General features: G+C 63.6%; 46 protein-coding genes and 1 tRNA gene (2 of these 47 cut by a window edge). 26 read left to right on the forward strand and 21 right to left on the reverse strand.

Annotated features, from left to right (window positions below; translation table 11 throughout):
* From EA187_RS00245 to EA187_RS00295, 11 genes are all read left to right on the forward strand, one after another.
* Positions 1–1,121, forward strand: partial view of an ABC transporter substrate-binding protein gene (locus tag EA187_RS00245; protein ID WP_127778781.1) — the 3' portion only. 490 nt of this gene lie to the left of the window's left edge; 1,121 of the gene's 1,611 nt are visible here — the last part of the coding sequence; the start codon falls outside the window, past its left edge; its stop codon occupies positions 1,119–1,121.
* On the forward strand, positions 1,118–1,732 hold the full coding sequence (locus EA187_RS00250; RefSeq protein ID WP_115603495.1) for a TlpA family protein disulfide reductase: 615 nt from the start codon (positions 1,118–1,120) through the stop codon (positions 1,730–1,732). Before EA187_RS00245 ends, EA187_RS00250 begins: the two co-directional genes overlap by 4 nt.
* A 167-nt stretch (positions 1,733–1,899) precedes the next feature.
* Positions 1,900–3,843, forward strand: coding sequence for a CBS domain-containing protein (locus EA187_RS00255; protein WP_127778782.1), 1,944 nt, complete (start codon positions 1,900–1,902; stop codon positions 3,841–3,843).
* Positions 3,844–4,142: 299 nt separating this feature from the next.
* Complete coding sequence (dnaE, locus tag EA187_RS00260) at positions 4,143–7,709, forward strand: DNA polymerase III subunit alpha (protein ID WP_115603493.1); 3,567 nt, start codon at positions 4,143–4,145, stop codon at positions 7,707–7,709.
* A gap of 471 nt (positions 7,710–8,180) precedes the next feature.
* On the forward strand, positions 8,181–9,218 hold the full coding sequence (gene recA / locus EA187_RS00265; protein WP_115603492.1) for a recombinase RecA: 1,038 nt from the start codon (positions 8,181–8,183) through the stop codon (positions 9,216–9,218).
* 278 nt (positions 9,219–9,496) lie between these two features.
* The gene (locus tag EA187_RS00270) at positions 9,497–10,681 is read left to right on the forward strand and encodes a type IV pilus twitching motility protein PilT (protein WP_115603491.1); all 1,185 of its coding nucleotides are present in this window, start codon (positions 9,497–9,499) and stop codon (positions 10,679–10,681) included.
* 112 nt (positions 10,682–10,793) lie between these two features.
* A complete protein-coding gene (locus tag EA187_RS00275; RefSeq protein WP_127778783.1) occupies positions 10,794–12,227 on the forward strand; it encodes a hypothetical protein in 1,434 nt (477 codons plus the stop codon).
* Between the two features lie 77 nt (positions 12,228–12,304).
* Positions 12,305–13,990 carry a hypothetical protein gene (locus EA187_RS00280; protein ID WP_127778784.1) on the forward strand — a complete coding sequence of 562 codons (1,686 nt, stop codon included), beginning with the start codon at positions 12,305–12,307 and terminating at the stop codon, positions 13,988–13,990.
* Positions 13,991–14,174: 184 nt separating this feature from the next.
* A complete protein-coding gene (locus EA187_RS00285) occupies positions 14,175–14,834 on the forward strand; it encodes an alpha/beta hydrolase (protein ID WP_127778785.1) in 660 nt (219 codons plus the stop codon).
* A gap of 361 nt (positions 14,835–15,195) precedes the next feature.
* Positions 15,196–15,987 carry a DNA-methyltransferase gene (locus EA187_RS00290; RefSeq protein ID WP_127778786.1) on the forward strand — a complete coding sequence of 264 codons (792 nt, stop codon included), beginning with the start codon at positions 15,196–15,198 and terminating at the stop codon, positions 15,985–15,987.
* Between the two features lie 65 nt (positions 15,988–16,052).
* On the forward strand, positions 16,053–18,302 hold the full coding sequence (locus tag EA187_RS00295; RefSeq protein WP_127778787.1) for a DEAD/DEAH box helicase: 2,250 nt from the start codon (positions 16,053–16,055) through the stop codon (positions 18,300–18,302).
* A 69-nt stretch (positions 18,303–18,371) separates the two neighbouring features.
* Here the strand turns inward: EA187_RS00295 and EA187_RS00300 are convergent, their stop codons facing one another.
* The 5 genes from EA187_RS00300 to EA187_RS00320 all read right to left on the reverse strand — a co-directional run bounded on the left by EA187_RS00300 (position 18,372) and on the right by EA187_RS00320 (position 24,057).
* Entirely contained in the window at positions 18,372–19,748 is a 1,377-nt protein-coding gene (locus EA187_RS00300; protein ID WP_127778788.1) for a trypsin-like peptidase domain-containing protein, read from the reverse strand.
* A gap of 44 nt (positions 19,749–19,792) precedes the next feature.
* Complete coding sequence (locus EA187_RS00305) at positions 19,793–20,257, reverse strand: hypothetical protein (RefSeq protein WP_127778789.1); 465 nt, start codon at positions 20,255–20,257, stop codon at positions 19,793–19,795.
* A 111-nt stretch (positions 20,258–20,368) separates the two neighbouring features.
* Entirely contained in the window at positions 20,369–21,082 is a 714-nt protein-coding gene (locus EA187_RS00310; RefSeq protein WP_115603483.1) for an SRPBCC family protein, read from the reverse strand.
* A 741-nt stretch (positions 21,083–21,823) separates the two neighbouring features.
* Positions 21,824–22,648: a peptidylprolyl isomerase gene (locus tag EA187_RS00315; protein ID WP_127778790.1), complete on the reverse strand. Its 825-nt coding sequence runs from the start codon at positions 22,646–22,648 to the stop codon at positions 21,824–21,826.
* A 110-nt stretch (positions 22,649–22,758) separates the two neighbouring features.
* On the reverse strand, positions 22,759–24,057 hold the full coding sequence (locus EA187_RS00320; protein ID WP_127778791.1) for a tetratricopeptide repeat protein: 1,299 nt from the start codon (positions 24,055–24,057) through the stop codon (positions 22,759–22,761).
* 98 nt (positions 24,058–24,155) lie between these two features.
* On the opposite strand from EA187_RS00320, the gene EA187_RS00325 reads away from it, so the two are divergent.
* Together EA187_RS00325 and EA187_RS00330 are read left to right on the forward strand one after the other, a co-directional pair.
* On the forward strand, positions 24,156–24,974 hold the full coding sequence (locus tag EA187_RS00325; protein WP_127778792.1) for a hypothetical protein: 819 nt from the start codon (positions 24,156–24,158) through the stop codon (positions 24,972–24,974).
* Positions 24,975–25,040: 66 nt separating this feature from the next.
* Positions 25,041–25,928 carry an alpha/beta fold hydrolase gene (locus tag EA187_RS00330; protein WP_127778793.1) on the forward strand — a complete coding sequence of 296 codons (888 nt, stop codon included), beginning with the start codon at positions 25,041–25,043 and terminating at the stop codon, positions 25,926–25,928.
* Between the two features lie 69 nt (positions 25,929–25,997).
* Here EA187_RS00330 and EA187_RS00335 read toward each other — a convergent pair whose 3' ends face one another.
* Positions 25,998–26,309 (reverse strand): hypothetical protein, encoded by a 312-nt coding sequence (locus EA187_RS00335; protein WP_115603479.1) that lies wholly within the window; start codon positions 26,307–26,309, stop codon positions 25,998–26,000.
* A 2-nt stretch (positions 26,310–26,311) separates the two neighbouring features.
* Positions 26,312–26,815 carry a hypothetical protein gene (locus EA187_RS00340; protein ID WP_127778794.1) on the reverse strand — a complete coding sequence of 168 codons (504 nt, stop codon included), beginning with the start codon at positions 26,813–26,815 and terminating at the stop codon, positions 26,312–26,314.
* Between the two features lie 164 nt (positions 26,816–26,979).
* Here EA187_RS00340 and msrB point away from each other — a divergent pair, with 164 nt between their 5' ends.
* Genes msrB through EA187_RS00355 form a run of 3 tightly spaced genes read left to right on the forward strand, consistent with a single transcriptional unit; the run spans position 26,980 to position 29,028 of the window.
* Positions 26,980–27,408, forward strand: a complete 429-nt coding sequence (gene msrB / locus EA187_RS00345; protein ID WP_115603477.1) for a peptide-methionine (R)-S-oxide reductase MsrB — start codon at positions 26,980–26,982, stop codon at positions 27,406–27,408.
* Positions 27,408–27,980, forward strand: coding sequence for a GAF domain-containing protein (locus tag EA187_RS00350; protein WP_115603476.1), 573 nt, complete (start codon positions 27,408–27,410; stop codon positions 27,978–27,980). The genes msrB and EA187_RS00350 overlap by 1 nt, the downstream gene beginning before the upstream one ends.
* Before the next feature lie 34 nt (positions 27,981–28,014).
* Positions 28,015–29,028 (forward strand): dipeptidase, encoded by a 1,014-nt coding sequence (locus EA187_RS00355; RefSeq protein WP_127778795.1) that lies wholly within the window; start codon positions 28,015–28,017, stop codon positions 29,026–29,028.
* A 48-nt stretch (positions 29,029–29,076) separates the two neighbouring features.
* Here the strand turns inward: EA187_RS00355 and EA187_RS00360 are convergent, their stop codons facing one another.
* From EA187_RS00360 to EA187_RS00370, 3 genes are all read right to left on the reverse strand, one after another.
* Positions 29,077–29,676 (reverse strand): HEAT repeat domain-containing protein, encoded by a 600-nt coding sequence (locus EA187_RS00360; RefSeq protein ID WP_127778796.1) that lies wholly within the window; start codon positions 29,674–29,676, stop codon positions 29,077–29,079.
* Between the two features lie 74 nt (positions 29,677–29,750).
* Complete coding sequence (locus EA187_RS00365; RefSeq protein WP_127778797.1) at positions 29,751–31,253, reverse strand: hypothetical protein; 1,503 nt, start codon at positions 31,251–31,253, stop codon at positions 29,751–29,753.
* Positions 31,254–31,395: 142 nt separating this feature from the next.
* Positions 31,396–32,280, reverse strand: a complete 885-nt coding sequence (locus tag EA187_RS00370; protein WP_127778798.1) for a hypothetical protein — start codon at positions 32,278–32,280, stop codon at positions 31,396–31,398.
* Positions 32,281–32,352: 72 nt separating this feature from the next.
* On the opposite strand from EA187_RS00370, the gene EA187_RS00375 reads away from it, so the two are divergent.
* A complete protein-coding gene (locus EA187_RS00375) occupies positions 32,353–32,961 on the forward strand; it encodes a CYTH domain-containing protein (protein WP_206524141.1) in 609 nt (202 codons plus the stop codon).
* Positions 32,962–33,050: 89 nt separating this feature from the next.
* The gene (gene kamE, locus EA187_RS00380; protein WP_115603470.1) at positions 33,051–33,824 is read left to right on the forward strand and encodes a lysine 5,6-aminomutase subunit beta; all 774 of its coding nucleotides are present in this window, start codon (positions 33,051–33,053) and stop codon (positions 33,822–33,824) included.
* A gap of 81 nt (positions 33,825–33,905) precedes the next feature.
* Here the strand turns inward: kamE and EA187_RS00385 are convergent, their stop codons facing one another.
* Entirely contained in the window at positions 33,906–34,535 is a 630-nt protein-coding gene (locus tag EA187_RS00385; protein ID WP_115603469.1) for a pentapeptide repeat-containing protein, read from the reverse strand.
* Between the two features lie 272 nt (positions 34,536–34,807).
* Here EA187_RS00385 and EA187_RS00390 point away from each other — a divergent pair, with 272 nt between their 5' ends.
* Positions 34,808–35,626, forward strand: coding sequence for a hypothetical protein (locus EA187_RS00390; protein WP_115603468.1), 819 nt, complete (start codon positions 34,808–34,810; stop codon positions 35,624–35,626).
* A 9-nt stretch (positions 35,627–35,635) separates the two neighbouring features.
* Here EA187_RS00390 and EA187_RS00395 read toward each other — a convergent pair whose 3' ends face one another.
* Positions 35,636–37,288 carry a hypothetical protein gene (locus EA187_RS00395; protein WP_127778799.1) on the reverse strand — a complete coding sequence of 551 codons (1,653 nt, stop codon included), beginning with the start codon at positions 37,286–37,288 and terminating at the stop codon, positions 35,636–35,638.
* 155 nt (positions 37,289–37,443) lie between these two features.
* Between EA187_RS00395 and secG the strand changes: the two genes are divergently transcribed.
* The 6 genes from secG (at position 37,444) to EA187_RS00425 (ending at position 42,646) form a co-directional block, all read left to right on the forward strand.
* Positions 37,444–37,914 carry a preprotein translocase subunit SecG gene (gene secG / locus EA187_RS00400; protein ID WP_127778800.1) on the forward strand — a complete coding sequence of 157 codons (471 nt, stop codon included), beginning with the start codon at positions 37,444–37,446 and terminating at the stop codon, positions 37,912–37,914.
* Between the two features lie 142 nt (positions 37,915–38,056).
* The gene (locus EA187_RS00405) at positions 38,057–38,896 is read left to right on the forward strand and encodes a 2,3,4,5-tetrahydropyridine-2,6-dicarboxylate N-succinyltransferase (protein ID WP_206524142.1); all 840 of its coding nucleotides are present in this window, start codon (positions 38,057–38,059) and stop codon (positions 38,894–38,896) included.
* On the forward strand, positions 38,893–40,068 hold the full coding sequence (locus tag EA187_RS00410) for a pyridoxal phosphate-dependent aminotransferase (protein WP_127778802.1): 1,176 nt from the start codon (positions 38,893–38,895) through the stop codon (positions 40,066–40,068). Before EA187_RS00405 ends, EA187_RS00410 begins: the two co-directional genes overlap by 4 nt.
* 54 nt (positions 40,069–40,122) lie before the next feature.
* Positions 40,123–41,163 carry a hypothetical protein gene (locus EA187_RS00415; protein ID WP_115603463.1) on the forward strand — a complete coding sequence of 347 codons (1,041 nt, stop codon included), beginning with the start codon at positions 40,123–40,125 and terminating at the stop codon, positions 41,161–41,163.
* Between the two features lie 61 nt (positions 41,164–41,224).
* Positions 41,225–41,297: transfer RNA gene (locus tag EA187_RS00420), tRNA-Ala, on the forward strand.
* A gap of 341 nt (positions 41,298–41,638) precedes the next feature.
* Complete coding sequence (locus EA187_RS00425) at positions 41,639–42,646, forward strand: RluA family pseudouridine synthase (protein ID WP_164855858.1); 1,008 nt, start codon at positions 41,639–41,641, stop codon at positions 42,644–42,646.
* Between the two features lie 17 nt (positions 42,647–42,663).
* Here the strand turns inward: EA187_RS00425 and EA187_RS00430 are convergent, their stop codons facing one another.
* The 8 genes from EA187_RS00430 to EA187_RS00465 all read right to left on the reverse strand — a co-directional run bounded on the left by EA187_RS00430 (position 42,664) and on the right by EA187_RS00465 (position 51,612).
* Complete coding sequence (locus tag EA187_RS00430; RefSeq protein WP_115603461.1) at positions 42,664–43,701, reverse strand: hypothetical protein; 1,038 nt, start codon at positions 43,699–43,701, stop codon at positions 42,664–42,666.
* 31 nt (positions 43,702–43,732) lie between these two features.
* A complete protein-coding gene (locus EA187_RS00435) occupies positions 43,733–44,716 on the reverse strand; it encodes a TadE/TadG family type IV pilus assembly protein (RefSeq protein ID WP_127778804.1) in 984 nt (327 codons plus the stop codon).
* Entirely contained in the window at positions 44,713–46,215 is a 1,503-nt protein-coding gene (locus EA187_RS00440; RefSeq protein WP_127778805.1) for a hypothetical protein, read from the reverse strand. The genes EA187_RS00435 and EA187_RS00440 overlap by 4 nt, the downstream gene beginning before the upstream one ends.
* Before the next feature lie 23 nt (positions 46,216–46,238).
* Entirely contained in the window at positions 46,239–47,231 is a 993-nt protein-coding gene (locus tag EA187_RS00445; protein ID WP_127778806.1) for a hypothetical protein, read from the reverse strand.
* A 369-nt stretch (positions 47,232–47,600) separates the two neighbouring features.
* Complete coding sequence (locus tag EA187_RS00450) at positions 47,601–49,502, reverse strand: rhomboid family intramembrane serine protease (protein WP_164855859.1); 1,902 nt, start codon at positions 49,500–49,502, stop codon at positions 47,601–47,603.
* The gene (locus EA187_RS00455) at positions 49,499–50,263 is read right to left on the reverse strand and encodes a phosphocholine cytidylyltransferase family protein (RefSeq protein ID WP_127778808.1); all 765 of its coding nucleotides are present in this window, start codon (positions 50,261–50,263) and stop codon (positions 49,499–49,501) included. The genes EA187_RS00450 and EA187_RS00455 overlap by 4 nt, the downstream gene beginning before the upstream one ends.
* A complete protein-coding gene (locus tag EA187_RS00460; RefSeq protein ID WP_127778809.1) occupies positions 50,260–51,021 on the reverse strand; it encodes a CDP-alcohol phosphatidyltransferase family protein in 762 nt (253 codons plus the stop codon). Before EA187_RS00460 ends, EA187_RS00455 begins: the two co-directional genes overlap by 4 nt.
* A 6-nt stretch (positions 51,022–51,027) precedes the next feature.
* On the reverse strand, positions 51,028–51,612 hold the full coding sequence (locus EA187_RS00465) for a hypothetical protein (protein WP_127778810.1): 585 nt from the start codon (positions 51,610–51,612) through the stop codon (positions 51,028–51,030).
* A gap of 742 nt (positions 51,613–52,354) precedes the next feature.
* On the opposite strand from EA187_RS00465, the gene EA187_RS00470 reads away from it, so the two are divergent.
* Positions 52,355–56,926, forward strand: coding sequence for a PQQ-binding-like beta-propeller repeat protein (locus tag EA187_RS00470; protein WP_164855860.1), 4,572 nt, complete (start codon positions 52,355–52,357; stop codon positions 56,924–56,926).
* Between the two features lie 30 nt (positions 56,927–56,956).
* Here the strand turns inward: EA187_RS00470 and EA187_RS00475 are convergent, their stop codons facing one another.
* On the reverse strand, positions 56,957–57,671 hold the final stretch of the coding sequence (locus EA187_RS00475; RefSeq protein WP_127778812.1) for a sensor histidine kinase. The gene runs 1,040 nt beyond the window's last position; only the last 715 of its 1,755 coding nucleotides appear in the window; its start codon lies off the right edge, out of view; its stop codon occupies positions 56,957–56,959.

Genomic DNA, 57,671 nt, shown 5'->3' on the forward strand with positions numbered 1-57,671 from the left:
CCTTTATGAGCGATATGGCGCTGGGAATTGTGCCGCGTCACCAGTGCGCTGGTTTTGAAGAATGCCCCGGCGCGCCGCTGGGCGCAGGCCCCTTTGCCTATGTGTCACAGCAGGGGGATATGCGCGTGGAGCTGCGCGCCTTCGACGACTATTTTGAGGGGCGGCCCTCCATCGATCGCCTCGTCTTCAAAGTCGTGCGTGACGATAACGCTCGCCTGCTCGCGCTGCTCGGTAATACCGCCGATCTTGTGCAGAACGCTGTCGCTCCGCTGATGCTCCCGGTGGTCGAAGACTCCGATCGCCTGGAGACGATGAGCACGCCCTCGTTCAAATACACCTACCTGGCCTTCAACCTGGAGCATGAGATCTTAAAAGATCTGCGTGTCCGGGAGGCGATTGCACATGCGATTGATCGTGAGGCGATCATTAAACATAAATTTCGTGGTGCGGCGCGCCTCTCCACCGGCATGCTCGCTCCGGAGCATTGGGCCTACGAGTCGAACGTGAAACGCTTTGACTTCGATCCGGAGCGCGCCCGACAGATCCTCGATGAAGCCGGCTACGCGCCGGGGCCCGACGGGGTGCGTTTTGAGCTGGATTTTAAGATCTCCGCCAGTAAGTTTCGCCGCTCCATGGCCGAGCTTATTGCCCAGCAGCTCGGCGAGGTGGGGATTGCTGTGCGGGTGCGCTCCTATGAGTGGGGCACGTTTTTTCATGACGTGCGCAGCCGTAACTTCGCGATGACCACCCTGCAGTGGCCCTCGGTACTGGAGCCCAGCCTCTACCGCTGGATCTTTCACTCCGACAACATTCCCTCGCCAGACAATCGCGCCGCCGGCGCCAACCGCGGTGCCTACCGCAACGCCCGCATCGACGAGCTGCTCGAAGCCGGCGACCGGGAGACCGACCCTGATAAGCGCCGCGCCATCTACAGCGAGGTGCAGCAGATTCTCGCGCGCGAGCTCCCCTACGTCTCACTCTGGCACGAAGACAATATCGCCGTGCTGCGTAAGGGCACCGAGCGGTATTATACCACGCCCAACGCGCGTTTTGATGCGCTCAAGCAGGTGGTCCCCGCGCATAAAGCCAACATCCAGCCGACGCCAGAGGTGCAGCCATGAGTCAGCCCACCCCCGGTATGCCCCCGGGCAGCCTGGAGGACGCACCGAGCGTCGACACGACGCCTTCAGGCGCGCCGCCCGTCGACAAGAAAAACATGGCCCTCTCCACGTTGATTGGCCTTGTTGTCGGGGTGTTGCTGGTGGTCAACGCCTGGAACCTCTGGGGGCCCACCGCCGGGCTGCGCTCCGGCCAGCCCGCGCCAGATCTTGCGTTGCCGATGCTGGGTACCGGTGAGGTCGTGGACCTTCAGGATTACCGCGGTCAGGTGGTGCTCATCGACTTCTGGGCCACCTGGTGCCCGCCCTGCCGCGAGCAGATGCCGACGCTGCAGCGCCTGGCCGATGATCCGGAGTTTGAGGCGGCGGTGCTCTCGGTAAACACCGATGATCCCACCGCGGATCGCGAAGCTCTGGTGGAGACCTACCTCGACTACAATGGCTTGACGCTGCCCACACTCCTTGATGAAGGGCCGGTCCGGGCGCGCTTTAAGGTGCGGGCGGTACCCACCCTTGTGGTCGTGGACGCGCAGGGACGTGTGGTCACATCGAGCTCCGGGCTGCACTCGGAGGCTGATCTGCGGGCGTTCGCTGCAGAGGCCGCCGCGCAGTGATGCATGGCGCGCCGCGTCATCTTTTCTTCAGTTTGGGGGGCAAAACGCGCGATCTACCCCATATTTCGCGCCTTTGCGGGCGATATCGCCTTTATCCAGGGGAAGGTGTGGGTTAGTCTGATGGTTACCAGATCACAAACGCAGACCCCCCCGTGGAGTTCGTCGCAATGGGTGAACACGACGTCAAAGGCATGGTCGGTGGAGAGCAACTCCGCCACTTTATGCGCCGCTTGTTGGGCGATGTTCGAGCGCTGGAGAAGATGCTCGATGAGGGCATGATCGAGAGCGGCATTCGTCGCATCGGTGCCGAGCAGGAGCTCTTTTTGCTCGACAGCTCCTATCGCCCCGCACCGCTTGCGATGCGCGCGCTGGAGCGACTTAACGATAAGCGCTTCACCACCGAGCTCGCGCAGTTCAACCTGGAGTTCAACCTCGAGCCCCGCATCTTCGGCGACGACTGCCTGGGCAAGATGGAAGACGACATCGTCGAGCTCGTCGATAAGGTCCGCCAGGTGCTGGCCGAGGATAAGGGCCATGTGGCCCTGGCCGGCATTTTGCCCACCCTGCAGAAGAGCGACCTGGGGCTGGACTCGATGACGCCCAACCCCCGCTACCGCGTCCTCAATGATGCGTTGAGCCGGCTGCGCGGCGGCGACTACGAGTTCTACATCAAGGGCCAGGATGAGTTCATCGTCAAACACGACTCGGTGATGCTTGAGGCTTGCAACACGTCCTTCCAGGTGCATTTTCAGGTAGGGCCGGACGAGTTCGCCAAGCTCTACAACGTGGCGCAGGTCGTCGCCGCGCCGGTCACAGCGCTGGCGGCCAACAGCCCGCTGCTCTTCGGGAAGCGCCTCTGGCATGAGACGCGCATCGCGCTCCTGGAGCAGTCGATCGATACCCGGCCTACCCGCCACCATATGCGCGATCTCAACCCCCGGGTGACCTTTGGCACGAAGTGGATCGATGACTCGGTGCTGGAGATCTTCCGCGAAGATATCGCCCGCTTCCGCCTGCTCTTTGCCACCGAGCTTGACGAAGATCCTTTTGAGGCGCTGGCCGCAGGCCGCGTGCCAGGGCTCAAGGCGCTGTGCTTGCATAACGGGACGGTCTACCGCTGGAATCGCCCCTGCTACGGCATCAGCGAGGGGCGGCCGCACCTGCGCATCGAGAACCGTGTGCTCCCGGCCGGTCCCACCCCTGCCGACGAGGTGGCCAACGCGGCCTTCTGGTTCGGGATGATGGCCGGCGTCGTCGACGCCTACGGCGATATGCGCGAGAAGATGAACTTCGATGATGCGCGTCACAACTTCTTTGCGGCCGCACGCCACGGGCTTGACGCCCCGATGACCTGGCTCGACGGGAAGTCGGGCACCGTGCGCGAAGTCATCGAATCGACGCTTTTGCCACTCTCCCGCGAGGCGCTCACTCGCCATGGCATTCGCCAGCAGGACGTCGACCGCTACATGGGCATCATCGAAGAGCGCGTTAGCACGCGGCGCACCGGCGCAAGCTGGCTTTTGCAGTCCTACGGGGAGCTCGGAAGCAGTCTGACGGCCGGCGAAAAACTCAGCGCCCTGACCGCCGCCACCGTGCGCCGCCAGGAGGCCAACGAGCCCGTGCACACCTGGCCGCTGGCCTCGGTTAAGGAGCGCACCACCTGGCGCGACAACTACCTGAAAGTCTCCCAGTACATGACCACCGATCTGATCACGGTGAACGACGGGGAGCTCATCGATCTGGTGGCCAGCGTGATGGACTGGCAGCACCTGCGTCATGTGCCCGTTGAGGATAACGAGCATCGTCTGGTGGGACTTGTGACGCGTCGCACGATGATGCGACTTCTGGGCAGCGGCGCGCTGCGCGATGAGGAGCCAGTGCCGGTGAGCCAGATCATGGAGCGCGACGTGATCACGGTCACTCCCGATACGCTCACCCTGGATGCGATCCGCATCATGGGCGAAAAACGCATCTCCTGTCTGCCGGTGGTCGACGGGGAGAAGCTCGTGGGGATCATCACCGAGCGCGACTTTATGGACATCGCCCGCGATCTTCTTGCCGATAAGCTCCGCGGTGAGGAGCCGCCCGCGGAGGCGCAGGCTGCCGAGTAGCTGCGCGCGGTGTGAGAAGGTCGAGCGGAGCGCGATGTGGGCGCTCTTTGAGGCGGTCGAGCGGAGCTCGATCGCCTCTTTTTATTCAACCGTGCTGGACGATCGTCGCGTTCGTGCATGCAGACTCTAAGCCTCATGTCGATGCGACTTTCCATGCCTACGCGATCGTTTCTCGCCGGCTCTATGGAGAGTTCCTCCGGGTCCTTTACGCTCCTTAAGGCCGGGGAGTATCATCCGCGCCGTTGCCGAGAGGCACCGCATTCCGATGAGTTTTCCGTGATTTTTGCCAGGTTTTGCCGATGTCTGACTTCGTTCACCTGCACGTCCACACCCAGTACAGCCTCCTCGACGGGGCGATCCGCATCCCGAAGTTGATGAGCCGCGTTGCCGAGCAGGGCATGAGCGCGGTGGCCATGACCGATCATGGCAATATGTACGGGGCGGTGGACTTCCAGAAGGCGGCGAAGAAGGCCGGCGTCAAATCGATCATCGGCGTTGAGATGTACATGACATCTCACCCCTACGAAGAGTCCAAAGAGCCCAAGAGCTACCACCTGACGCTGCTGGCGCAGAACCTCACCGGCTACCAAAACCTGATGTACCTCAACTCGATGGGCTGGCTACATGGCCAGCACCCGCGCACCGGTCTGCCGCGCATCGACTTTGAGCTTTTGGCCGAGCGCAACGAGGGCATCATCTGCCTCTCCGGTGACCTGGGCGGGGAGGTCAACCAGCACATCCTTCGCGGCGATATGGACGCCGCCCGCGAGGCGGCCGCGCGCTACCGCGAGGTCTTTGGCAAGGAGCGCTATTACCTGGAAGTCATGGACAACGCGCTCCCCGAGCAGCGCAAATGCACCCAGGCGATGGTGGAGATCGGGCGCGAGCTCGATATTGAGCTCGTCGCAACCAACGACTGCCACTACCTCGATCGCGAAGATGCCCGCGCCCACGCTGTGCTCATGTGCATTCAGCTGGGCAAGACCGTCGACATCGATCGCATCATGGAGCATGGCGTCGATCAGCTCTATGTGCGCAGCGCCGAGGAGATGTACGAGGCCTTTGCCGACATCCCGCGGGCCTGTGAGAACACCGTTCGCATCGCCGAGATGTGCGACCTGGAGATCCCGCTGGGCGAGGTCTTCTTGCCGCAGTACGACGTGCCTCAGTCCTTTCGTGACGAGCATGAGGGGGCAGACAGCAAGACGATCATCCATGAGTATTTCCGCCATGTCGCTCGTCAGGGGCTTGGGGAGCGTTATGCGGAGTTCGACGCCCTGGGCGTGAGCTACGACCGCCAGGAGTACGACGAGCGCCTGGAGGTGGAGATCGGCATCATCTGCCAGATGGACTTCCCCGGGTACTTCCTGATCGTGTGGGACTTCATCGCCTGGTCGCACGAGCATGATATCCCGGTGGGTCCGGGACGTGGCTCCGGTGCCGGGAGTCTGGTGGCGTATGCGATGCGCATCACCGACATCGACCCGATGCCCTATGATCTTCTCTTTGAGCGTTTCCTCAACCCGGAGCGCGTCTCGATGCCGGACTTCGACATCGACTTCTGCATGAACCGCCGCGGGGAGGTCATCGACTATGTGACCGAGAAGTACGGCTACCATAACGTCGGTCAGATCGTGACCTACGGTCAGCTCAAGGCACGTGCGGCGATCAAGGATGTGGGGCGTGCGCTCAACTTCAGCTACGGGGAGACCGACCGCCTGGCCAAACTTGTGCCCGACGTGCTCGGGATCTCGTTGCAGGAGTCGCTCGACCAGGAAAAACGCCTGCGTGATATGTGCGAGGAAGATGAGCGGGTCGATACCCTCTTTGACATCGCGCTCTCTTTGGAGAACCTCAACCGCCAGGCGGGTATGCACGCCGCCGGGATCGTGATCTCCGAGACGCCGCTCTGGGATTTTGTTCCGATCTGCCGCGGTGCCAACGGCGAACTTGTCACCCAGTACGCCAAAAACGAGGTCGAAGAGGCCGGGCTGGTCAAGTTCGACTTCCTGGGGCTGAAGACGCTTACGGTGCTGCAGGACGCCATCAAGCTCATCAATCAGCAGCGTGAAGCCCGCGGCGAAGAGCGTTTTGATCTCAACGCGATCCCTCTCGATGATCCGGAGGTCTTCAGGCTGATCTCCGCCGGTAACACCACCGGCGTCTTCCAGCTGGAATCCTCGGGCTTCCAGGAGCTTCTGAAGAAGCTCAAGCCCAACTGCTTTGAAGACATCATCGCCGCAGTGGCGCTCTACCGCCCGGGGCCGCTGGGAAGCGGCATGGTCGATGACTTCATCGACCGCAAGCACGGCCGCAAGCAGGTCGAGTACCCGCATGCCTGGCTCGAAGATGTGCTCAAGCCCACCTACGGGGTCATGGTCTACCAGGAGCAGGTCATGAAGACCGCCCAGGTCATGGCCGGCTACTCGCTGGGGGGCGCCGACCTGCTGCGCCGTGCCATGGGCAAGAAGAAGCCCGAGGTCATGGCCCAGCAAAAAGAGATCTTCGTGGCCGGCGCGCTCGAGAAGGAGGTCGACGAGCAAAAAGCCTCGGACATCTTCGACTTGATGGCCTACTTCGCCGGCTACGGTTTTAATAAGTCGCACTCGGCGGCCTACGGTCTGATCACCTACCAGACGGCGTATTTGAAGACGCACTTCCAGGTGGAGTTTATGGCGGCGCTGATGACCAGCGACCGCGACAACACCGACAAGATCGTGCGTTTTATCAACGAGGCCAAAGGCTTAGGCATTGAGGTTATGCCGCCCGACGTCAACGAGTCGCTGCTCGACTTCAGCGTCGTCGATCAGAAGATCCGCTTCGGGCTTGCGGCCATTAAGGGGGTGGGCGCGGGCGTGATCGAGGTGATTCTCGACGAGCGCGCGGCCAACGGTCCCTTTGAGAATCTTTATGACTTCTGCAGCCGCGTCGATCTCAAGAAGATCAACAAACGCACCATTGAGGCGCTGGTCAAATGCGGGGCGTTTGACTCGATCGGCCCGGCGATCACCGAGCAGTATATCGGCGAGATCTGCGCGACGCGTGCCTCGATTTTCGCCGCGATCGACACCGCCGTGGAGCGCGGCCAGAAGGCCCAGCATGATAAGGCCGTGGGTCAGTCCAGCCTCTTTGGCATGATGGCCCAGGATGTGCGCGAGGAGGTGCTCGACGACAGCTACCCGGAGTGTCTCGCCTGGAACGATCGCGAGCTTCTGGAGAACGAAAAGACGCTGCTGGGTTTCTACGTCACCGGCCACCCCCTGGATCGTTTTGAGAGCGAGTTCGGTCTTTACGGCGCCTCGACCACCCATGAGCTGATGACGAACGGTTCGCTTCGCAACCGCGCCAATGTGGCGGTGGCCGGTGTGGTCAGCGCGATGCGCGAGGTGCCGCTGAAAAGTGGTGACGGGCGCATGGGCTTTATCACCATCGAAGATAAGACCGGGGAGATTGAGGCTATCGCCTTCAGCTCGGCCTACGCTGAGGCCGAGGAGGTGATCAAGAGCGGCGAACCGCTCCTGATCAAAGGCCAGATCCAGGAGGAGGGCGATCCGGAGAACCGCACCCGGCGGATTCGTCTGGAGTCGGCGTCGACGCTGGAGTCGGAGCGCGAGTCGAAGGTGCGCCAGGTGATTGTCGAGATCGGCGTTGCGCAGGTCACCAACGGACAGCTCAAAGAGCTGCAGAAGGTACTCGCTGCAAACTCCGGCCATTGCCGTACCACGCTGGTCTTTAAAAAACAGACCGCCCAGGGCGTGGGAGAGGCGCAGGTGGTGCTGCCGGTTGATTTTGCGACCCGACCCACCGACGGGTTGCTGATGGCGATCGAGCGTCTTTTCGGACGCAAATCGGTGCGATTGAGTTAATACGTCGTGAGCTAGCGTTGGCATCGTGTTTGCTGCATCGAGGGCAGCGCGGACCGGGGTGCCAAAGCATCGTCTGCGTTTTGCGTCGTGCTCGCGATCGCGCATCCATTGGCATCAAGGTCTGCGCCGGGCGGAGTACGTCGACACCGAAGGCCAGTGGTGTGAATTCCGCGCGTTGCCGGCGCGAAGCGCCCCTGTGTGAGCGCGCCTGAAGAGGCGTGCTCATTTTTTTTGAAATTTTCGGAAAGATCTGCGTCCGGCAAACGATAATAAACGTGCGGCCGAGAAGATGTTTGAGGGTATTTATGATCGTATCGCGAGCCGTTAAGACCTGTTGACGGGGACCGTCAGGGTGGCTATACACGTGTTTAGTGCTCGGGTGTGCAGTGGTTCCCGACCTCGCAAACAGACCGATTCAGACTTCGCTCGCCAGCCATGGAGGTTGGGGGGCCACTCTTTGGAGATTGCGATATGTCGAACGATAAGAGCAACAAAGACAAGGCGTTGGACCTGACGGTCAAGGCGATCGAGAAGCAGTTTGGCAAGGGATCGATCATGCGCCTGGGCACCGACGACTCGTTGGTGCGCGTGGAGAATCCGATCCCCACCGGCTCGATCTCGCTGGATATTGCGCTGGGCGTGGGAGGTTACCCGCGCGGCCGCGTCGTGGAGATCTACGGTCCGGAGTCCTCGGGTAAGACGACGTTGACCCTGCACGCTCTGGCGGCGGCGCAGCGCGCCGGTGGTGTGGCGGCGTTTATCGATGCGGAGCACGCCCTCGATGTCAAATACGCCCAGGCGCTGGGGGTGAACATCGAAGAGCTCCTGGTGAGCCAGCCCGACACCGGGGAGCAGGCCCTGGAGATCGTGGACATGCTGGTGCGCTCCAACGCGATTGACCTGCTGGTCGTCGACTCGGTGGCCGCGCTCACCCCGCGCGCTGAGATTGAGGGCGAGATGGGGGATTCGCACATGGGCCTCCAGGCGCGCTTGATGAGTCAGGCGCTGCGCAAGCTCACCGGTACGATCGCCAAGTCGCGCACCTGCGTGATCTTCATTAACCAGATCCGTATGAAGATCGGCGTGATGTTCGGAAACCCCGAGACCACCACCGGGGGGAACGCGCTTAAATTCTACTCGTCGGTGCGTATGGACATTCGCCGCATCGGCGCCATCAAAGATGGCACCGACCTGACCGGTAACCGTACCCGCGTGAAGGTTGTCAAAAACAAGGTGGCTCCGCCCTTTAAAGAGGCTGAGTTCGATATCATGTACGGCCAGGGCATCAGCCGTCAGGGCGACCTGGTGGATCTGGGCTCGGAGATCGGGGTGATCGATAAGGCCGGTTCCTGGTACAGCTACGGCGATGATCGTCTGGGGCAGGGCCGCGAGAATGCCAAGCAGTTTTTGGTCGACAATCCCGAGATTGAGGCCGAGATCGAGGCCAAGATCCGTGAGCACTACGGGATGGCAGCGCCGAAGGTCGCTGAAGAGAGCGCCGAGGCGTAAGCGCTCTGCAGGACCTTGCGATAACGATCGGCGCTGAGCGCGTCGGTTATGAGCGGCCTTCCCGATGGGGGAAGGCCGCTTTTTTTTTCAGCTCGGAGGGGCGGAGTGCTTGCCAGATGGCGTGTTGAGTTTACCCGGCTGGCATGCCACAATCGGCCCAGTTTCCCCGCACTTTACAGCGTCGGCCGTGCGATGCGGCCTGAGCCAGCGCGCCGGGCGCCAGTGAGCTTCTTCGGGGGAGTTCTCACAGCGTCGGGCGAAGCACCAGGACTAGGGCGATGAGCAGCAATCAGGACCTCAACAAGATCTTGCAGATCGCCGTTAAAGGCGGGGCCAGCGACATTCATATCAAGGCGGGATTGCCGCCGATCTTTCGGATCGACGGGGCGCTGTTGCCGCTGCGCGAAGCGCGGCGCTTGAGTCCCGAAGAGATCGGGAAGATGGCCTCGGATATCATGGCGCGTTTTCAGCGCGAGCAGTTCCAGGAGACGCTCGACATCGACCTCTCCTACGGGGTGCCCGGGGTGGGACGTTTTCGCGTCAATGTGTTTCAGCAGCGCGGCTCGATCGGGATGGTCTTCCGGGTGATTCCCTTTAAGGTCGCCTCGATCGACGAGCTTCTGCTTCCCGACGCGGTGCGCACCCTGGCCGAGGAGCGCCGCGGGCTGATCCTGGTGACCGGGGCCACCGGCAGCGGTAAGTCCACCACGCTTGCCTCGATGGTGGACTACATCAACCAGACGCGCACCTCGCATATCATCACCATCGAAGATCCCATCGAGTTCTTGATTCGCGATAAGCGCAGCATCATCAATCAGCGCGAGATCGGAAACGACACCAACACCTTTGCCCGCGCGCTCAAGGCGGCGCTTCGTCAGGATCCGGACGTGATCATGATGGGGGAGATGCGGGATCTGGAGACGATTGAGATCGCCATGACCGCCGCCGAGACCGGTCACCTGGTGATGTCGACTCTGCATACGGTGGACGCCGCCGAGGCGGTGACCCGTATCGTAACGGCGTTTCCGCCGCATATGCGTGACCAGGCGCGTTATCAATTTGCCAACCTCTTCCGCGGCGTGATCTCGCAGCGCCTGGTGCCCCGCGCCGACGGCAAGGGGCGAGTGCCGGCGGTCGAGGTGATGCTCTCGACGGCGCGTCTGCGGGAGATGATCCTGGAGGAGGCCACCGCGCGCTCGCTCACCGAGCAGATCGCCAAAGGTTTTGATAACTACGGGATGCAGAGCTTCGACCAGTCGTTGATGTGGCTTCTGCAGAACGGCTACATCACCTACGAAGAGGCGTTGATCCAATCGAGTAACCCCGATGACTTCGCGCTGCGTGTCAGCGGCATCGGATCGACCAGTGGCGACGGTCAGTGGCAGGGCTTTGAGGGCCGTGAGAAGGCCAGCCCGGTCGAGGATGATTTCGATCTGGATGAGTTTGAGATCGATCGATTTTAAGAGCAGCGCCCGAAACCGAGAGTTCGGTGCCAGGGTGCGATGATGTTGAATCCAACAGGGCGTCTCGTTGATGGCGAGTGCGCGTGAGGAACTACGGTGACGGGGTCGAGACGTGAAGATTGAGCAGCGCAAGAGGGCTTCCTGGCAGATGCTCGCGGCGATCATGGCATGGGCGGCGGTGATGTTGATGGCCAGTGTGGCCACCGCCCAGGGGCAACGCGACGATGATGAGGCTACCCGTGTGACCCTGATCGAGGTTCCCGGCGGGGGCACCGCGCGCCTGATCATGGAACTTCGCGATATCAGCGGGCTCGATGTGCGCGATGCCGATTGGTTTGCCAACCAGGTGCGTGGCCGCGCATTTCGCATCGACGGGATCACCGAGCGCTCCTCGGACATGATGTGGGTGATGCGCGGTGGTAGCATCGCGGTGGTCGTTAACCTGGTGGAGTACGACGCCCAGGAGTACCGGGTGCAGTTTATTACCGCCGAGAGCGGCACCCCGGAGCATCAGTTTCCCATCGATCGCAGCGAAGAAGGTCTTAACCGCACCGGCGCGCGCATGATCCGCACGGAGCTGGAGCGTTTTCTGGGTATCGGCGGTGCGCCGGTGGCGCAACAGGCCCCGAAGGAAGCGCCGCAGCCCGCGGAGTCGACGGCACCGCCGGCCCCATCTCAGCCGACCCAGAGCGCCCCGGCGCAGAACACCGAGAGCGCCCCGGCGCAGGCGGCGGTTGCGCCTGTCGAGGACGATCTCGATCCGAGCGATCCCGAGGCGATGCGTCGGCGGGCGGCGGCCGAAGAGCAAGCGCTGCTCGACGCGCTCTCCCGCAACTGGCTGTGGGTTCGCGGCTACGGCCGGATGTTCCGCAAAGACTTCATGGTCGCCGGTCAGAGCGCCATCTTCAGCTACAAGTCGGCCAGCTTCCCGGGCTTTGAGCTCGATGTGGAGGCCTTCCCCTTCGGTCGTACCAACCCGGAGATGGTCGCGGCCGGTTTCTACGTCAACTACAGCCACGGCTTCGACGGGCTTAATATCCTTACCGAAGATGAGACCGGTGTGAGCGAGCAGGCTGTCAGCCTGCAGTCGATGGTCCTTGAGGGCGGCGCGATCTATCGCCTGGATTCGCCGCTGGACAACTCCAACCGCCAGCTTCGCTTTAAGCTGGGCGCGCGCTACGACAGCTTCAGCGCCACCGAAAACCCCATCCTGCCCTCGACCAGCGTCATCTCACTGGTCATCGGCACTCGCCTGGTGCTGCCGGTGATCGTTGAGGAGTTCGCCGTGACCGCCGGGGTGGATGTGGCGCCGGTGTCTGTGTTCAGCAAGGGGGCGGAGGTTTTCGGAACAGACTCCTTTAGCTACGGGTTTGGTACAGAGCTTGGGTTTGTCTACGAGTTTATGGACAACCTGTTTATGTCGGCGTCATATGGATTTCGCATCACCCGCAGCGACTTCACCGGTGAGGGGGAGAGCGAGTTTGCGGAGTCGGATGCGTTCGATATGAACCAGGGCCTGAAGGTAGGCGTGGTCTACCAGTATTGAGGTCGCACCCCCGGTTGTGTGCGCCTGGCCATCCTCGGTGAGGCGCCCGACCTTTCTTGCAGGTAAGAGGCAGTTCGGTGAGCGATAGCAACTTCTCCGCGATTCGTGCGCGGCTAAAATTTCCGTCGATAGCGTCCTTCAAAGAGGGCTACGGCCGCTACATCTCTGCGGGCGGGATGTTCGTGCCGATGTCGCCCCAGAAGCTCAAGCCGGTGGGCACGACGGTGCGTTTTCAGTTCCTGCTGGCCGACGGCACCTCCGCTCTGCTGGGTGAAGGTGTGGTGCGTCAGATCCGCGGGATGGATGGCGGAGAGTCGGGGCCGGTGGGCATGTTGGTGAAGTTCACCAAGCTCAGCCCGGAGTCCAAGGCTCTTGTCGATGAGGTGGTGCGCTTAAAAACGGAGGGCTCCGGCGCGCATGCGGTCGACGATGGCAGGCCGGTGACTTCGGAGGAGCCTGCGGAGACGCTGGCCTCCCAGGATGAGCAGCATACCGCCGAGGCGGAGATCCCCGACGATCTCTTCGGTGCATCTGATGAGGCGCCGGAGAGCGCGGCGGCCTCCGGCGATGAGATTTTCGGGAGCGCGTCCGAGCCTGAGATTCCGATGCCCGGTGGGCTCGATGATCCCTCCGAGGCGGTGGCCGCGGCGCTGGCCCAGGGCTCGGAGCCGCAGTGGGGCGAAGCGCCGGGGCAGCCCGGAGTTCCACTCGCGTCGCCGGAAACGGCGTCGGATGAGGAGGAGTTGGACTCGCTCGACGATCTTTTCGGTGCGCCGGACGACGCGAGTGATGACGCTATCTTTGCGTCTGCCAGCGAGGCGCAGGAGCCGCTGGCCGAGTTGACGCCCGAGCCCGATGTGGTGCCGGCTCCCCCGGTCGATGAGGATCGCACGCTCAAGCGTACCGAAGGAGGCCTCAAGGTGATGGCCTTCGACGGCGATGAGTTGGCCGAAGAGGCCGCGCGCGAGTTTGAGATGTTTGCCGCAGCCGGTGATGATGATGAGATCGACGAGATGTTCGATAACATCTTCGGAGGCGGCGGCGATGATGTCTTCGGCGGCGGGGAGGACGACGTCTTCGGCGGTGGCGGCTCCGCTATGGCGAGTGACGTTGAGGTGCCTGAGTTGCCGGCCGCTCCTGAACCTCCCGCCTTTGTACCGGATGATGTGGCGAGTGTGAGCGACGACGCCGTGATGGCGGATGAGGACGATGATATCTTTGAGCTCGACAGTCCCGTGGATGCGTCGGACTCCGAGGAGCTTTTGCTCGACGAGGTATCCGACTCCGAGGAGCTTGAGCTTGAGGACGCCTCCGACTCCGAAGAGCTTGAGCTTGAGGACGCCTCCGACTCCGAAGAGCTGTTGCTCGATGAGATCTCCGAATCCGGGGAGTTTGAGGCGGAGCAGGAGGCCTCGGATGACGGGCCTAACGAGGAGATTCTTTCGTTGCTCTCGATGGACGAGGAGTCGGAAGCAGAAAGCGAGCTCAATCTGAGCCTGGGCGCCGGGTTGGCCGAAAGCTCGGTGTCAAGCAGTGAGGATGATGAGCCGGATAGCTTTGAGGCGCTGCTGGCCAGCGCCAAGCGCGAGATCGAGAGCAAGAAGGAGCCCGAAGAGGAGAAGAAGGGCGATATCCTCGATGCGCTTCTGGGCGATGATGATCTTCCGCCGGCCCCTGCTGCTGCGCCGACGTTCGCGGTGCCGCAGCCTGGCGAGAAAAAGAAGAAGGGCGGGTTTATGTCCAAGCTCTTTGGTAAGGATTGAGGGCAAGGGCGGGTGTGCCTCGCCATGGTTTTGAGATGACGGCCGCCCCGGCAGGGGCGGCCGTTGTTGATCCAGGGCCACGCAGGTGTGTCGACACTGGTTGCCGCGCATATCGGCAGGCGATCCGGTTGAGAGTGGCCTGAGGGCGATTCTGCGGCGTCTGGCTGATTCTTTTGGAGGTGGTTTGAGGGAGCCTGAGTTTCATCTTGCCTATCTACACGGTTTTGCCTCCAGCGCGCGTTCGACGATGGGGGCCTGGCTTGCCCGCGAGCTGGAGTGGCGAGGCTACGAGCTGCATCGCCCGGAGCTCAACGTGCCCTCGTTCTATGAGCTGACCTTCAGTGAGGCGCTGCGCGTGATGGACCGGCTCGATGCGGACGTGGCGCGCACCGGAAGGCCCTGGAGGCTTATGGGTTCGAGCATGGGAGGGTATCTGGCGGCGCGCTGGGCGCAGCTTAACCCGCAGCGCGTGGACCGGCTGTTGTTGCTGGCACCGGGCTTTGATTTGCCGGCGCGCTGGCCGCATCTGGTGGGCAAAAAGCGCATGAAGCGCTGGGAGGAGGAGGGGGCCTTGAAACTGCCCGGCCCCGATGAGCGCATGCAGCCTGTGAGCTGGAATTTTATTGAAGATGCTCGCACGCACGAGCCCTGGCCGGAGGTTTCGTGCCCGGTGGTGATCGTGCACGGTACGCGCGACCCGACGGTGCCGGTGGCGTCTTCACGACGTTATGTTGAGATGTACGAGGGGGGACGTCTGGTGGAGGTGGATGACCGCCATCAGCTCAGGGATTCTCGCGATACAGTATGGTCGGAGTTGGTTCAACTCTTTGAAATTAAAGGGTAAACGGATCGAATGTGATCGTTAGACGATCGATCAACGGAGAATTTTCGATGAAGCAGCTTGACACCGATCGATCACCCTCTTAGGCTCGGTCCCAGATCGAGTTAAGGCCTTGAGATCATTGATCCATCGGGCGTTATCAGGGGCATTAGAACGCCGAAAAAGCGATCAAGATCAAGCACTTAGACAGGCTTTGCGATCTCTGCCGGACGCCGGCGCGAGATCGCCACAGAGCTGGGTATGCGTTCGCTCCGGGACAGCATACCTCGGCCGGAACCATGGATGCGTTTCGCTAATGGCCACGGATGGCCCACCCCCAGACCACGGACATGGTTGCGCGGGGTGTTAGACGACAGGGAAGTCGATGCAAGCACGTGCGCAAGAACGGGCGGCGGTACTCTCTCCTTATTACGAACATGAGCGCGGGGTGACGCTCTATAAGGGCGACTCGCTGGAGCTGCTGGAGGCGATGGAGCCGGAGCAGTTCGACATGATCTTTGCCGATCCTCCCTACTTCCTGTCGAACGACGGGGTGACCTGTAAGTCGGGGCGGATGGTCTCGGTGAATAAGGGGAGATGGGACCGCTCGCAGGGCGTGGAGGAAAATCACGCGTTCAATCTGCGCTGGCTTGAGGCGTGTCAGCGCCTGCTCAAGCCCAACGGGTCGATGTGGGTCAGTGGTACGCACCACGTGATCTTCTCGATCGGGTTTGCGATGCAGTCGCTGGGGTTCAAGATCCTTAATGACATCGCCTGGTTTAAGGTCAACCCGCCGCCGAACCTCTCGTGCCGCTACTTTACCCACGGCACTGAGACGGTGATCTGGGCCGGGCGCGATCATGACACCCGCCACACCTTCAACTACAAGGTGATGAAGGAGATGAACGGCGGCAAGCAGATGAAGAATCTGTGGAACATCATGGCGCCGCGCAAAGCGGAGAAGGCTCACGGCAAGCACCCCACGCAGAAGCCGATTGCGCTTCTGGACCGCATCGTGCAGGCCTCGACCAACGAGGGCGACCGCATCCTCGATCCTTTCTGCGGCTCGTCGACCACCGGTGTGGCCGCGGTGCAGAACGGTCGCCACTACGTGGGATTGGATCAGAGCGAGGAGTACCTCGATCTGTCGATTCGTCGCATCGAAGAGCACCTCTGAGGCGTTAACTCGCATTGAGGGGGCGCCATCGGGGGCGAAGAGACAGGCCACCTCAGGAGCGAGATATGGAGTACCGCGGGCTGAAGCTCGATGGGTTTCAACGCCAGGCCATTGAGGCCATTGCGAGCGGGCACAGCGTGCTTGTGGCTGCGCCGACCGGGACCGGAAAGACGCTGATCGCCGACTACCTCATTGAGCATGTGCTCGAGGAGGGGGGAGAGGTCATTTATACCGCGCCGGTCAAGGCGCTCTCCAACCAGAAGTACCGTCAGTATTGCGCTCTTTTTGGGCGAGAGAAGGTGGGGCTTGTGACCGGCGACCTGGTGATCAACCGGGATGCGCCGGTGCGCATTATGACCACCGAAATTCTGCGCAACATGCTTCTTGAGGGGCATCGGGTGGAGGAAGGCGTCAGGCCCCCCGGCGTTGATACGCCCGGGGAGACGGCGCTCGACGTGGAGCTTTTCTCGCCATCGGATGTGGCGCTTCCCGACCTGAAAAGGCTCAAGGCGGTGATCATCGATGAGATTCATTTTCTCGATGATCCGGAGCGGGGCACGGTCTGGGAAGAGCTTCTGATTTACCTGCCTTCCGAGGTTCGCATTCTGGGGTTGTCGGCGACGCTCTCCAATCTGGAGGAGTTTGCGCACTGGCTCACGCAGATTCGCCAGGCCGAGGTGAAGGTGGTGCTGGAGACTGAGCGCACCGTGCCTCTGCAGATACGGCTGGCGAACACCGAGAGCGGTCCGAGTGAGGTGGGGGCGTTCGAGAAGGCGTTTGCCCGGTGGAAGAAGGAGCAAAAGAAGGCGCGCGAGGGCGGCGATGAGGGTAAGGGGCGACGTCGAAGCCGGGGAGGCCGGCGTGGCCAGAGTCGTGGGGGAGGGCGAGGAGGTCGGGGGCGCCGCGAAGATTTCGCATCGGGTACGAAGCCGACGACGCATCTCGATATGATGGAGATGCTGGGGCGGGGCGATTTTCCCGTGCTCTACTTTATTTACAGTCGCAAAATGGTCGAGATTTTTGCGGCGAAGCTGGCCCACTCGAGGGTCGGGCGGCAGCTGGGCGACGGGCATACTACCCGCCAGATTGATGAGCGTCTGGAGCGCTTTGAGGCCGAGCACCCCGAGGTGCTCACGCGTAAGTTGCGGGGGATGTATCGCCAGGGGATTGCGTTTCACCACGCCGGACTGCATGTGGCGCTCAAAGCGTTGGTGGAAGAGCTCTACGAGGGGCGGCTCTTAAAGGTGCTCTACTGCACCTCGACTTTTGCGCTGGGCATCAACATGCCGGCGCGCACGGTGATCTTCGATAGTCTGACGCGCTACAACGGTACGGAGTTTGTGCCGCTGACCATCCGCGAGTTTATGCAGATGGCCGGGAGGGCGGGGCGTCGGGGAATCGACCCGGTGGGCAATGTCTTGATTCGTCAGGATTTTGGGGGTTACGGGGAGGTTCGCGGGCTTTTGAAACGACTGCTCAGCGGGGAGAGTGAGCCTGTGCGTTCGGCCTTTAACCTCTCGTTTCACTCGGTGGTCAACCTCGTCGATCGCTTCGATGAGGAGAGCATTCGCTTTATGCTCGAGCAGAGTTTTAAGGCGTATCAGGATGGACGCTCGGCCACGGCGTTGCGCTCGAAGATCGAGCATCTGGAGGGGGAAGAAAGCCAGGAGAGCTTTACGCGGCGCAAGCGTCGTGACCTGGCCGGACTCCGTCGCGAGTTGGTGACGGTGGAACGCCCGAGGCTGTGGGAGGCGTTTGCGCGTAAGGTGGCGTTTTTGAAGACGCACGGCTACCTGGGAACCGACAACGAGCTGTACACGCCGGCGAAGATCCTGCGGCATATCAAGATCGAGGAGCTCTTTGTGACCGAGCTCATTCTCAACGGGGTGTTGGAGGCGTTGAGTCCGGCGCAGCTCTTCGGGGTGATGTGTGGGCTTGTGCAGACCCTGCCGCGCACAGCAAAGGTGCATGCGCCGGATGATGATCGCTGGTGGGAGATCTTTGAGGCCATCAACGCGGTCTATGAGTCGGATGTGGTGGCTGACGGCGATGAGCTTGTCGGGCAGGAGTCGGTCTTTACCCCGGAGCTGATGCCGCTCGGGGAGCGTTGGGCGAGGGGGGAGTCGCTGAGCGCGCTTTTGATGGATATTCGCAACCCGACGGATATGTCAGGCGACCTTGTTGGTGCGTTTCGGCGGGCCAAAGATCTGGTCAGCCAGGTGCGTCAGGTGCATCGCGAGGATGAGGCTCGCTGGCGGGAGCTCAGTGAGCTTCTGCGGGCGGTGACGCGCGATGAGGTTGAGGTGCTCGACTGAGGGATGCGCCCCTCCGAGCGTAAAACGCGTCGGAGGGGCGCCCCTGGAGAGGAGACGCCAGCGGGCGGTTCAGGAGGCAGTTTTCAGTCGCACTGCGGCGAAGAGGGGTTGCCCGCCGCGTCGGAGCAGGATGCGGATGGGGCTTCCGGCAGGTTGCTCTTTGAGCACGCGGGGGACCTCTTCGGGAGCGGAGATGTCGGTTCCGGCGATGTTGAGGATGACGTCGCCGGGGCGCAGAATGCCAGAGGCCGGGGATCCTGCTTCCACGCGCTCCACCAGCACGCCCTGACCCGGGGGGCCCCCGGAGCGGGAGGCGTTTCGGGAGGTGATCGCGGTCAAAAACACGCCCAGACGGCCTTCGAAGGGGCGAGGCTCAATGCCGCGGGCACGCTCGACCTGAGGGCGGGTGGGATCGGGCCGCTCGGCGACGGTCAGGCGCGTTTGCTCGCGACTTCCCTCGCGCAGGTAGGTCAACTCGATGGTGGAGCCGGGACTGACGCGGCCAATGATTTTGAGAAGTTCGGAGGGGTTGCTGACCTTCTGGTTGGCAACGGAGGTGATGATGTCGCCGGGTTGCAGCTCGGCGCGGGAGGCGGGGCTGTTGGACTCGACCGAACGGACCAGCGCGCCGGCGTCGGGGGCGACGCCGAAGGTGGTGGCCAGGGCCTCGGAGAGCTCCTGGATGCCCGCACCGATAAAGCCGCGGGAGACGTAGCCCGGTTCGCGGAGCTGGCCGAGGATCTCGGTGACCACGTCAATGGGCACCGCAAAACCAATCCCCTGACCGTTGCGAATGATCGCGGTATTCACCCCGATGACCTCGCCGTCGAGGTTAAAGAGGGGGCCTCCGGAGTTGCCCGGGTTGATGGAAGCATCGGTCTGCAAAAAGTTATCGAAGGGGCCCATACCAATGGAGCGGCCGGTGGCGCTGAGCACGCCGACGGTGACGGAGTGCTCCAGACCAAAGGGGCTTCCGATGGCAACGACCCACTGGCCGGGGCGGATGTCTTCGGAGGTGCCCAGGGTAACCGCCGAGAGGTTGACCGGCGCGCTGACCTGCAAAAGGGCCAGGTCGGTAGCCGGGTCGGCACCGACCAGACGGGCGGAGAGGATATCGCCTTTGGCCAGAGCTACCTGGATGGTCTGGGCGCCGTTGACGACGTGCCAGTTGGTAATAATAAGCCCGCTCTCATCGACGATAAACCCGGAGCCCTGCCCGCGAGACGGTTCGCCGGGGGAGGGATTAAAGAAGGGGTTGAGCGTGCCGGGAGGGGCGGCCATCTCGGTCTGTACGGAGACGACCTGATCGCGGCTTTGCTCAAAGAGTCGCGCGACCTGGGGCAGGGTGTCGGGGGCGGGGCGCTGGGCGTTGGCAATGCCCGGGGCAGTACTGACGAAGGTCAGTGATGCCAGGATCGCCACAAGAACACGAGAGAGGGAAGCCATGACCGTCCTTTCAGGGTGTGCTCACCATCAGGGGCTGCGCACTATCAGGGTTCGAGTTGCAGGAAGGGATCTTCAGCAGTGAGTTTATCTGTGTCGTCGCTTAAGCCGCGAAAAACATAGACGAGCGTGCCAGCGTCGGAGACCCAGGTGTCGGCGCTGCCCCGCATGACAAGACGATCCAGAAGCTGTCGGGCCTGTTCCACCGAGAGGTGACACCCCAGGGCGGCTTCTTCGACCGTGAGGCGGCCCTGGTGATGTCGGGCAAAACGTAGGATGCGGTTCTCTTCTTGAGAGAGCTCATCGATGGCGGCGCTTTCGCGACTGGCGCGCATGTTACGTACGACGAGGATGGCGCAGAGGAGTGTGAGCGCGCCGAAGATAAGCGCGCCCGCAGTACCGGCGAGGCGTTGGTCGGGCACCAGCAGCCCCAGCGCGATCATGGCCAGGGTTACCAGTCCAAAGAGCGGGGTGCCGAGCAACGCGCCGATGGTACTACAACCTCGGGGCATAGAAACTCCTGCGCAGCAAACATCAAGGAATCAGCCCGGCGACCTCGCCCCGGATGTGTGGGGGGAGAGGAGGCCGGGCGGCATGTTGAAGCGTGAGGTCATCGGGGGAGTTTATTCGTAGGAATGCTCCCGCCAGAAGTTGGGGCCGGGGAGGTTCTGGCTCTTTCTTTTGTTGAGGTAGGCGCGCGCGCCGATGACCATGTCGGGCAGGGTGCTGCGGGTAGCCCAGCGTACCAGGAAGTCGGGGAGCCAGCCGCCGATGTCGACGTTGAGAACGTGGCGCATCAGGGTGTGCTCATTGTTGGGGCCGTAGGGCTGAAGGACCCAGTAGCCGAACATATCTCCGAGGTTACCGGAGCCTTCAATGTAGGAGAAGGTCGAGACAAAACTCTCCACGCCGCCAAGATCGCGGGTGTGGTTATGGACATTGAAGTGGCCGTCGCGGTCACGGGCCGGGAAGGGGACTTTGGCGGTGCCGGCGCAGACGACGCGCTCGTCGCTGGAGCGGCTGATAAGGGCGGTGTCTTTGATGTTGTCCCGCCAGTCGCCGTACTTCCAGCATTCCTCGACCAGGGGAACCACATCACGCATGGGGGCCTGGATGATGCCGGTTGCAACGCCCCGGTTGACGTCGTCGTTTTGCTGCAGACTGACCAGCACTTCGCCGCGCTCGATGCGGGCGCGCTGGCTGTCGCTGAGGTTAATAGGGCGCACAGGCTCGCTGGAGCCTGCGAAGGCTACGGAGGTGCCGGTCAGGAGCAGGGCGAAGGTAAGCAGGGCGAAGAGCCCCTGACGAGCGGTGCGGTTGAGCGAGATGTTCAACATCGGAATCCTCGGACGAAAGCGTTGGTGCCCACAATACGGCAGCGAGTGTAAACGCGACCACACAGATGTCGATCCCCGAAGTGGCCTCGTGCTGGAAGTCTGACGTGAAGGACGCGCGTTTATTCGAAGCGCGAGGTATGAGGGGCGAGTGTTGGTAGCCTGTGTGGCGAGCAGATGCAAATGTGACGCCGGGGTGTGGGCGTGGCCTGCGTTTGCACTCAGCCTGGGCGGCGGCGCTCGTATGTCGTTGCACCACGAGCCGGCGAAGAGCGTCGAGTTCAAGGGGTTGGTCCAGGTTGCGGGCGCTTCTGTCTTAAAGATCAGGCGGTTATGGCGGTCGGCAAGCCAGGGCTCACGCAGGGGCAGATGTCACGTCGGTTGTCTGCGGCAACATCAGGTCGTAGAGGGTGACGCCGACCCGCGAGGATATCAGGTCGTCGATGGCGTGACGGTGTTGAATGACATCGGTCCCGGCTTCACGGGCATGGTGGGGGGGCGAGCATGGTCGCGGGTTCTGTTCGTCGGGTTGATGAGCGTTGTTGGACGTCGGGCGATGCAGCGGGAGGGCTTGAGCGCGGCGCGGGGGAACGAAAGGGAGCCAGCACGCGGAGAAGGGACACGATGCGTTGGCGAAGACATAAAAAAGCCCTCGCCGGGCGGCGAGGGCTTCGGAGGACGCGTGTCCTGAGCCGGAGTTGAGGCCCCCTGGCGCAGGGAGCGTCTTTGGCGGTGCCGTCGTGATTATTCGACGATGCGAACTTCGGTGGTGTAGTCGAGTTCGGGGAAGTCAGCCTTGAGGTAGGCGTTGCCCTGGGCCTGGAGGCGGCCCTGGTCGGGGCCACGGCCGCGGGGGGCTCCTTCACCGTAGCCTTTGTAGAGGCTGTCGACGACGTCCATGCCTTCGATAACGCGGCCGACCGGGGCAAATCCCATGCCGTCGAGCTGGGCGTTGTTGCCGAAGTTGATGAAGAGCTGGGTGGTGCGGGTGTTGGGGCCGGCGGTGGCGAAGCTGACGTAGCCGCGCTCGTTGGACTGCTTGACCGCGTCGTCGCTGATGCGGGCGTCGCGCCAGATCTGGTTGACGCGGGGATCGCCGTGAATGCCGAACTGGGCCATGAAGCCGTTGATGACACGGAAGAAGGCGATGTTGTCGTAGTAGCCGATCTTGACCAGGTTGTAGAGGCGGTCCGCGCCGCGAGGGGCCCACTCGCGGTTAACCTCCACGATGAAGTTACCTTCGGTGGTGCCGAAGTTGATCTTGAAGGTTTCGGGAGCCTCTTCGTTGGCGGCTTCCGGGTGCAGGATGGCGGCGTTGTTTGCAGCGAGTGTGCCGCTGGTGCCGGCCTGCTCGGCGTTGTCAGCTACGGCGTCTTCGCGATTGGCCTGGGCGGCCTCATCGGCCTGCTCGGTGGCCTCTTCGGTGGCCTCTTCGGTGGCTTCTTCTGCGGTGGCGGCTTCGGACTCAGCCGGAGTGGAGTCGACGCGGGGCTCGGGGGGGCTGTCGCAGCCCAGGGCCAGGTTGAAAGCGATCAAAAGGGCGAGGAGGCCGGGAAGTGTGCGTTTCATCATCATCTCATTGCAGGGGTTGCCGTTGGATTTGAGCGCGCGGAGTGCACGCCGTGCGCGCCATTTAAGCTGCGGGCTTGAGCGTTACGCTAGTCAAGGCTGGGCGCACGTCAAGGTTGCGCACGTGTGCAGGCGCGGGCGTCGCCGAGCTCGCAGGCGCGCTCCAGTGCGTTGCGGGCGCCGGCGGAGTCGACGGGGCCGCCCTGGCCAGCCGAGCGCATCTGGGCGGCGAAGGTGCAGGCCTGGAGGTGGCCAAGCTCACAGCCGCGGCTTAAGAGCTCTCTGCCGCGGGTAAAGTCCGGGTCGGGTTGCCGGGTGTTGAAGTAGATCGCCAGGTTGTAGCACGCCACCGGGACGTTGAGGGCACAGGCGCGCTCAAAGCCGAAGATCATCTGGGGAGAGGTCTCCTGGCCGGAGGCTGCCTCCAGAAAGGAGCGGGCGTGGTGGAAGCAGCTGTAGCCATGCCAGCGCTCGCAGCCTTCTTTCCAGAGGGTGCGGGCGGCGCTCAGTTCACCGCTCTGGGCCAGGCGCAAGGCGTGTTCGGAGCAACCGTTGACGTCACCGATCTCGCAGGCGCGGGCGTAGAGGGCGTCGACTCTGGCCGGCTCGGCCGCGGCGTCTTTGAGGCGGTCGGCGAGCGTGGTGCAGGCCGGGCCATAGTCTGCGGCGCAGGCGTCCTGGATGCGGGCCTGAACCTCGGCGACGGGGCGCCCGAGCGTCTCATGAAGTTCGGCCAGGCGCAGGCATCCCTCGGCGTCGTCGAGTTGGCAGGCACGGTTGAGAAGTTCTTCGGCGCGAGCGGGATCGGAGCCTTCCTCATTGAGGAGGAGGGCGACGGCCAGGTCCATGCAGGCCTTCGGGTCACCCTGCTCGCAGCTCTCCTCCCACTGCGGGGCGTAGTCGGCAAGCGAGGTGCCGGTGCCGACGTTTCGGGCGTCGGCGCAGCCCTGCTCCTGGCCGAGCTCGCAGGCACGCTCAAAGAAGTGTCGGGCCTGGTCGGGGTCTTGCGGCACGCTCACGCCCTGGCTGTGGATCAGGCCGAGATCGTGGCAGGCCTCGCCGCGCTCGAGCTGGCAGGCGCGAGTAAAGAGTTCGATGGCGAGGGGAAGCTCCTTGGCGCGCTCGGTGTCAAACGCCAGGTCATTGGCGAGGCTGTGGCAGGCCTGGGCGTCGCCATCTTCGCAGAGTGCGGCGCGCGGATCGTCGAGCGTTGCGTAAGCGGGGGCCGGGGAGGCGGGGGACTCGCCGGAGGGGCTATCCACGGAGCTGTGGTGGGCAACGCTCGGTGATTCTTCTTCGGGGAGGGCGGTGTCTTTCCCGGTGAAAAAGACCCAGGCGCCCAGCGCCACAATCAACACGACCACGATTGGAAGCGTTTTGCTGCGATTGCCTTTGCTCTTTGCTTGCATGTCGACCTCAGCTGGCGTGGCTTTAAATCCCACAGGGGCCGTGATAATCGCAGAAGCCTCAGGAGAGGTCGAGGCGCGTTGTGGCAAGTGAGGAAGCGATGAACTCTGATGAACGAAGGGCGAAGAACAACGTCGAGGTAGCGGCGCTGCTGATGCTGCTGATGCTGCCGGGGGGCTGGGTCGGATGCGATCGTGGTGGAGCGCCCGAGAGTCCGGCGGCGCCCGGTGTGCCGGTGGAGCGTGAGGAGGCACCGGAGGTCGTAGCGCCCGCTGAACCCGATGTTGACGAGGTGCAACCTTCCGGACCACCGGAAGGCCCCTTGAGTTTTGCCAGTTGGCCGGGGCGAGAAGAGCTGCATACCTTTGATCTGATGTGGCTCGGAGGGGAGCGCGAGGTGAGGCTCCATGAGGCCCCGGATGCCAGCTCCGCGCAGGTGGGACAGGCCAGCTGGATGGACACCGAAGAGATCGTCTGGGAGGACACCCGCGTGCAGGTGCTGGAGCCGACCTCGTACGAGGTCATCCGGGCGCTGGAGTTGGCCGGCCTGGCCTACGATGAGGATTTTGAGGAGTTGGATGCTGAGGAGGTACGCCTGGCTCTGGAAGAAGGGGAGCAGGTTGCGCTTTATCAGTACGGCGGTGAGGGCACCTGCTTTGTCGGGGCACGCGACCAGGTCTTGCTCGGGCCGTGTCCGAATGAGGAGATGGGCCTTCGTAAGGTGGCGCGTCCAGACGCGGATGTGCTCCCGCAGGAGCGGGCAGCGCAGGGCGCAGCGCATCCTGAGGTCAAGGAGCGTTGGAGCCCGCTTGAGCAGCAGTGGTGGGTGAAGGTGCGTCATAACGCCCACAGCGGCTGGATGCGCGTCGATGACGCTCCGGTTGAGGTTCATGTTCGCCTTATTGAAGGTTACGAGTAAGGCGATGATGTGAGGCGCGCCGCCTGTGCGCGGCGATGCAACGCGAGACACGCACGGGAGTACAAGATGTCGGGACTACCCCTGAAGTGGGCCATTGCCGGTGACGGGACGTCGCTTGCCTATCGTGACAGCGGCGGCGACGGGGTGCCGGTGGTTTTCACCAACGGCTACGCCACCTCCACCTACTACTGGGATGCGCTTGTGGCGGCGTTGGGCTCGGAGGTGCGGGCGATCACCTGGGATCTGCGCGGGCACGGACGCTCGCAGCCGGCGCGTGAGCCGCAGAGCTTGACGGTAGCCGGGTGTGCCGACGATCTGCGCCGGGTGATGGACGCCGCCGGTGTGGAGCGCGCGGTGCAGGTGGCGTTTTCATTCGGGTGTCAGATCGTGCTGGAGGCCTGGCGTCTGATGCCCGAGCGGGTAATGGGCCTTGTGCCGATCCTCGGGCCTTTTGAGCGGCCCTTCGACACGTTGATCAGTCCGAAGGTGGGACCGCAGCTCTTCGAGGTGTTTCGGCGCGTGCGACCCAGGTGGGCCGGAGCGATGCTTAAAGCCGGCGCGTGGAGCGGGCGTATGCCCGGGGTGCATGGTCTCGCGCAGCTTACGGGCGTGGTGGGGCGAGGCGTTGGCGCCAGAGCGATGCGGCCCTTTTATGAGACGTTGGGAGGGATTGATGCTGCAAGCTGGCATGCGCTCGGAGTCGCGGCCCAGGCTCACTCGGCGCGTGATCTTCTCGATACGATCGATGTGCCCACCCTGGTCATCGCCGGGGGGCGCGACGTCTTCTCACCGGGGGAGCTCGGGCGTGAGATGGCGATGCTGATTCCCGGGGCGCGGTTGATGTGGCTGGAAGAGGCGACCCACACAGGTTTGCTGGGCCACCCCGAGCCTATCGCCGCGTCGATGCGCACGTATGTGAAGGGGCTTGCCACGCCCGCCGCTCCGGCTGCATAGCGGGAGCCTGCGGACGTGACTTCGGACTGAGGGCCGGCTGACTGAGGGCCGGCCTGCGAGGCCGAGGGCTCAGTCTTCGGGAAGCTCCAACTCGATCTCATCGAATTGAACCTGGAGCTCGTCCACCTCGCGCTGAATCTCTTGCTCAAGCTCGGTGAGCACCTCGACGGCGTTCTCGGAGTTGAGCGTCTCCAGGGCTTGCTCCTGGTACTCCATCTGGCGTTTGGAGAGCGGGGTGTTGATGGAGGACTTGATCGTTTCTTTCTCGTCCTTGAGGTCGGACTCCTCAACGTGAATCGGCTCTTCGGGCTCCGATTTCTTGCAGGCTGTCGTGGTGATCAGGAGCATGGCGAGTAGGGTGTAGAAAAGATAGCGGGTCATCATCACTCTCCGGTGGTATCGGTCTGGGGGATGATACCGGTTAATTCCGTGGTGGTGGCGCGATGGTAGGTGCGCCACATGAAGTAGCGTCGCAGTTCCAGGTCGCGGGCGGCCAGAGCGCGATCGATCAACGCCTGATCTTGATTTTGCTCGCCGATTTGCTTGATGCGATCAAGCTTCGCCAGGCGCTCCATATGGGTGCGACGCGCTTCAATACCTGCTCTGATCGCAGGGTGATCGGTGTTGTTGCGGAGCATCTCGCGGTGGGCGGCGCGCTCGGCGCGTTGCTGCTGGATCATGACGCGACGCTCCTCTCGCATCACCTTGAGATGTTCGGCATTGAAGAGGGCATCGCCGGGCCGGTATTTCGCTTCTGTTGCCGGGGTGTTTTCGTCGGTGCTGGAGTCCTGGGCGCTGGCGAGCTGCGTCGAGAAGATTCCGACGGCGAAGATCGCGGTCAGCAGAGCTGTGCGCAGGTTTCGGAAGTTGGCGATGGGGGTAGGCATTACGATTACCTGGGCTGTGAGAAGCGGCGGTGAAGGACGAGGCCGTCCTTCTGGAAGTTTCTGGGTCATGTGTAGTGTTAGATCCCTTCGTGGGGAGTATGCAAGCAGTGGCAGAAAAGCGGGGCTGCAAAAGTTATAAAAAGGTTCTTCAGCAAGGAGCGAACATGAGTGACGAACGTGAACCAAAACCGCAGTTTGAGGTTGAGCGCAGCGAAGAGGAGTGGCGTGAGATTCTGGGGGAGGAGGCCTACCGGGTGACCCGCCAGTGCGGCACCGAACCGCCCTTTAGCGGGAAGTACTACAATCACAAGGGCGACGGCGTGTATACGTGCGTGGCCTGTGGCGCGTCGCTCTTTGATTCAAGTACCAAATATGACTCGGGCAGCGGTTGGCCGAGTTTTTATGATGCGATCGATGCGCAACGCGTGATGACACGCCAGGATCGCTCCCACGGGATGGTACGGACCGAGATCTTATGCGCGAGTTGCGGGGCGCATCTGGGGCACGTTTTTCCCGACGGCCCGGCACCGACGGGCATGCGTTTTTGTGTGAACTCGGCGGCGCTCAACTTTGAGCCGCGGGAGGAGGGCTGATGGAGGCGCCGCTGCCGCGGGGGCAGTCGCGGGCTGAGAGGCGAGCGAGGTACCGGGAGGTCGCTGAGCGTTTGCATGCGCTTTTGGAGGGAGAGAGCGATGAGGTGGCGATGTTGGCTACGGTGGTCTGCGAGTTGCATCACGCCTTTGAGGACTTTGATTGGACCGGGTTCTACCGCGTGACCTCGCCGGGGATGCTTAAGGTGGGGCCTTATCAGGGGGGGCACGGGTGTCTGACGATTCCCTTTGAGCGCGGGGTTTGCGGACGTGCCGCGCGCACTGCTGAGGTTCAGCGGGTCGACGATGTGCGGGCCGATGAGGCGCATATTGCGTGCTCGGCCACGACGCGCTCGGAGATCGTGGTGCCGGTTTGCCTGGCCGATGGCCAGGTGGTGGCGGTGCTTGATGTGGACTCGGATCGACCGGCGGCCTTCGATGAGGTGGATGCGTCGGAACTCGGCGGGATCTGCGCGATGCTCGGCGTGCGTCTGAGTGGCTCATGTGTGGTGCGAGCTCCGGGGATGGGACTGGGGGGAGAGCGTCGCGCCGGAGCATCAGGTGCGTTAGAGTAGGCCATGGTCTGGCTTATATGATGCGAGGTGAGTTTTGGGGATTCTTGATCTGCATGTCGACTCGATTATTCAGCAGCGCCTTTTCGGCTACGACCTTCGCAAGAAGCATCGTCGGGGGATCGGCGGGCAGCCTCTCTTCTGGCATGCAGATATCCCGCGGATGCTCGAAGCCGATTACAGCGGGGCGTGTCTGGGGATCCACTACTGGCCGGTAGAGCGGGAGGGGGGCTGGCGGGAGCTCAAGAAGCAAGTGGCCTACCTCGATGCGCTCTGTGCCGAAGATGATCGGGTGGAGCGGGTGTGGGGCGCGGCAGAATGGGCGGCTTCGAAGACGCGCTCGGGGCGCCTGGGGCTTGGACCGGGCGTGGAGGGGGCTCATATGCTCAACGCGAAGATCGAGCGTGTGCGAGAGCTCGCGGAGATGGGCGTGGGATATCTGACCCTGACCCATTTCTCAGCCAACTCGGCGGCGACGCCTTCGATGGGACGCGGAGCCAATGAGCGAGATGGGCTCACCGCGTTTGGGCGAAGGCTTGTGGAGGAACTCAACCGCTTTGGAGTCGTCGTCGATCTGGCCCACGTGAATAACCCCTGTGTGCTCGATGCCTGTGAGGTGAGTCAGGCGCCGGTGATGTGCACGCATACCGGGGCGAAGGGGGTGTTTGAGCACCCACGCAACATCAGCGACAGGGCCATTGATGCCATCGCGAAGACGGGTGGGGTGATGGGGGTGATCTTTGCTCCTCGCTATTTGAGCGGGCGCTGGAGGGCCACCAGTGAGGTGGCCCTTGATCATCTCGACTATTTTGTGCAGCGGGTGGGGGTGGAGCATGTGGCGCTGGGCTCGGATTACGACGGGTGGTTGCCCACGATCCTGGCCGATCATCATGATTGCCGTGATATTCAGACGATGATCGAGGGCATGCGCCGCCGCGGCTATGACGACGACGCGATTGAGAAGATCAGCGAGGGCAACGCACGCCGCGTCTTTGCCGAGGTGGCTCGTCGGGCCAGTGAGGAGCCCGGACACGCGGGGGCTACGGCCTGATGGTGTGACGCTTTAGCCCTCGCAGGCGCGGTCGAACGCCGCGCTGGCTCAGCGCAGGCGCGCGGCGGCGTCTTCGATGCGCTGACGTGCGATGGGGTTGGGCTCCTGCTCGATAGCGATGTCGAGGATCTTGAAGGCTTCATCGCTGTTGAGCCGCCCCAGTGCGGCCGCCGCGCTGATGCGAACCTGCACATTGTCATGCTCAAGTACAAAAGGTGTGAGTTCGCCCACGGCGCGCTCACCAAAGCTGTTGGCAAGCAAGGGGAGCAGGGTGTGCAGCAGGCTCTCATCGGTCTGCGGGTTGTCGAGCAGGCCGGCAAGGTAGTTGAAGGTGGCGTCGTCGGCCCAGTAGCCCAGAGCGATCAGGGCGCGCTCGCGGTGAAATGCGAAGGCGTCTTCGTCGCGGGCGATGCGCTCCACGAAGTAGCGCGCGCGCGGGGTCAGGCCTTCAAGCTGCTTGAGGGTGGGCGCGCGGTGATGCTGGGAGAGGAGCATCAACACCGCCTCTTCGATATGGGCGTCGCGGGCAGCGCTGGCATCGTCGCTGACGCCGGGGGCGGAGGTGTCGGAAGGTTTGGCGGCAGGCTCAGCGTTGGCGCCGGTGGCCAGCAGGCTGAGCAAGGTCAGTGCGATCAGAAAGAGCTTCATGGCGGGGCCTTATCAAATACGAAAACGTCGGCGTGAGCAGCGATGCTGGTGGCAGCGGGGGCGCTTTTTAGAGCTTATTTGACCAGCGGGTTCACACCGATCGTATGGGCCTGATCGGCGGTGATGATGAAGTTGTCGGGATCGGCCAGCGGGAACATCAGGTTGCCGAGATCGGGGCAACTCTCCGGGAACCCTTCGGTGCAGCGCGGGGTGTCATCGAGAGGATCGAAGTGTCGCGCGGTGGATTCGGTGGTGTGAAAAAGCCCCAGGAAGTGGCCGAGCTCGTGGGCGATGATGTTGGCGGTGAAGCCGTTGCCATTGAAGCGGCTGCCACCGCGGCCGATGTACTCGCCGGTGAGCGCTACGCCGCTGATGCCAGAGCCGTGCAGGGCGGGGGCGCCGGGGATGCCCATCGAGATGCCAAGGGTTCCGGCGGAGTCGGTGAAATCAAAGCTCTGCACAAGAATCAGGTTGGCGCTGAGCATGCTGTCGGCGTCGTTGCCCGGCGCTTCGGTGAGCATGGCCAGACGCGCCACGTCCGCTTCGCTGCGTACGATGCTGTAGGCCGCTTCGGCCTCTTCCGGTACTGAGAAATAGCGCACCTGACCCAGCGAGACGTTGGCCTGGTTGTAGATGGCTTCGACCGCGGCCAGGATCTCTTGCAGATCGTCGTGGTTGGCGGCGGTGTTGGCGTTGAGTCCCAGATAACTCAAGCCGACCAGGTAAATGTTCAGATCGATCTCGGTGCCGCGGGTGGGGCGCTCGAGCAGGTAGTGGCAGACCTCGGAGTCGTCGGTGCTCAGGCGGTAGGTGTGCGCCCCCTCCCGGATCTTGCCAATGTCGTCGGGGACTGCCGGGAAAATAGTGGGGTTGATAAAGCCAAAAAGCTGCGAGCCTGTGGCCTGAAAGCCGTTTTCCTGACGCAGATTAAATGAGGTGCCGTCGAGATCGGATGTGACCGAGCTGGGAAAGAGCCGTCGCCCGGACGAGACAAAGGGCACCACGGTGTAGGAGTGAAGATCGTCGGAGACGTCAAAGGCCAGGTCGGCGCGCCCTCCCGGAGCGGGGGTGCAGGTGACCTCGAAGGGGAAGTCATCGCCGGTGCCCTCGAAGGGGGGCGCGGGGTTGGGAGCGCAGTACCCTTCACTTTGTGAGAGGGCCTGGCAGACGTAGCCCTCGCGGCACGCGTCGTTGGAGGTGCACAGACGCACGCAGAAGTTGGAGCCGCGCCCGGGAAGCAGGCATGCGTTGTTCTCGCCATCGCTCTGACAGTCTTCGCGGGTGTTGCAATCGACGGTGGTGCAGTAGCCGCCGGGCCAGTCGGGTGCGGGAGCGCAGAACCCGCTTCGGCAGCTGGCATCGCTCTCGCAGGCCTCCCCGTCGACGCTGCCGCTACTGGCGTCGGGGGTAGCATCGATGTCGGTATCCGGTTGGGTTGTGGGGTCGGAAGCGTCCGGAACGGGGTCTTCGATGATGATGATCGGCTGCTCTGGGCTCGGCTCGGATGATTGAGAACAGGCAACGACCAGGCCCATAAGGCCAGGCATCAGAAGGGGCGCGAAAGGGAATGGACGCATCAAAAGCTCACAGCAAAAAGGTACATAGCCCTGCCGACGAGGGCTTATCAGTCGGATAATGTAGGGAAAAGGGGGCGAAATTCCAAGAAGCGGTCGGGTAAAGATTGGTATGAGTTAGCGCTGGCTTGCGGACTTCCGCGGGTCAGTGGGACGAGGAGGAGCTGTCGATGCCAACGGCAGCCGCGCAGGCCGGAGAAGCGTCGGGCGAGGGAGAGACCTCGTAGTGCACGCGCCAGGCCTCGTCGCTGCGCAGCCCGAGGTGATCGAGCCAGGGGAAGACCTCCTGGTCGACGGTGTGGTAGTAGATCGCTGCGAGCTGGGCGGGCTGGAGGGTTCCGAGGTTTCCGGCTTCGGTATCGACGCTGATCTCGCGTCCGGCGAGGCGGTCGAGGGTTTGAGGGCCGGCATCAAAGAGGCGCTCGTAGGCAAAGAGCAGCGAGGGGGTGCGGGCACGGGCCTGGCGAGCAGCGTTGCGCTGGTGAGTGGTGAGGAGCCAGTCGAGCAGGGTGCGCGAGGCGGCCAGGACTTCGGTAAGGCTGCGCTCGATGGTCTCGCAGAGGTTGATGATCGCGTTGTCGGAGCTGACCGCGCTCAGGCCCAGGTAGGTGGCACGGGAGAGGGTCAGATTAAAGACGAAGATCTCCACGCCAGCATCGAAGATGGCTTCGGGGGTAGGAGTGATGGCGGTAGCGTGCTCCGGGGGCGCCGGTGGCGAGGCGCCCAGGGCGTCACAGATATGCAGCGTGAGGTAGAGGTGGCGGTTAAGCTCATCGAGGCTGAAAATTGCGGGACTTAATGCCGCCGCCGGGGCATCGCTGAGACTGATGGCGGCCAGCCAACCGATGATCTGCTCGACGCTCTGGCGGGTGGCCGCGGCGCGTCGGGCCCATTGCTGTCTGGCGAGCACGCGTTGCTCCGGACGCACCAGTGGGTGATCGGGTCGGGGAGCGGGCCACCGGTGGTCGTCTTCGAGCAGCGCGCGATGAAGTTGAAAGAGGGCGTCGGAGGTGGCGTGGCGCCTGGTCATGCCTGTGCTCTCGGTGGGGGGGAGGCGATCAGAAGAGGCGGTCGTTGACGAGGGCCATCGCGCCGTGCCAGCGTGGCGCGCAGCAGGGCCGTAGCAGTCGGCCGAAAACAGCGCTGGCTTGCGTTCGGAGAAGTTGCTCACCGGGCGCGTCAGGGCAAGCAGGGCGAGCGCGTGATGGGCATCGAGATCGAGCGAAAATTTCTTGTATGCGATGCGAGCTGGCGGACGCATATTAAGCAGAGTCAGCCGATGGCGCAGGGCTATCTGGCAGCTTCACCGGGAACGACGGTGCGGGTGCGGGTGGCAGGCGCGGAGGCGTTTTTGACGCTGAAGGGCCCGGTCAAGGAGCTTGCTCGGGCCGAGTTTGAGTATGCGATCCCGGTCGAAGAGGCCCGGGAGATGCTCGCGCTTTTCTGTGAGGGGCATCGGCTGGAGAAGGTCCGCCATGAGGTCGAGGTCGGCGAACATCTCTGGGAAATCGATGAGTTCACAGGAGAGAACCAGGGGCTGATCGTGGCCGAAGTTGAGCTGGCGAGCGCCGATGAGGCCTTTGTGCGGCCGCGGTGGTTGGGCGCGGAGGTCTCGGGGATGCCCCGATATTATAACTCCCAGTTGGTCGTGCGCCCCTTCGCTTGCTGGAGTGAGGCCGAGCAGCGCGGTGAGGTTTCGTGTAGAGAATGAGCTAAGGCTGGCCAGGGCGCTGTGGCAAACGGAAGGCCGGTGAGAACGGATCAGGTGACAGGCAGCGATGCTCGATCGCGGAGGTTGTGATGGCAGTAGTAGGACGAGTAGGGGCGACACCGCCCGATCTAACGCGGGTGAGGCCCTACGGCGACACGCTGGATGATGGCCAGGTGCAGACGAGCTTCACGCTGCCGGTGCCCTGCGGGGAGGAGGCGCGGGAGGCCGCCCGGATGGTCGCGCGGAAGATGGGGCTTGAAGATCCGCAGGTCTATCACATGCAGGATCTGGGAGAGGGGTATACCTATTTTCTGGTGTACGGGCGTTTCACCGAGGCGATCGACTTTACGCAGATTCAGGTGGCGAAGGTCGAGAGCGAGCGCATGGATTTCTATGCGATCAACGCCTACATCGAAGAGCAGATCGGGCGGAAAATCACTGTGCTCGGGGCCTGCACCGGCACCGATGCCCACTCGGTGGGCATCGACGCGATCATGAATATGAAAGGCTACAACGGGGAGTATGGTCTGGAGCGCTACCCGATGATCAACGCCTACAACCTGGGTATGCAGGTGCGGAACGAAGATCTGATCGCGCATGCGGTAGAGAAGCAGGCCGACGCACTCCTGGTCAGTCAGGTCGTCACCCAGAAGGATGTGCACATCAAGAACCTCGCCGAGCTCATCGATATGCTGGAGGCCGAGGGACTGCGCCAGAAGATGGTGGTGGTGTGCGGCGGGCCACGTATCTCTCACGAGCTCGCGTTGGAGCTGGGGTATGATGCCGGCTTCGGGGCAGGGACGACGGCGCCGGATGTCGCGAGTTATTTTGTGCAGGAGATGGTGACGCGCGGACTTGCGTAGACGTCGCGATGCCCCTTTGAACTGAATAAAAAACGCCGCGGAGGAGCTCCGCGGCGTTTTTTATTCGGGGACGCGTGAGGCTCAGAGGGCCTTGCGCCGTCCGCTCTTCTCCAGGAAGCCGTCCGGGAGCTCGGTGGAGCGCAGCACGGTCTCGACGTGATAGCAGTTCTTGGCGTCGACATCGGAGATGGTGGTGGTGTCGAGGATGAGCTCGCGCAGGGTGACATGGGACCAGCCGCCGCCGTCGATGGAGACGTTCTGCCAGCGTCCGCCCTTGAAGGTGACGCGCTCCATCATCCAGTCCTGGGCCGCCAGGCCATCGAGTTCACACTCGTTGAGACGGCAGTCCGTCCACTCGTTGTCGCCGATGACGACCTGATCGAAGGAGCACCGGCTTAAGGTGCTGGCGTCGAGGGCCCAGCCCTCGTAGCTGCCGCCTTCAAAGTGGCAGTGAAGCAGGGTGACGCCCTCAAAGAAGGCGCCGTCGAGGATAGCATCTTTAAAACGCACTTCACTGAGCGTGCAGTTTTCGAAGGCGCAGTTGGTCAGGTCGAGCTCGGAGAAGTCGAAGCCGGTGAGGGTGAGCTCACGGAAGGTCTGGCCTTCGATGGAGATGGGAGACGACGCGTCGCGCTCCTGGCGAGAGCGCAGTGCGCTGTGGAAAGCCTGGGGGTTTGCGCTTCGGATCAGAGACGCCAGGTTATCGGACATAAAAGAGGCCTCAAGCGGGGGAGACTGCTGAGTCGAGACAGGACAAAAGGAACAGGAGAGGGTTGGGCGTCGCGAAGACGCGCGGCAACTTAGGCACAAGCGCGGTGGGGTGCAAGTCTCGAGTGCGCGGATGAATCCCCGGCTGGTTGAAGTGACCGGATGACGCCCGGGTGACGCGCGGTGAGGTCAGACCTTTGGGGCGTAGTCGAACTCTGTGATAAGGTGCGCGCCGAAACGCAGTGGTAAAGACGAGCGGACTTGCAGGAGGATGGATGCGCGGTGGTCTAGGATGGGTTGGCGGGGTGGTGGGAGCGCTTGCGCTTCTGGTCAGTTCGCCAGTCTGGGGCCAGCAGGATGCCGGCCCGGGCGTTTATTACGGTGATGGGCTTCGCCACCTGGCCGAGGGGCGATATGGCGAGGCGCTTATCGATCTCCACCGGGCGTATGGCATCGCCGGCCGGCCGGAGGTGTTGGAAGCGATCGTGGGGGCCTATGATGCGATGGGGTTCTGCGAGGCGGCCACGCGTCAGCGCGAGCTCTACGTGGAGCGCCACGGGCAGGCCTCGGCTCCCGGGTTAGAGCGTTGTCTTCGGGTCGGTCAGGTGGAGCCGATCTGTGAAGGGAGGGAGGGGCGCGTGCTGATCGACGCGATGTTCGAGGTGGAGTGTGGGCAGAGTGTGATGCTGGCCGAGGGGCGCTATCGCATGGCGTGGGACGGGGGCGACTCTGTGGAGGTGGAAGTGGAGGCGGAGCGCTCACAACAGGTGGAGCTTAAGGAGCTGGCTCCGATCAAAGGGGCGGTCGCCCGGCTGCGAGGTCCGGGGCTCTTTGGCACGGACGTGCAGCGCCTGCAGCCCAGTGCGCCGAGCTACACGGTGTATCAATCGGCCGACGGGCTCTATCAGCTCTGGGTACGACCGGCCGATCAAGCACGTCGCTACGAGGCGGTGCCCCGGGTTGAGATCGTATGCCCGGATGATGCTGGCGAGCAGGTCGACGCGGGCTGTGCCTGGCTTCGTGAGTTGCGCCGGCGCTCCGGGTACACCGACAACCCTACTCGTCTGGAGGTCGTGGTGCCCCGGGTGCGCTGACGCGGCGGGTTAGCGCTGCATCCCAGGGCGCGATGAGGTGCGCTCAAAGCGAACCTCGGCCATGGCGGGCTCGTCGGCGGAGAGGAGTTCGGTGAGGGCGAAGTCGCGCGGGCCGAGGTCACCGTGGGTGGGGGCACCGGCGCCGTCGAGGTGGACCAGACGGACCTGCAGGCGCTCGTTACGACGCAGGCTCTCGGCGCGGGCAAAGTAGCGGATGGCCGAAGCGACCACCGCCGGGGTGCCCGGCCCCAGGCCCACAGCGAGCAGGTTGAGTGGATCGTTGATCGTCATGGCGAGCAGTGCGTTGAACTCATCGAGGGCCGGGCGGGTGGCGTCCCAGCGCAGCACGTCATCAGGGCGACGCGCAGGGAAGGGCTCGGCGACAATGGCGGCGATAGGCCCGTGATCGGCGCGAAGGGCGTCCAGGAAGTCCATGGTGGGGAAGAGGCGTTCGAGATCGTAGTCCGCGCTGCGCAGGGCAACCCCACGCTCGGCCATTCGTCTGGCGAGCTGGGACGAGACGCCCGGTCGGTTGAGCACGGCCACGGGAAGCTCGTGGGCAATCGCCAGGCGTTCGACGGCCGTGGCGAGTACGGCACCGGGGCCGGGCACGTAAATAAGCGGCGCGCCGGTGTCGTCGAGCCAGGGGGCCGGGGTGGCGCGGTTGGCGAAAGGCTCCCAGCGCACCTCGCGGCGCCCCGAGGGGCCGAGTGCCACCGGCGAACGCTCGCCGCCTTCAAAGAGCTCGGTGGCGAGATGTTGAGCGATGGTGCGGGTGTCACGGCCTTCGGCGTTGAGATCGATGACCTTTATGTTGGCCGCACGATGGCGGAGGCGCAGTGCACGGGAGAGGCCCACGGTGGCGCCGTAGGGGGCGACGACCGGATCGAAAGGCTCCAGACCGAAGGCACCGGCGGAGTCGAGTACGGCGACAAATCCGGCTCCGGGCTGCATCAGGCGAGTGGTGAAGCGCTCGGCGGTGATCAGGGCGTCTTCAACCACGCTCATCGCGTCGTCGAGGTGGGCCGGGGCACGTAAACTCCCCAGAAAGATGACCACGTCGGTGGGACCATGGAGATCGGGGCGCCTCCCTTCGACGCGTGCGCGCACCCCCCGGGCGTTAAGCAGCTCGGCCAGGAGAGGCGCGACTCCGAATCCGTCGTTGGTGATCAGGGCGCGCTGGCCGCGCTTGAGCGCCGGGAGCGGCTGACCGGGAGCCTCTACCACGCTTAACGTGGGCGTGGTGATGTGGCGCGCCACCGCCCCTGACGAGGACGAAGCCGGTGAGGGCAGGGGCGGAACCGACGTGCGTGCCGGCAGCTCCGTGTCGGAGAGCGCGCCGGTGGTGGGACTTACCGCCACGTGCGGGGAATGCGCCGCCGGGGCGATGGCTTCTGTAGTGGCCTCCTCCTCGGGGGGGATCGGCTCGCCAGGTGGTTTTGGTGCCGCTGAGGCTTCCGAGGGCTGCTCGACGCTGGCAAACTGACGGATGGTATCCACCAGCTCGGCGTGAGATTCGAGGACTCGGGTCAGCGCACGCTGGCTGGCGGCGGCTGATTCCAGGTAGTCGGTGTGGGCCGCTTCCAGGCGTTGTTGCGAACGCTCCAGACGCTCAATGAGGCGGGGCCAGGGCAGCTGGTCTTTGGAACGGGGGTCACTCATAGGTCTCGTCGCTTGCGTTCGGTTCGTCGCTACGGTATGAACTCTCGGCTTTTGGGGCCGCAAAAACTTCGCGCGCGCAGGCTGCGCGGCTTTGCCCCGCAGACAAGTAAAGATCGAACGCGAAAAAATCCAACCTCTCTCGGTTTGAAACTATCATGCAAACCTTATTGCTCGTCATCCACGTTATTGTCAGCTTCGTTATTGTTGTCGTGATCTTGCTGCAGTCGGGCAAGGGCGGTGGCATGGGTTCCGGTTTTGGAGGTGCCGCGGCGGTCGGCCAGCAGATCTTCGGTGGACGGGGCGCGGCGACCTTCCTGGGCAAGCTGACCGTGGCACTGGGCGCGACCTTCTTTGTGACCAGCATGGCGCTTGCCTGGTACTCCAGCCGGCCGCAGTCGGCGCTGGACCTGAGCCAGACTGCCGGCGAGACGCCGCAGTCGCAGGTCGAGCAGATCATTGAAGAAGGTGGTGGCGGTGCGGCGCCTGCTCCGGCGAATCCAGCGCCGATCGAGCTCAATGTGGAGACGCCGGAAGAGGTGGCTCCGGCCCCGGCCGAAGAGGTTCCCGCCGAAGAGGCGCCCGCTCCGGCCGACGTGGCACCGACCCCGGCTGAAGAAGCTCCGTAACGAACTGGCGATCGCGATCGCCATGAGGCATCTCATGCGAGGCCACAGCCGACGACGCGAACGCGCCGCTGCGACTGTGGCCTCGACGTGTTCTGGCGCTTAGGTTTTGCGCCCGACTCTCCTTGACCTGTGAGGTATACCTGTGAAGCGTCCCGAACTTCTCAACGCGATTGATGCTCATTTCGAACGCCCGGCCGAGACTCTCGGAGAGGAAGCGCGCGCCGACTTTGAGGCGTTTCTGAAGCTGCTTGAAAGGGGGGAGGTTCGCGCGGCCTATCCGTCGGAGGAGGGCTGGGTGGTGGAGCCGTCGGTCAAGCGCGGCATTCTGCTGGGGTTTCGGCTCGGGCAGAACGTCGAGATGGGCGGGGCCGATCTTCAGTTCAGCGATAAGGACACCTACCCGGCCCAGCGCCTGCCGGTCGTCGAGCGAGGCATTCGCGTGGTGCCCGGGGGGAGCTCGGTGCGACGCGGTGCCTATATTGGCGAGCGGGTCACGATGATGCCGCCGGCGTTTGTGAACGTCGGGGCGTATGTCGGGGCGCAGTCGATGGTCGACAGCCACGCGTTGGTGGGCAGTTGTGCTCAGATTGGTGAGCGGGTGCATCTCTCGGCCGGCGCGCAGATCGGCGGGGTGCTTGAGCCCATCGGGCAGACACCTGTGGTCGTCGAAGACGACGCGCTGATCGGTGGTAACACCGGCCTCTATGAGGGCGTGCAGGTGGGTAAGGGGGCGGTGATCGGGGCGGGGTGTGTGATCACAGCGAGCACGCCGGTCTTTGACCTGGTGCGCGAAGAGGTCTACCGGGCCACGGCCGAGGAGCCGCTGAAGATCCCGGCCGGCGCGGTGGTGATTCCGGGTAGCCGCCCGGCACGTGGCGAGTTCGCGAAGGCTCACGGGCTGACGATGGCGGCGCTGTTGATCATCAAGTACCGCGATGATCGCACCGACGCGCGCTCCGCTCTTGAGGAGCTGTTGCGATGACCCTTCGGCGCCCTCTGAGCCCCTCGGCGCGGGCGCAGTCGATAAAGCCGACGTTGATCCGCGCGCTTCGCGCCGGAATGGGGCCGGAGACCATCGACTTCGGGCTGGGGCAGACCGACCTTCCCGTCAGCGAGGCCGCCGCGCGTGGGGCGGCCGCTGTGCTGCGACACGGTACGCGCGCGCCCTACACGCCCAACGCCGGACTCGGGGAGGCGCGCGCCGCGGTCGCCGCGCATGTGGGTTGTGCGCCCGACCAGGTGATGCTCACCTGCGGCGTGCAGGAGGCCCTGGCGGTCAGCCTGCTGGGGCTTGTGGAGCCCGGTGATGAGGTGCTGGTTCCCGACCCCGGGTTTCCCGCCTACGCCAATCTGGTGCGGGCCTGCGGCGCGACCCCTGTCGCCTACCCACTGGTGCCTCCTGCGGCCTCTGGAGAGCCCTGGGGCTTACATCTGGACGCGATCGCCGAGCGGATCGGCCCCTCAAGCCGGCTCATCATCCTCAACAACCCGTCAAACCCCACCGGGACCGTTCACAGCGGAGAGGAGCTCGGCCGGCTGGCCCGCTTGATCGAGCGCCACGACCTGGCCTGGCTCGAAGACGCGATTTACGAGGACTATCTCTGGTCGGGAGTGTTCACCACGCTGAGTGCGTTGGAGTCGATGCAGGCGCGCGGTGTGCGCGTGAGCGGCCTCTCCAAGAGCCACCACGTGATGGGGTGGCGGATTGGCTGGATGGTCGCTCCGGCCGAGACGATCGCGGCGCTGACCCCCCTGCATCAGCATCTGGTGACATGTGCTCCCTTGCCCGCTCAGCTGGCGCTGATTGAGGCGCTCAAGACGCACAGGGAGGCGGTAGCCGATGCCTGCGTCACTCTGGCGGCCCGTCGCCAGACGGTGCAGCGCCTCTTAAGTCCGGTCGAAGGGCTGGGGTTGAGCGCGATGCAGGGCGCGTTTTACGCGTTTGTGGATGTGCGCCCCTGGCTGGGGCGTTTCGCCAGCTCGCGTGAGCTGGCCGAGGCGCTTCTGGCCGAGCAGGATGTACTCGTGATCCCCGGTGAGGGGTTCGGAGACGGAGGCCAGGGCTTTTTGCGCATCGCCTATACCGTTGGCGAGCCTCAGTTGAGCGAGGGGCTCTCACGTCTTACCCAATTCTTAGAGGCATATCGGCTCTGAGGCGCGCAACTCGCCGACGACCGTTACCATAGCGAGCAATCAGGAGCAGAGAGCATGAGTGAAGAGACGCCGAAGCCGAGCATCGACACCACCGAGGGGGAGCGCGCCTCGTTGTGGGAGGAGCGTTTTGAGGCCCAGATCAACACCTTCTTCGATGAGGCGATCGCGCGCGTGCCGGGCTTTGTGGATCGTAACCTCAAGAGCTTTCGGAGAGTGATGGGGCGCAGCCTGGGGCCGCGTACCGGGATGGCCGATCTCTTTATCTCGGCGCGCAATATGGCCGCCGGAGTTTCGAAGTCGGTGGGAGGGCCGGACTTTTCGACCTCGACCTTTACCGACGATCAGCTCAGCGAGGCGTTTGAGCGTGAGGTCGTCAGCTCGGCGGAACTTGAGAGCCTGCTGGGGCGACTCTTCTCGGAGTTCGAGGAGGAGCAGTGGCGGCGTTTCCGCAAGGGAAAGGATGAGGGCATGGCGAGTTCTGAGGACATTCGCGAGCTGCGGGGGCGACTCGGGGAGATGATGGAGCACGAAATCGCTCACGATCCTCTTCTGGCCCAGGCGATCCGTTCCGGGGTGCGACTGGGGCTGCCTGCGACGCTTGGCTATGTGCTCTTCGGGCGTACGACCTTTTTGATGGGAATGGACGGTGTGGGAGAGGGCTATTCGGGCCATCTCGATGTGTACCGTCGTGCGCTGGGCAAGCTCGGCGGCATGGAGCTTCCGGGGTGGATGGGGGCGGTAGGTGTGGCCGGTGGTCTTATGGGCACCCTGGCCATCGGTGGACTCGTCGAATACGCCGTCAACAACGTGCGCGACATCAAGGGCTACTACATTCGCCAGATCAATGCGGCGCGCTACGTGCTGCTCTACGGTGAAGATCCTGAACAGCCCGAGGGCCAGGGACTCCTCCACGTGGTGCGTGGGCTGGAGCGCCAGTTTGAGCGGCTTCCCGAGCTCACTCACGAGGTCCTGGACCGGGCCGAGAAGACCGTGGCGGCGCTGATCTCACGAGGGGCTCCCGAGGAGATGGTCGGTTCGGATGGGGCGGCTGCAGCGCTACCCTCACAGGGGGAGCCCGGTCAGGAGCCGGGATGATGAAAAATGTCGCTCAAGCTGCTTGACGCTTCTGCTGGATTGGGTTAGTTAACCCTCCAGCGGGGCCGTAGCTCAGCTGGGAGAGCGCTAGAATCGCACTCTAGAGGTCGTGGGTTCGATCCCCATCGGCTCCACTCGCTGAAGACCCGCGTCACACCTTGTGACGCGGGTCTTTTTTTATTTCTTGGGTGGGGAAATACTCCCAAGTGAAGCCGGGTCACCCAGGTGGGCTCCCACTTCGCTCAGCAGGGCTCCCAACGCCCTCATGCTTCGCATCGGTCGTCACGTTGAGTGACGATTGGGCATCATATCGGCTGGATGCGGTGAGCTGGGGCGCGTAAATTGCGCCCCCTGACGAACAGGTTCCCACCAGCCGGTTGTTGATGGTTTGTGGTCCCACCGATTGAGGGAGGAAGGGTAGAAGGTAAGGGCCTTTCGGGACCGCTAAGTGGTCATTCGTGTGGAGACGATGCGTATGAAGTCCACGTTAAAAAAAGATGTTCACCCGGGTGAGGGGAATGATGAGCGTGAGGCGCAGGTGCCCAATGTGCGGGAGCGTCGCTTTGAGGTGGACTCGAACTTCGAGGGGTGGCGTCTGGATCAGTTTCTGGCCAACCGCATCCCGCGTATCTCGCGCTCGTTTGCGAGCCGCATCATTCGCGATGGCGATCTGACGATTGTTCCGCCCAGGAGAGCCAAGGCGTCGATGCGTTTGCTGCTGGGCGATATGGTGATCTTGCGTGAGCATCTGGAGCCGGAAGAGGTTCAGGACGACGAAGCCGGTATCCTCTATGAGGATGAGGTGATGCTCGTTCTCAACAAACCCGCCGGGATGCTGGTGCACGAAAGCGCAAGTGTGCGCTTGAACACGATGACGCATTACCTGCAACGCCTTGGGTTTTCGGAGGCGGAGCCGGTCCACAGGCTGGATCGCGAGACAAGCGGGGTGCTTGTATGCGCTCGGGAACATCGCTGGGTGGCACCATTGCGCGGGATGTTTGCCACCGATCACCCCGAAAAGATCTATCGTGTGCTGGTCGAAGACCCGCGCGGAGTGTGGACGCCGGGACGAGAGCAGACGTTGGAGACGCCACTTGGCCCCTGCGCTGGGAGTCGGTTGTCGATCAAGATGGGCGAGGGGAGGCTGCGGGCCCTTACCCACGTGAGAGCGCTGGGTCAGCGGGTGGTGCGGGGCTACGCGCTCAGCGATCTGGAAGTGCGCATTGAGACCGGACGTCAGCATCAGATCCGCGCGCACCTCGCGATGGCGGGCACCCCGGTGGCTGGAGATAAACTTTATAGCCGGGACGATGCGTTCTTTATGGCGATCTCTGATGCTCCCGAGGATGCGGCTCTCCTGGCGCAACTTCCCTTTGAGCGCCAGGCGTTGCACGCGTGGAAGATTGCGCTCAAGAACCCGAAAACCGGCGCGCTCCTGCAGGTGGAGGCGCCGGTTCCTGAGATGTGGTTCGAGGAGGCGTGAGCCGTTCGGGGACGAGCTTAGAGGGGTTTAGGTCCCTCTTCGATGGACACGACAGTCGTGCCGCCCTCGTCATTGTGCTGAACAACAAGCGAGACGTGATGACCGTCGCGTTCAAAGTTGAGCAGTTCGCCGCTCATCTCCGCGATTTGGGGGACATATCGGGCGTACTCGTCGAGAAGTTCCGTGGATTTGGAAAGTGTCCACCCGCGGTTGACCATTGCGGAGCGGTAGAAACGCTCTACCGACTCCGGTGCGCCGTTGGTTCTATAAAGGTTCACCACGTACGGTTCGGAAGGATCGTTGCCTGCGAGGCGGCTGACGCGCTCGCAGCCAGCACAGGCCGGGACGTTCAAGTCGGGGCGAGCGCCAGGAGCATCGGGATCGCGAATCAGGCGAGGATCAAAGCCGTCAGCGGCCCAGGACGCGGTGACGGTAGAGCCGCCGGTGTCGAGGTTTCGGCGCGCTTCAATGAGACGGTAGGAGCGCATATTGTCTTCGATATCAAGGCCGCCCTGAGGGGAGAGTGGCCAGGTATCGATCATATCGATGACATCATCGGACTGCTTGCGGGGGACCATCGAACCCATGGTCACCAATTCATCCGAGACGTGAAGCGGGACAACTTCGCCGTTGAGCATGGCATGGTTCTGCTCAGCATAGTCAGACTCTGCGAGCGCATCGACGTAGGTGGTGGGGTCGTTGCCCATTCGCATCAGTGGCTCGGTGTAGACTTTGGAGTTCACGCCCACAGCATGAAAGCGCTCTTGATAATAGGTGAGCACTTCGGAGGGGCTGAGCTCGGAGTCGCCGGCCGCAAAGTAGACATCGTTGCCGTTGTAGTCGTAGGAGCGAGGCTTAAGTCCGGACTCGGCAATGACCCGTTCGAAGTTACGCTGTTCAGCTCTGGGGCCCGTGAGGAAGTCCGTCAGGTCGGCTTCTGCTTCTTTGACCTCGCCGGGGGAGGACGAGACGAGCACCGTGGCACCGATGGCCACGATGACCGCTCCGCTGACTCCGAGTTTAAGCAGCACGCGTAGTGTGGATGGGATCTTCATAGATTGCTCCTCAAGAGAGGTCATCGCGCGTTTAGCCGCAGTTGGCCGAGTCGCCGCCGGGGGGATTCTTCAGGCAATCGAGCAGGTCTTTGCCGTCTTGCTCGGCAGCGTCTCCCCCGCAGTCGGGCTTATCTTTCATGCACAGGGGGCCCAACCGGTCACGGCATTCCGCCCACTCGCGGGCCTTTTGTGCGCACTCTTCGCCCTGCTGTTGAAGTTCTTCTTCGGAAGACCCGACGGAGCCGGCGCTGGCAAACTTCGGAACCATTGTAAAGGGCATGAGAGCGTCTTGAAGGGGGGCTTCGGTGCCCATCTCCAGGCGAGTCAGCGCGACGGCCATCATGCGCCCCTGGGGCATGGGGGGAGCTGCGGCGGTGTAGGCGGCCTCGGCCTGTCCGCTGAGCCAGGGGCTGGAGGGGAAGTCTTTGCGGACCACCGAGGAGGCAATACCGTAGCGAATTCCCGCGGCCAGCGCCGGGCGTGCACCTGACTGGGTGAGCAGAGTACTGGCAATGCCAGAGAAGCCCTTCATGTTCATCTGACCGGCGAGGATCTGGTCATTCATCAGGTTGAAGGTGTGGCTGTTGTTGTTGCCGAGGATGCCATTGAGGGTGAGTTTGGGCTCGACGCCGACGTTTTCGACAATGTTGGCGAGGGTGACCTTTGCGCCGCTGTCGGCGTACATCCCACCAAGGGCTTCACCGATATCTTTGGCAGCCATCACGCCCCACTGCCCGGTGTTGTTGTAGTGGAGGCCAGCGTCGATCGCTCCGGCGACCGGGTGCATGTGCTGCATTTGGTAGCTGGTCTGGATGGGGCGCACATCTTTCCAGAGCTCGGCGGAGGCCAGCGCGTGGGTGCGAAGTGCGGTCTCATGCGCGTTGTAGAGCGAGAGAATTGCGCCGAAGGCCACCAAAAAGATTGGCAGGACGACCACGAACTCGGTGAGCGCGGTGGCGCGTTCCTCCTCGCGGAGCTGGCGAGCGACAGATTGGAGCGTCTCAGAGATGTTCATTTTTGAATCCCTTGAAGTCGGTCGGCGCTCATCGAGGCATTAACAGCGTAGAGGTACATAAGGTCTTTGACGGCTCCGGAGAGCGAGAAGTTCGAGTCAAGCAAGCCCACCAGCGAGGTCAGCGCCAGATAGGGGACCATATCCATGTAGACGGCCTTCATGCCCACGGGGTTGCCCTGGAAGGAGGTCCCGAGGCTTTCGCCAGGCAGATGCACTGGGCGCAGACGCGCGGTCCAGCTCGGCGACCACATATGGGGGCTGCCCATCAGATTGGTGATGATACCGTTGAAGATATTGAAGGAGCCGAAGACGCCACTCAGCGGACCTGAGTTGGAGCCATTGCCGAAGACGATCTCGGAGCGTGCCATCGACCAGTAACCTTCAGCGGCATAGAAGGGCTTGGAGTTGTGGTCGCTGCCGATGACATTGAAGCGGTCGCGCTGGATACCTGAGCGTTTGCCTCCGGCCTGGTAGGCGAAGGTCAGGTTCGAGGTGGACTGCATCCAAGCGTTGGGAGAGACGCCGCTGAAAATACCGCCGACGACGCCGTTGTCGACGCGAAAGTCCAGAACATCATCGCCATACATGGCGCTGGCGATCGCACAACTGGCGAGGGGAAGGACGTTGAGGCCAATGAAGATGCCGATGGTCTGTCCTTCTTTCGAGATGCCCTTGGGAAACGAGTCGCTGCGCAGGTAATGCTCGAACATGGCCATCAGGTGTTCAAATGTCCCGACCATCTCGAAACAATAGCCCCCCGCACCGCTGAGGCCGCTACCGCGTTTGAGCGGTAGCTTGTCGATCTTGTCGGTGTGCTCGGGGATATAGTCTTCGACGATGGTGGAGCCGAGCACACCATCGATAAAGCCGAGGGCGGAGGTGATCTGGTCCGGGATCTTGATAAGGTCGCCCGGGGGCGGCGGCCATGCAGCGGTAACAGTGGCGCCGTTGGAGATGCCACGCATCATGTTCTCGACGTAGCCCCACCATGGCGTGACGTCGCGCATGTACTCCTGATATTTGTTGAGACTTTTAACCTCAGTTTTGGCGCGTCCCATCATATAGGGCAGGTTTGTTGCTACAAGTTCGATGGTTTCCATTGTGAGCTGTATGGCACCGATGGCCATGCGGATACACGAGGGAATATGAGGGAAGATCTTGAGGCACCGGCCTGTATAGATGGCCAGACTGGTGATCAACGCCTGGTAGGCGTTGAAGTAGACCACGGTGTACGCGTAGAAGACGCGTTTTGAGGTGTTGGCGTACGAGATCATGTTCATCGAGCGGGCCTTGACGACCGACTGCGAGAAGGCAGCGGTGTCGGCGCTGTTCTGAAGCATGATCTTATCGCGCGCCGCATCACCGGCGTCGTGCATCATCATCGCGCTGATAAAGACGATGAGAATGCCGGCGAGCATCAGCAGGAAGACGGCACCTTCTTGAGCTCGGTCGAGCTCCTTGAGGCGTGCGCGCAGAAAGCTATGAATTGCATTCAACATAAAGGGCCTCCAGGACCGTGGTTTCACCAGCCCGGTGAATTGGTGAGCGGAGGAATCTGCAAGGTGGTCGTAAACTCCCGTGTGATCGTGGAGTAGAAGGCTGCGCGCCCGGCGACCGTTTCGAAGCTACCGAAGATCAACTCGACCATCGGCATCGCGTTCTGATGCTTGTACTCCACCCGGGCGGTGACTTCGGTGCCGGAGGTGGAGTAGCTGACGGTGGTAGCGCAGTAGGCGAAGTTGAGCTTGCGCTGCCCACGTGACAAAAAGGAGCTCTTGTCGAAGGCACCGGAAACCGTCAGATGCTCGCGATTACCGTGGGCCTTGACGTTCAAGGAGACGTCGGTGATATGGCCGCCCATGGTCATCGATTCGATCTTAGGGCCGAGGGTGGCCTCGCTGCGGTTGTTGCAATCGCTTGTGGAGTAGACGAAGTCGGAGGGGGCCACCGGGGTGACGGCGACGGCCGCAGCGACGCGGGCCTTGTCGGTGGCCAGGGCCTGGCTGACACCGTTTCGTCCGACCTCGGCCTCCGGGAGCCAGACCGCCAGGGTCCGTCCGGAATTGAAGGCCGCCAGCGTGGTGAGGATGCCGGCGGTGTTGTTGACCGTGAGCTGAAGCAGGCCCATCGTCACCAACAAAAAGATGGGGAAGACGATGAGGGTCTCCAGAATCACGGTACCGCGGGCTTTGACCAGGCGCGGGGTGCGCTGGCGAGCGGAGCGGATGGCGTGAAAGGCCATCACGCCCAGCGCCCAGGTACAGGCGCTCAGGCCTACCTGAAGCCAGATTTCAAATGTGACCTGGGAGAGCAGGCCGTGGCTGAGCGCTTCAACTGTGAGGTCGCGAGTCTCGGGTGAGGTCAGCACCATCCAGGAGAGCGCGAAGATGGTCGCCGTACCCACCAGATGGCCGACACCCGTGGTCAGGTAGCCGGCAGCACGCGCGGTGAGCGCGGCGCCGCCCTGAGGGGCGTCGGGAACCTGGGGAGGCTCAATGGCAGGAGCATCAGACATTAGGGTCACCGGGGGTGGTTGGAGCGTCTGGGGAGATATTCTCAGCACACGTTAGAGCAAATTATATGCCACGGTGCTCCATCCTGCCAGTCTCCGCTCGGAGAAGCGTCATACTCCGGGCCAGGGAGGCTACCGTGGCAGCGAGATTTCGGTGTGAGCAGGCGTTTCCCGTTGAAATGACGCGGGAATGTTCTGGTGGGCCGCGCGAGGCTCGAGGCGATCGCCGTCCCCCGGGCCTCGTGACGCTGACGGCATGCAAGCTCGGGCGGAATTGGGATCGGATGGGGGCGAGTGTACCATGCGTGACAGGTTGGCACGCTTTAGGCCAATTAGGTCCGGGGATGGGGGATCGAGGCTACAACCGATCGGTTAGTCTGCGTCGGGGTTTAACCGGTAGATCTGCCAGTCTTCCAGCTGGCAGCTCGGATCCTCGACGCTTACGAGAAGCAAGAGGACGTCGTCGGCTTGCATCGCATCGGGGGCCGGGCGGCGATGGCGGTCACCGGCCGGGGCGCAGCCTTCCAGGAGCAGGCGCGCCTGGCCCTGAGCGCCGGCAAGGACGTAGTAGCGCGCGGGGACGTCGAGCGCGGACGTGGCCTGCCAGGTGATCTCGCGAGTCTCGGGGTTCCAATCGACCCGCTGGGTCGGGAGCTCATCGGGATTGACGAAGGTTTCGTAGCGTTGCTCAAACGTGAAGCTCTCGTAGGCCAGCGTGGCACGAAGCTCCGGGTCGTCGGAGGGTTGAGAGCGCACAAAACGCTCGAAGGCGCCCAGCGCTTCCAGTTCTCGGGCGCGGCGCTCCTCGGGGGAGGGGAGGTCTTCTGCGAGCTGGCGCAGAGTCGTGGTGGCGCGCCAGATCAGGTAGGGATCGTCGGTGTGGGCGCGTGCGCGGGTGAGCATGGTCGAGAGGTAGGTGTGTGCGTTGGGGCGGCGTTCGGGGTAGTCGGCCCATTGCGCGGCGCTCTCAATGGCCAGGCCCGCCTTGTCGGCATCGTCGGCCATGGCGTGGGCCAGGAGCGCTTCGTCTTCGGGGTGCTCGCCAGTGGCGTAGTGGATGGCGAAGAAGGCGGCCAGGGTGTAGGCCGCCACAAGGCCGGCGGCGCTCAGGTTGATCCAGGTGGCGCTTGCGCGCGGCGGTTCAAAGTGGCGCTGGCGGCCGAGCAGGAGCAGCCCGAGGGCCAGCCCTGCGAGCAGGCCGCCGAAGTGGCCCCAGGCGTCGATCACAGGGAGCAGGACAGAGACTGTGGTGTTGAGCGCCAGAACCGTAATCCACCAACGTCGGGTCTGGCGGTAGGGCGGTGGAATTTGAGCACCAAAACGCAGGTGCAGCGCCAGATAGGCACCCAGCAGGCCGAAGAGGGCGGTGGAGATTCCCACGGAGAAGAGCGCGTCGGAGCCCAGCAGCGAGGCGATAGCGCCGGCCAGGGCCGTGGCCAGCGTCAGTAGAATCGTGGGAGCCAGCCCGAAGAGGCGCTCCAGATAGGTGCCCAGAAAGAGGAGCCCCATGGCGTTGAAGCCCAGGTGCATCAGCCCGCCATGGAGGAGGTTGGCGGTGAACACCCGAAAGATCTGTCCCTGTTCAAAGACCAGCAGGGCGGAGTTGGCCCCGGCATAGAGGTGTTTGAGCACCTCGACCGGCGGGGTCAGAAAGCTCTGGGCGGCAAAGGCGATGGCCAGCACGACCAGCAATCGGGGGGTAAACCAGGGGCGCTTCCCGGTGACCTCCTCACTGAGCGCAGCGAGCTGGCGCATGCGCAGCAGGTGGGATTCGCCCTCGGGGCGGGCGCGCACCCGCTCCAGCATCTCGGCCCAGACCAGGCGCCATGTCTCCGGGTGGGGAAAGTCGGAGGCGGTGTAGACGTAGGTGCGTGCCGGGGTGTCGATGACCAGGGCGGGCTCGCGACGGACCACCAGGGGGAGGGCGGTGCGCAGCTCCTCGTAGTTCAGAGTGTCGCTGCGGCGGGAGGTTCGGCTTCGGGGCAGAGTGAGGCTGGTGTCGCCGAAGATGATGGATGGTGCCCGGGAGGGGAGCCAGAGCTTGCGAAGGGCGATGGCCAGCAGCGCGACCGCCAGCGGCGCCAGTGAGGCGATCGGGGGCAGTGCGTCTCCGAGCCACGCTTCGGCTTCGCCCTTCAGCAGCCACACACCGAAGCAGAGGCCGCCAAGGAGCATGGCGAAAGGACGCGTGATCAGCGCGGGCGGAACCATGGGAACGGTCGTCTGCGCGCGGTCGCCGCGTGTATGCGTCTCAGATGAGGACTCATCGCTCATGAGAAGGTGGTCTCCCGGATCAGGCTTGTTTCGACGGCGTTGAGATCTTCAACCGTGTCGATCTCGCGCCAGCCGCCCTCGATGGGAGCGGTGCCGATGGTCGTACCGCGTTGGATCATGAACTCGAAAAGATCGCAGAGGTACGCCTTCTGGAAGGTGCGTCCGTTCTGGAAGATGTCATGGAGGGCGTAGGTGTCGCGGGCGGCGGCGAAGGCCTCGCGCAGCTCTTTTGCGCCGCGCTCGCTGAAGTAAGCCAGGCCGATGAACTCGCCAAGCGCGCCCTCGGTGCCGACGTGTTTTCCGACGCGGCGCACCTGGCCCTCGTCGACGCGCGTGAGCTCGGCCTGCTCGACCGGGTGATCGGTGCGGCCCTCATACGAGGTGTGCCAGTGGCGGTCGACGACCAGCGCGATGTCGTGCTCGGTGCCCAGGGCGGCTTCGACGACCTCGGGGGTGAAGACGATATCGGAGTAGGAGACGAGCATCGGTCCGGTCAACGCTTCGTCGGCGCAGAAGAGCGACTGGAGGATGTTGTTGTCGGGCCAGTCGGGGTTTGCGTGGTAAGTGGCCCCCTCGACGACCAGGCGCTCGGCCAGGTAGCCGCGGATGATGTGCAGGTCGTCGACGCCGTGGGCGCGGTAGGCCTCAAGCTGGTGGTCGAGGATGGAACGACCGCCAACGCGCACCATGCATTTGGGACGCTCGTCGGTATGATGTTGCAGGCGGCTGCCGCGGCCGGCGGCGATGATGATAGCTTTCATGATCGGTAGAACCCCGGGTGAGCGAGCTTGAGCAGGATCGCCAGCGTGGTGCGGGCCAGGTAGACCATGTACACGCCGAGATAAAGCACCAGGAAGGCGATGGCCGCGTCAAAGGGCAGGACAAAGGCCGCAAGGGCCACCCCCATGATCCAGGAGGGATAGTGCACGAAGTAGCGCGCCACGGCCTCGGCCACCCAGACCCATTTGCCGATCAGGGAGGCGGGGATGGCGCGCTTGCGGGCGGAGTCGCCCGGCTTGATCTCCTGGCCGGCGTATTCAGGGCGGCGCACGAAGTTGGTCAGAGAGGTGGCCGCACCGACTAAAAAGACTCCGGCGGTGGCGACGATGAGCCAGTAGGCCTGGCCGTCGAGCATCCACAGGCGGATGCCCAGCGCGCCGGCAAGCGTCATGGCCTTGAGCTCGTCCATCAGAAAGTCCAGGTGCGAGCCCACCTCGGAGGTCATGGATTTTAGCCTGGCGAGCTGCCCGTCGGCGCAATCAAAGAGGTAGGAGAGCTGCACGAGCAGCGCGCCCACCAGAAATCCCCAGGCACCGGGCAGGAAGATAAAGGCGGCGGCGGCCACAAAGAAGACTGCCACGCCCAGAAAGGTGACCTGGTTGGGCGTGAGGGGGGTGGGGCGCAGCAGAGCCACCAGGATGGCGGCGATGGGGCGCGCGACGTAGGTGTTCCAGGCGATATCCTCCTTCTTTTTGGAGGCCTGGTAGACGTCGCGAATCGATTGAATCAGAGAGGTCATCGCGTCTCAGGAGGTCCAGGAGGTCATGGTTTCTTCGGCCAGGGAGAGTTCCGTGCCGTCCCAGCGCCACAGGTGCTGGGCGCCTCGTCCGGCGCCATCGGCCAGAGCGAAACCTTCTTCGTGCAGCCAATATTCGGTACCGGGGTCCAGGGCGGGCACCTCCCAGTTCTCCGGGATGTTGCGGTGCCACACGCTCCAGAACTGGTAGTGGTGGATGTAGGTCTCGTCGTCGTCGAAGACGGGATCTTCGATCGCCTCGCGCCACTCCTCCTGCAGGATGCAGGTGGCCTGGGGGGTGGAGAGGTCCATCAGCTCGCGGGCCGCGCAGTGGCCGCTTTCATCGGTCACAAAGACAAACACCCGCTCGGGCAGGGGATGCTCGACGAGCTGGGGGTAGAGCTCCTCGGAGGCAGTCTTCTCCAGAAAGTCGAAGAATTGCAGGAGCACCCCGCCGGTGACGCGGCGCTGGGCGTTCTGGCGGGGGTCGAGCTCCTCTTTCTCGGGCAGGGGCGCCGAGCGTTGGGAGGCGATGAAACGATCGAGGGATTCGCGCCACTCTTGAGCTGGCGAGCGCAGGGGGGAGTCAGTCATGGAAACCTCAGGGGGGCCGTGGAGTCGGGTGGCAAAAGGCCGGGCCGGAGCGCCTGCGTATGGCGAGGAGGGGGCCGGCGCACCCTGTGCGTTATGGTGTCAGCAAGGCCCGGGCGTCAAGGTCGTGGCGACGTCCGAGACTCCGGGCTCGATAGGTCGAGCAGGCGATCTGGCTGTCGAGAAGCGCAGGTAAGGGGTCTGAGTTGGCGATCTGGCTGTCGAGAATGGGAGGTAAGGGGTCTGAGTGGATGGACTTAGCAGTCGAGAGTGGGAGGTAAGGGGTCTGAGTTGGCGATCTGGCTGTCGAGAGTGGGAGGTAAGGGGTCTGAGTTGGCGATCTGGCTGTCGAGAATGGGAGGTAAGGGGTCTGAGTGGATGGACTTAGCAGTCGAGAATGGGAGGTAAGGGGTCTGAGTGGATGGACTTAGCAGTCGAGAATGGGAGGTAAGGGGTCTGAGTTGGCGATCTGGCTGTCGAGAGTGGGAGGTAAGGGGTCTGAGTGGGTGATCTGGCTGTCGAGAAGCGCAGGTAAGGGGGCTGAGTGGCAGCGCGTCGTGCCTTAGAGCGCTAACTCGGGGATATGTGGGGGGCTTGAGCCGGTGGGGACCATTTTTTTCCGGGGGGATTTCCTTCTTGCTTGTCGTTCGGGTGGGGGGCGTGACAGCGTGAGCGGCAATTCGTTTTATGTGCCGGCGTAGCCCTGGTCGGGGTGTGCGCTCGATGACTGCCGATGGAGGGATCGATGCGTTTGTATATGGAGAAAGGCCAGCAATTCTGGGATGCGCAGGTCATGGAGGATGGGGAGGTCACCCTCGTCAACGGGGAGGTGGGAGGGGAGACGACCCGGAGTCAGGAGAGCTACGCGAATCGCGACGAGGCGATGGCCGCGGTGCGGGCAGAGGCCGTAGCGCGGGCCCGGGAGGGCTGGGCCGAGATGCTCCCGCCCTCGGCTCGCTGGCAGCCCGAGGAGACACTGGGGCCCTGGTACGACACCGATTTTTTCAAGACCCTGGAGTCCTTTGAGTCGGTGGAGGCCCGTGAGCCCGGCGACTACGTTGCCCGGGTCGAGAGCTACCATGCCATGCAGTCGCCCGCGGAATTGGCTCGTTTTATGGCCTGGCGAGCGGCCCACGCCACTGACTATTGCAACTATGGCGAGTGGCGGATCTGGGAGGAGGATGCCTGGATTCCTTCGCCGGACGAGGGGAATCTCTTTGAGCAGCTGGCGCTCCTGGACCAGAGAAACTACCTGGGGACGGCGATGGTGGAGTACTTTGCCAGCCTGATCTGCCTGGGCAGCGCCGGCAACGGGGATGTGTATTTTGCCGCCCGGGATTTTCGCGATTCGAATCGCGCCGAGGTGCTGATCTGGGATCACGAGGAGCAGTTCCCCTATGCCTTTGCCGACGGCCTCTCGACGCTGGCCTGGGTCAACCGGGTGTACACGGAGCTGGAGGTGCAGCAGGAGGAGGGGGCGGTGGATGAGGAGCGCATCGGCGAGTTGATGACGCCGGTGGCCGATCGCGCCTCGTTGACCTGGCATTATCGCGATCAGATGGAGATCGGTGGCGTGACGCCGGAGTACGAGGTGAAGAGCGCCGGGCTTTTTATGTACGTCCGCGCGATCTACCTGGTGCGTCTGCTTCAGGGGCGCGGCGCGCGTGAGGGCGCGGAGCACTTCTATGAGAAGGTCCACGAAGGGCTCACCTTTAAGGACGCGGTGGAAGGGCCCTATCTGGATCGCGTGGTTTCGACGGCGCTCTACTGGTTGTGGCGGCTCTTCTTCTTCAAGAGGGAGGAGGAGCTGGTCCGCTGCCTGGAGGTGTGTCGCGAGCACGCCTCTCCGCTGGTGCGGGACGCGGTGGCGTTGATCGAGGAGCTGGAGGCCGGGCGCGGGCAGCTCGGTGCCATTGAGGACATTCACGCGCTGCGGGAGGAGTTTGTGGCCCTGGATCTTGATCCGGCGCGGGCCGCCGAGCGTGCGGTCGAGCAGGCCGCCCGGGAGCAGGCCGAGCGGGAAGCCGAGGAGGCCCAGGAGCAGCGAGCGCAAGAACTGGTGGCGACGCACTCGCCAGAGGAACTCGCCGCGATGGCGATCGATGAGCTGGGGAGCCCCCTGGTGCTGGCGGCGATCCGCGAGGTGGTGGAGCGGGATCTGCCCCAGGCCGCGCCGCTCTTTGGCAAGCTCCGGGCGCGGGACGCCTCGGAGCGGGACTTCACGCATACCGAGCGCCTGGAGCTGGAAGAGGCGCTCACGCAGATGGGGCCCTGGCGGATTCCGGCGCTCTTGACCGCGCCTTTTCCGCGGCTGGCGCTGGCGGCGAAGGCCGCGCTTCGGGCCGACGCGCACACCCGCAAGCGCGTGGTCGAGCTCGCCAGCTGGTTCCTCGGTGTGGGCACGGAGTATTTTCGGGAGGAGCGCCAGGCCGTCTATGCGCTCACCATTCTGGGGGAGCGCGAGGCGGTTCCGACCTTTTTGACGATGCTCGACGAGCTGATCTGGGCGCCGGAGGACTGGAGCGCGGAGATCAAGCAGAAGGATGTAGTCTGGGCACTGCTCGACGGGGTCGGGCAGCTGGGGGATGCCAGCTGCGTGGCGCCGATGGTGGCGTTGCTTAAGCGCGCGCCTGAGAGTGTGCTCCCGCGCCTGCTGGTGAACCTGGGGAGGCTCGGCGGGCAGGAGGCCACCGAGGCGCTGATCCCGGCGCTGGCCACGCGCTTTAGCCGCCCGGCGATGGTGGGTCTGTCTCGCTGTGGCACTCAAGGGGCCATTGAGGCGCTCAAGGCCCATCTGGCCCCCCAGGTGGGCGGACTGGAACTGCTTTATGAAAAGGTGATGCTGGCGTACGCACAGGTGGCCCGGGGAGGCGCGCTGGACGAGGCGCTGGTCTACCAGGCCTTGAGCGTGATTGAGCCGCTCAAGCATGAGGATCGCGAGCTTCAGAGCACGCTGGCCGAGCTCTTACCCTCGCTTGGTGACCGGGCCCGGGCGGTGCACGAGGCCGAGCTCTTGCTTCAGCATCCCTACGCCGAGGTGCGCCAGGCGGCGCTCGGAGCGCTGGAGACGATGGGGCAGCAGGTGGAGCTGCGCTTTGCCGATCGCGTCACCGTCGATGAGCTGGTGGCAGCCAGGGATGTGGAGGCGTTGATCGGGCTGCTCGAAGACCCGCACGCGATCTTTTTGCATAACGTCATCGCGTCGGTGGCCGAGCATGAGCTCGACGACGAGGCGCTCATCCAGGCCTGCGTGGACTGGGCGCGTCGGGTGCCCCTGCGTTATGAGCACTACCTCTACGGGTACGTCCGCGATGAGCATCAGGTTGCCGAAGATGTGATCGCGGCGCTGGCGGCGTTGAACCACGAGAGCGCCGACCGCCTCCTGGGAGCGCTGCTGGGTGCGGGCAACGTGATGTATCGGGATGCCGACACGTTTAAGTACGACTACGACGGCGCGGCCACCCGGGTTCAACGCTACATCTCGGCGCCGGTGGACGCGGCCGAGGAGGCGGCCCCGGGGTGGCGCTTTGAATCGCTGAGCGTCAGCCCGGGGGTGGTGGGAGCCAATGTCAACGCGCTGGCCTGGTCGCCCGATGGTCAGTGGCTGGCCGTGGGCAGCGAGGAGGGCACGCGCCTTCTGGATCGCGAGGGGCTGGAGGTGCGGCGCTTTGCCAGCGCGATGGGCTGGATCTACGACGTGGGCTTCAACCCTGAAGGCTCGCTGCTGGCGGTGGGGGCCCACGGGGGGCACCTGCAACTGCTCGATCCGAGGAGCGGGGCGATGGTCGCCAACCTCAAGCCCACCGAGGGACACTCCGGCGGGGTGCGCAAGCTGGCGTTTTCGCCCTCGGGGCAGTGGCTGGCGTCGGTCTCCGACGATCAGACGCTGCGTCTGTGGGATGTGCGCGGTGCTAGCGAGGCGGTGGGCGCGGGGTTTGTGGCAGGGAGCTCGCCGGTCCCGGTGGAGCATGTCTGGACCTACGAGGATCGCGATGACGTCAACGGCGTGGCCTGGATCGATGAGGAGCGCCTGGTCATCATCACCGACAACGCCACGCACTTCATCGCCCGGGAGGCCACCGGCCCGCAGGTCACGGTGAAGAAGCACGGCGGTGCCGATGTGGCGGTGGATGTGTCGCGCCAGCGCGTGTACGCGGCCGGAATGACGAAGGTGCGGGTCTTCGATCTGGAGGGCGCGGAGCTTGAGGAGGAGACGATCAAGCAGGGCGGCGTTGCCCGGGTGCGGGTGGGGGCCTCGGGCGATGTGCTCTACCTGGCCTCCTGGGCCGGCGCGCAGTGTGGGGTGACCCGTGTCGACATTTCCGCGCCGGCCAAACCCCGTCGCAAGCGTGTTAAAGGTCATCAGGATGACGCGGTCTTCGGGATGGACCTCCACCCCCTGACCGGCGAGGTGTACGCGGCGGGCCGGCTCAGACGCGTTCTGGCCTGGTCACCCGAGGGGCAGCCGCTGGAAGAAGATGCCGCGCCTTACCACACCGACGAAGTCAGCGGCATCATTTGCAGCGAGCACTTCATCTACACCGCCAGTGACGATGGCACGGCCATCGAGTGGGATCGCCAGAGCGGGCGTGCGCGGCGGGCCTTTACGCCCTCGTGTGACGAGCGTGTCTGCGCGGTGGGGCTCTCGGAGGATGGCCTGACCCTGGTGCTCTCGGGTGGCGAGTTTGCGGCGGCCTTCGACCTGGCAAGCGGGAAGGAGCTGTGGGTGCGTGAGATCGGCAGAGCCGAGCACCTGGCGGTGGTCGGCAATGAGGTGGTGGTCGCCGACTACGATGGCCTGGTGTGGCTCTCGCTGGAAGATGGCACCAGGCTCCACGCCAGTGGGTCTTTTGCCGATTCGTTTGTGTTTTTCTGGGCGCGAATCGACGCGAAGCATCTGGCCTGTGCCGGGTACGACGACCGTCAGCTCTTTATCTGGGATCTGGAGCGCCGGGAGCAGGTCGGGACCTTTGTGTTGCCTCCCACCGAAAAGGGGAGCATCTACGGGCTGGCGGCGGCCGATGGTCGCCTGGCGATCTCGCGCTGGGACAACTCGGTGGTGGTGCTCGATGCCGGCAGCGGCGAGCTGGTAGCGCGGGTTCATACGGGAGAATCGCTACCAAACCCGCGCTGGAGTCCCGATGGCGAGTCGCTTCTGGCCGGGGAGTACGCGCTGGTGGAGTTTGACGGGGGTACGTACCAGCGCCGGGGCACGTCGCCGGTGCCGGCAAAGATCAGCTGCCTCTACGTTGTGGATGCCGATCGTGTGCTGGTGGGCGGCGCCGGCGGCGGGTTGTGGTGGGCCCACCGCGCTTAAGCGGCCAGCGAGCGTGGCGCGGCGCGCAGGTCAGCGCGCCGCGCTCGTAGCGGGGGGGGCCGCCGGCAGCGTGAACCAGAAGATCGAGCCGTGGGGGAGGTTGGGCTCATAGCCTACCTGCCCGCCCTGGGCGCTGATCAGGTGTTTGACAATCGAGAGCCCCAGGCCGGTGCCACCCATATGCGTGGCTCGCCCCTTATCAACCCTGTAGAAGCGCTCGAAGAGGCGCTGGTGATGGCGCGGATCGATGCCCGGGCCCTGATCGATGACTTCGAAGCGCACGTGGTCGGAGTCGGCGGGGGTGTGGGCGCGCACGATGATGGGGCCGGGCTCCGGGAGGTATTTAAGGGCGTTGTCGAGCAGGTTGATCAGGACCTGATCGAGGGCGCGCGGGTCGGCCAGGACGTGCAGCTCGTCGGCGATTTCCAGCGAAATCGACGCGTCGTCGGGGGCGTGAAGAGCGTCGATGGCGTCGCGGGCTGCTTTGCGGGCGGAGAGATGTCGGGGGGCCACCTGAGCCTGATCGGCCTCCAGACGTGCGATATCGAGCAGGTCGGCGATCAGGTGAGTGAGGCGCTCGGCGTTGCGGTGGATACCCCGGGTGAAGTTCTGGGCGGCCTTCGGGTCGTCGAGCGCGCCGCTGAGCAGGGTCTCGCTGTGGGCCTGGATGACTGCCACCGGGGTGCGTAGCTCGTGGGAGACGTTGGCCACGAAGTCGCGGCGTACGGTCTCCAGGCGGCGTAGC

The organism is Lujinxingia sediminis (assembly GCF_004005565.1).
GTDB lineage: Bacteria > Myxococcota_A > Bradymonadia > Bradymonadales > Bradymonadaceae > Lujinxingia > Lujinxingia sediminis.

Bases quoted from the DNA above. Each gene is read 5' to 3' on its own strand.
- EA187_RS00270 (WP_115603491.1), top strand. From the start codon at position 9,497: ATGAGCAGCAATCAGGACCTCAACAAGATCTTGCAGATCGCCGTTAAA.
- EA187_RS00455 (WP_127778808.1), bottom strand. From the start codon at position 50,263: ATGAAAGCTATCATCATCGCCGCCGGCCGCGGCAGCCGCCTGCAACAT.
- EA187_RS00395 (WP_127778799.1), bottom strand. From the start codon at position 37,288: ATGAGTGACCCCCGTTCCAAAGACCAGCTGCCCTGGCCCCGCCTCATT.
- EA187_RS00440 (WP_127778805.1), bottom strand. From the start codon at position 46,215: ATGTTGAATGCAATTCATAGCTTTCTGCGCGCACGCCTCAAGGAGCTC.
- EA187_RS00370 (WP_127778798.1), bottom strand. From the start codon at position 32,280: ATGACCAGGCGCCACGCCACCTCCGACGCCCTCTTTCAACTTCATCGC.
- EA187_RS00320 (WP_127778791.1), bottom strand. From the start codon at position 24,057: ATGCAAGCAAAGAGCAAAGGCAATCGCAGCAAAACGCTTCCAATCGTG.
- EA187_RS00465 (WP_127778810.1), bottom strand. From the start codon at position 51,612: ATGACTGACTCCCCCCTGCGCTCGCCAGCTCAAGAGTGGCGCGAATCC.
- EA187_RS00300 (WP_127778788.1), bottom strand. From the start codon at position 19,748: ATGGCTTCCCTCTCTCGTGTTCTTGTGGCGATCCTGGCATCACTGACC.
- EA187_RS00295 (WP_127778787.1), top strand. From the start codon at position 16,053: ATGGAGTACCGCGGGCTGAAGCTCGATGGGTTTCAACGCCAGGCCATT.
- EA187_RS00335 (WP_115603479.1), bottom strand. From the start codon at position 26,309: ATGACCCGCTATCTTTTCTACACCCTACTCGCCATGCTCCTGATCACC.
- kamE (WP_115603470.1), top strand. From the start codon at position 33,051: ATGGCAGTAGTAGGACGAGTAGGGGCGACACCGCCCGATCTAACGCGG.
- EA187_RS00305 (WP_127778789.1), bottom strand. From the start codon at position 20,257: ATGCCCCGAGGTTGTAGTACCATCGGCGCGTTGCTCGGCACCCCGCTC.
- msrB (WP_115603477.1), top strand. From the start codon at position 26,980: ATGAGTGACGAACGTGAACCAAAACCGCAGTTTGAGGTTGAGCGCAGC.
- EA187_RS00350 (WP_115603476.1), top strand. From the start codon at position 27,408: ATGGAGGCGCCGCTGCCGCGGGGGCAGTCGCGGGCTGAGAGGCGAGCG.
- EA187_RS00360 (WP_127778796.1), bottom strand. From the start codon at position 29,676: ATGAAGCTCTTTCTGATCGCACTGACCTTGCTCAGCCTGCTGGCCACC.
- EA187_RS00470 (WP_164855860.1), top strand. From the start codon at position 52,355: ATGCGTTTGTATATGGAGAAAGGCCAGCAATTCTGGGATGCGCAGGTC.
- EA187_RS00435 (WP_127778804.1), bottom strand. From the start codon at position 44,716: ATGAACATCTCTGAGACGCTCCAATCTGTCGCTCGCCAGCTCCGCGAG.
- EA187_RS00450 (WP_164855859.1), bottom strand. From the start codon at position 49,502: ATGAGCGATGAGTCCTCATCTGAGACGCATACACGCGGCGACCGCGCG.
- EA187_RS00325 (WP_127778792.1), top strand. From the start codon at position 24,156: ATGAACTCTGATGAACGAAGGGCGAAGAACAACGTCGAGGTAGCGGCG.
- EA187_RS00250 (WP_115603495.1), top strand. From the start codon at position 1,118: ATGAGTCAGCCCACCCCCGGTATGCCCCCGGGCAGCCTGGAGGACGCA.
- secG (WP_127778800.1), top strand. From the start codon at position 37,444: ATGCAAACCTTATTGCTCGTCATCCACGTTATTGTCAGCTTCGTTATT.
- dnaE (WP_115603493.1), top strand. From the start codon at position 4,143: ATGTCTGACTTCGTTCACCTGCACGTCCACACCCAGTACAGCCTCCTC.
- EA187_RS00290 (WP_127778786.1), top strand. From the start codon at position 15,196: ATGCAAGCACGTGCGCAAGAACGGGCGGCGGTACTCTCTCCTTATTAC.
- EA187_RS00390 (WP_115603468.1), top strand. From the start codon at position 34,808: ATGCGCGGTGGTCTAGGATGGGTTGGCGGGGTGGTGGGAGCGCTTGCG.
- EA187_RS00410 (WP_127778802.1), top strand. From the start codon at position 38,893: ATGACCCTTCGGCGCCCTCTGAGCCCCTCGGCGCGGGCGCAGTCGATA.
- EA187_RS00385 (WP_115603469.1), bottom strand. From the start codon at position 34,535: ATGTCCGATAACCTGGCGTCTCTGATCCGAAGCGCAAACCCCCAGGCT.
- EA187_RS00415 (WP_115603463.1), top strand. From the start codon at position 40,123: ATGAGTGAAGAGACGCCGAAGCCGAGCATCGACACCACCGAGGGGGAG.
- EA187_RS00425 (WP_164855858.1), top strand. From the start codon at position 41,639: ATGAAGTCCACGTTAAAAAAAGATGTTCACCCGGGTGAGGGGAATGAT.
- EA187_RS00340 (WP_127778794.1), bottom strand. From the start codon at position 26,815: ATGCCTACCCCCATCGCCAACTTCCGAAACCTGCGCACAGCTCTGCTG.
- EA187_RS00255 (WP_127778782.1), top strand. From the start codon at position 1,900: ATGGGTGAACACGACGTCAAAGGCATGGTCGGTGGAGAGCAACTCCGC.
- EA187_RS00445 (WP_127778806.1), bottom strand. From the start codon at position 47,231: ATGTCTGATGCTCCTGCCATTGAGCCTCCCCAGGTTCCCGACGCCCCT.
- EA187_RS00460 (WP_127778809.1), bottom strand. From the start codon at position 51,021: ATGACCTCTCTGATTCAATCGATTCGCGACGTCTACCAGGCCTCCAAA.
- EA187_RS00315 (WP_127778790.1), bottom strand. From the start codon at position 22,648: ATGAAACGCACACTTCCCGGCCTCCTCGCCCTTTTGATCGCTTTCAAC.
- EA187_RS00430 (WP_115603461.1), bottom strand. From the start codon at position 43,701: ATGAAGATCCCATCCACACTACGCGTGCTGCTTAAACTCGGAGTCAGC.
- recA (WP_115603492.1), top strand. From the start codon at position 8,181: ATGTCGAACGATAAGAGCAACAAAGACAAGGCGTTGGACCTGACGGTC.
- EA187_RS00310 (WP_115603483.1), bottom strand. From the start codon at position 21,082: ATGTTGAACATCTCGCTCAACCGCACCGCTCGTCAGGGGCTCTTCGCC.
- EA187_RS00365 (WP_127778797.1), bottom strand. From the start codon at position 31,253: ATGCGTCCATTCCCTTTCGCGCCCCTTCTGATGCCTGGCCTTATGGGC.
- EA187_RS00330 (WP_127778793.1), top strand. From the start codon at position 25,041: ATGTCGGGACTACCCCTGAAGTGGGCCATTGCCGGTGACGGGACGTCG.